Origin of the sequence: Sphaerisporangium sp. NBC_01403, assembly GCF_045040145.1 — a bacterium.
Classification (GTDB): domain Bacteria; phylum Actinomycetota; class Actinomycetes; order Streptosporangiales; family Streptosporangiaceae; genus Sphaerisporangium; species Sphaerisporangium viridialbum.
The window spans coordinates 5718305-5775975 of the sequence record NZ_CP109534.1 but is presented as its reverse complement, the minus strand read 5'-3'; the positions used below and the strand labels follow the sequence as shown (position 1 = coordinate 5775975).

The following is a 57671-nucleotide window of genomic DNA, read 5'->3' as shown; positions in this document are numbered from 1 at the left end:
GCCTCGCCGCCCTGGTCGGCCAGCGCCTCCAGCACGTCCAGCGCCCGGTCGACGCTCTGGACCGTGCTCATCGGGCCCGCTTCGCGGCGGCCGCGACGCCGGCGCGGCGGGGCGGACGTCCGAGAGTGGCGGGGGAGAGGCCGCGGAGGGAGGCGTCCAGCACCTCGGCGGTGTGCGCGACGCGGATGTCCGCACCCCGCCTTCGTGCCGCCGAGGCGATCTGCATCGTGCACCCGGGATTGGCGGAGACCAGCAGGTCGGCTCCGACGGAGAGCACCTGCTCGGCCTTGCGGTCGCCGAGGTCGCGGGCGGCCTCCGGCTGGAACAGGTTGTAGGTGCCCGCCGACCCGCAGCAGATCGAAGAGTCCGGCACCTCCCTGAGCCGCAGGCCGGGAACGCTCGCCAGCAGCGACCTGGGCTGTGAACGGATGCCCTGCGCATGGGCGAGGTGGCACGCGTCGTGGTAGGCGACCGTGATCGGCAGAGGGTGGCGCTCGGCGGAGGGCCCCAGCTCGGCCAGGAACTCCGCGAAGTCCACAAAGCGGAGCCCGCGCGCCCTGGCGGCCCAGGTGGGATCGCCCGAGAGCAGCTCGGCGTACTCCTTGGTGCTCGACCCGCATCCGGCCGCGTTGACGACCACGGTGTCCACTCCCGCGCGCTCGAACGTCTCGATCGTCCGGCGGGCGAACCGCGCGGCCTCCTCCTTGCGCCCCGAATGCACAGAAAGCGCGCCGCAGCAGCCCTGCCCCGGAGGGATGACCACGTCGCATCCCTCCATCGCGAGCACGCGGGCCGTGGCGGCGTTGACCCTGGGGAAGAACTCCCCCTGCACGCATCCGGTCAGCATCCCGACGACGGCCCGCCGCTCGCCCCGGGCCTCCACCCGGTGCGGGAGCCGCACGCGGCGGGGGACTGGGGGAGCCAGCTCGGCCATGGCGGCGAGGCGCGGGTCCAGCCGTTCGAGCAGGGGGCGCAGGCGCGGCGTGAGCTTCTCGCCCAGCTTCAACGGCAGGCGCAGCGCCCGCAGCCGCCGGGGGTAGGGGAACAGCCCGAACACCAGGGCGCGGAAGGCGCGGTCGGCCTTCGGGCGCTCATGGACCCGCTCGACCTCGGCCCGCGTCGACTCGATGAGCACGTCGTAGCGCACGCCCGAGGGGCACGCGGTGACGCAGGCCATGCAGCCCAGGCAGGCGTCGAAGTGACCGGCCATCTCAGGGGTCAGCGGGGTGCCCTCGACGTGCTGTTTCATCAGGTGGATGCGCCCGCGCGGGGAGTCCATCTCCTCGCCCCACAGGACGTAGGTCGGGCAGGTGGGCAGGCAGAAGCCGCAGTGCACGCAGTCCTTGATCAGCTCGGGGTCCATGATGCTCCGCTCCTCACGCGCCGTGGCCCGCGACCGGCGGGGGCCCGCCGACGAGCCGTCCGGGTGACATGCGCCCCTCAGGGTCGAAGCGCTCCTTCACCCGCCGCATCAGCGTGGCCGCCCCGACCGGCCCCCAGCGGTCGAGCCGCGACGCGGCCTCCGGGGGTGCGGTCCACACCACCAGTCTCCCGCCGTCCGAGGCCACGCTGGAACGCAGAGCCGTCACGAAGACCTCGGCGGCCCGCGCGGCGGTGCCCGGGGGAAGCGCCAGGTGCAGCACGCAGGAGGCGACCGCTCCCCGGACGCGCACGGTGAGGTCTCCGGCCTCCTCGGCCGCGCGGGTGACCGAGGCCAGCGCCCGTACGGCCGCGCCGGGCGGGACGCGCAGTTCGAGCAGGAACTCCTCACCAGGCGTTTCGAGCGGGAAGTCCGCATCGGGGAGCCGTCCCCACCACGCCGGGGGCTCGGCGGAGATCAGCGCGGTCTCTCCCATGAGCTCGCCCACGGCCTTGGCGCGCTCGTCGGCGGCCACCCCCTCGACGAGCGCGGACACGGTGACCGGGCCGTGGACCTCCGGCCGGTCGATCTCGAGCGCGCTCGGCTCAAGCTGGGAGCCGGCGATGGCGCCGATGTCCGGAAGGGCGCCGAGGCCGGGGACGGTGGCGGTGATCCAGGCACGGGACGCGGGCACCGGGTGGAGCCGGAACGTCGCCTCCGCGATGACACCGAGCGTGCCGAGGGAGCCGGTGAACAGCTTGCCGAGGTCGTACCCGGCGACGTTCTTGACGACCTTGCCACCCGACCGGGCGATCGTGCCGTCGGCGAGCACGACCGTGATGCCGATCAGCAGGTCGCGCGCCGTGCCGTACCGCAGGCGGCGCGGTCCGGCGGTCGCGGTGGCGAGCGTGCCGCCGACGGTCGCCCCCTCGACGGGGACATCGAGGGCGAGCTGCTGGCCAGCCTTGCCGAGGGAGTCGGCGAGCGCCTCCGCCGTGACCCCGGCCTGCACGCGTACGACGAGGTCACCGGCGACGTGCTCCAGGATCTGGTTCAGGCAGCAGGTGTCCAGCAGCAGGTCGCAGCGCTCGGGCGCGGAGCCCCAGTGCACCTTGGTGCCGGCGCCCACCGGGAGCACGGCGAGATCGTGCTCGGCCGCGACCCGCATCACGGCGGCCATCTCGCCGGTGGACTCGGGCAGGGCGACCCAGCGGGGCGCGACCCCGGCGACCTCGTCGTCAGGACCGGCCTCCCGGATCGTCACACCGCTCGCCGCGAGGGCGTCGCCGGCGCTCATGGGCGCACGCTCGCAGCGAGACGCCGCTCGATGGCGGGCGTGGAGCGCGGCTCGATGGCGGGGCCGGGACGGGGCGGTGGGACGCTGCTCGATCGCGAGCCGGGACGGGAGGAGCGGGACGCTGCTCGATGGCGGGACGGGACGGGGGGAGTGGGACGGGGCATCAGAACAGTTCCGCCTCTCCGGAGGCCACCAGGGGATGCACGCCCTTGCGCACCCCGGGGGCCTCGCCGCACAACCGGGGCGTGGGGAAGATCTTGCCGGGGTTGGACAGGCCCTTGGGGTCGAAGGCGCAGCGCACGAGCTGCATGGTGTCCAGATCCTCCGGCGTGAACATCTTCGGCATATATCGGGATTTATCAACCCCGACCCCATGTTCCCCGGTGATCGACCCGCCATGCGAGATGCACAGGTCCAGGATCTCGCTGGACACCTGCTCCGCGCGCTCCCCCGCCCCCTCCTCGCCGTCGTCGAACAGTACGAGGGGGTGCAGGTTGCCGTCCCCCGCGTGGAAGACGTTGGCCACGCGGATGCCGTACCGGGCGGACAGCTCCTCGATGCCCGAGAGCACGCTCGGCAGGGCCGTCCTCGGCACGACGCCGTCCTGCACGAGGTAGGCGGGGCTGATGCGGCCAACCGCCGCGAACGCCGACCTGCGCCCCTTCCAGATGGCCGCCCGCTCGGCCGGGTCGTCGGCGATCCGCAGCTCGAAGGCGCCGCTCTCCCGGCAGATGCGGTCGACCTGCGCGAACTGGTGGGCGACCTCTGAGCCGGGCCCGTCCAGCTCCACGATCAGCACGGCGCCCGCCCCGGCCGGGTAGTCGCACCGCACCGCCGCCTCGGCGGCCTCGATGGCCAGGGCGTCCATCATCTCGATCGCCGCGGGGACGATGCCCGCGGCGATGATCGCCGAGACGGCCAGCCCGCCCGAGGTGACGTCGGTGAACGCCGCCAGCAGCGTGGTCACCGCCTCGGGGGCGCGCGACAGCCGTACGGTGATCTTGGTCGCGATGCCGAGGGTGCCCTCCGAGCCGATGAACGCGCCGAGCAGGTCGTACCCGGGATCCATGGCGTCGAGCTCGACGATCTCGCCGTCCGGGGCGACCAGCTCGATCGCGAGCACGTGGTTGACCGTGAAACCGTACTTCAGGCAGTGCGCCCCGCCGGAGTTCTCCGCGACGTTGCCGCCGATCGAGCAGATCTGCTGGCTCGACGGATCGGGCGCGTAGTAGTAGCCGTACGGGCGCGCCGCCTCGGTGATCGCGAGGTTGGTCACCCCCGGCTCCACGACGGCCCGGCGGTTCTCGATGTCGATCGCAAGGATCCTGCGCATGCGCGAGGTCACGATCAGCACGCCGTCGGTGCGCGGCAGGGCTCCGCCGGACAGGCCGGTGCCCGAGCCCCTCGCGACGAACGGCGTGCCGGTCTCGTCACACGCCCTGACCACCGCGGCGACCTCCTCGGCCGTCTCCGGCAGCACCACGATGGCCGGCGTCGCGCGGTGGTAGGTCAGCCCGTCGCACTCGTACGTGCGCAGCCGCACCGGGTCGGTGATCACCCCGGCGGGCCCCAGGATCGACTCGAAGTGGCCGGACAGCTCGGCCAGGGCCGGGGTCATGGCATGCGGGAGTAGGCCGGGACGGTGAGGAAGTCGGCGAAGTCGTCGTCGAGCGCGACCTCCTTGAACAGCTCCGCGGCCTGCCCGAACAGCGACTCGTCGTAGCCGGGCTCCTGGCGGATCTTGTCGAGCTCCTCGGAGATGATGCGCTCCACCAGCTCCTTGGTCACCACCTCGCCGGTGTCGGCCAGCTCGATGTCGTTGTGGATCCACTGCCAGATCTGCGAGCGCGAGATCTCGGCCGTGGCGGCGTCCTCCATGAGGTTGTGGATGCCGGCGGCTCCGCTCCCGCCCATCCAGGCGGCCAGGTAGCGAAGGGCCACGTCCACGTTGTTGCGCAGGCCCGCCTCGGTGATGTCGCCGGGCGTCTTGGACACCGCGAGCAGGTCGCCCGCCGAGACCGAGACGTCCTCACGGAGCCGGTCGAGCTGGTTCGGCCGGTCGCCGAGCACGGAGTCGAAGACCTCCCGGCAGATCGGCACCAGGTCGGGGTGGGCCACCCAGGAGCCGTCGAAGCCGTCGCCCGACTCGCGGGTCTTGTCCGCCCGCACCTTCTCGAGGGCGACCTTGTTCACCTCGGGGTCACGCCGGGAGGGGATGAACGCCGCCATGCCGCCGATCGCGTGCGCGCCGCGCCGGTGGCAGCTGCGCACCAGCAGCTCGGTGTAGGCCCGCATGAACGGGGCGGTCATGGTCACGGCATTGCGCTCGGGGAGCAGGAACTCCCGCCCCCGCGTGCGGAACTTCTTGATGACGCTGAAGAGGTAGTCCCAGCGGCCGGCGTTGAGCCCCGCCGAGTGGTCGCGCAGCTCGTAGAGGATCTCCTCCATCTCGAACGCGGCCGGGTAGGTCTCGATGAGGACGGTCGCCCTGATCGTGCCGTGCGGGATGCCGAGCAGCTCCTGCGCGCGGGTGAACACGTCGTTCCAGAGGCGGGCCTCCAGGTGCGACTCCATCTTCGGCAGGTAGAAGTAGGGGCCCTTGCCCTTGTCGATCTGCCGCTGCCCGCTGTGGAAGAGGTAGAGGGCGAAGTCGGCGATCGAGGCGGAGACCGGCCTGCCGTCGACGACCAGGTGCTTCTCGGTCAGGTGCCAGCCCCGGGGGCGGACGACGATGGTGGCCAGCTCGTCGTCGGGCCTCAGCGCGTACGTCTTGCCGCCGGACTCGAAGTCGATCGTGCGGTCGAGCGCGTCACGCAGGTTGAGCTGCCCGTTGACGACGTTCTCCCAGAGTGGGGAGTTGGCGTCCTCGAAGTCGGCGAGCCAGACCTTGGCCCCCGAGTTGAGTGCGTTGATCGTCATCTTCCTGTCGACCGGGCCGGTGATCTCGACCCTGCGGTCCACCAGGCCGGGCGCGGGCTCGGCGACCCGCCACGAGTCGTCCTCGCGGACGGCCTTGGTCTCCGGGAGGAAGTCGAGGGTGCCGCCGGCGGACAGCTCGGCCTGGCGGGCCTGGCGGGCGTCGAGCAGCTCCCGCCGGCGCCCGTCGAACTCCCGGTGCAGGGTGGCCACGAACCCCAGGGCCTCGGGGGTGAGGATCTCGTCGAAGCGGTCCAGCAGGGGACCGGTTATCTCAACGCCTTCCATGGCCATCCTTCCATCGCGTTTTCCACTATGCGGAAAATTAGTTCTGAATTATGGAATCGACGCTACTCGAAGCCCGAGTCAGGGGTCAATGTCCGGTATCCCTGAGGGATCCCCAAGGGTCGCCTCGGGGCGTTCCCCGATGGGCGCGAGCCCGGCCGGCGAGCAATCTTGGAACCATGACGAAGCAGACGCCCCCCGCCGATACCTCCCCACAGACCCGCGCCTCAAGCGGACGTAGGAGCCTGAGAGGCGTGATCGCCGCCGGAGCGGTGCTGGGGACGGGGCTCCTGCTGACCGGCTGCGGCCTGCAGAACATCGGGACCCCCACGAAGGAGGAGACCAAGTCCTACGACCTGGACGGCAAGGTGGCGGTCCTGCGTGTCCAGAGCGGCTCGGGGGCCATCGTGGTCAACGGGTCCGACCGCCCCGGGCTCCACGTGACCGAGACGCTGCACTGGAAGGCGGACAAGCCCGCCACGCGGCATCCGATCTCGGGCGACGTCCTGACGCTGGACTACAAGTGCTCCGGCGGCGACTGGGGATGCGGGGTCGACTACGAGGTGGAGGTCCCGCGCGGCATGCGGGTCAAGCTGGACACCGGCTCCGGCGACATCACCCTGCGGACCCTGTCGGGGGAGGTCGACGCCAAGACCGGCTCCGGCACGATCGACGCCAACGGCCTGGCCGGCAAGAAGGCGGTCGCGGAGACCGGTTCCGGCGACGTCGAGCTGCGCTTCACCGGCGTCCCCGACGACGTCAACGTCAGGACCGGGTCGGGTACGGGCATCGTGCGCGTGCCGCAGGGCGCCTACCACGTCACCACGGACACGGGGTCGGGGGAGCGGAAGGTGGAGGTCACCAGCGACGACTCCTCCCCGCGAAGGATCCACGTGCGGACCGGCTCGGGCGACGTCCAGGTGCTCAAGATCTGAGGCGGGGCGACCCGGGCCCGATAACAAGGTGAATCCGGATGGTCGCCGTGGCACCATCGGAGGGAAGACATAGACGGGGTCTCCGTGTTGAACTGTGCGAAGCGGTGAGCCCACGAGCGCCAAGGAGCGCCACCATAGCCACAGAGAAGACGTATATGTACAACGACTCCAACGATGACCTCGCCACCGGCGACTACGATCTCGAAGAGCGGCAGGCGCTCCGGCGAGTTGCCGGGCTGTCGACAGAGCTTCAGGACATCACCGAGGTCGAATACCGGCAGCTCCGCCTGGAGCGGGTCGTCCTCGTCGGGGTCTGGACCGGCGGCACCGCCACCGACGCGGAGAACTCCCTGCAGGAGCTCAAGCTCCTCGCCGAGACCGCCGGATCCGAGGTCCTGGAGGGCCTGATCCAGCGCCGCCAGCGGCCGGACACCGCCACCTACATCGGCTCGGGCAAGGCCGTGGAACTGCGCGACATCGTGGTCTCCACCGGCGCCGACACGGTGATCTGCGACGGAGAGCTGACCCCCGGCCAGCTGCGCCAGCTCGAGGAGGTCGTCAAGGTCAAGGTCATCGACCGCACCGCCCTCATCCTGGACATCTTCGCCCAGCACGCCAAGAGCCGCGAGGGCAAGGCGCAGGTCGAGCTGGCCCAGCTCAGCTACCTCCTGCCACGCCTCCGCGGCTGGGGTGGGAACCTCTCCCGCCAGGTCGGCGGCCGGGCCGCCGGCGGCGTCGGCATCGGAGGCCGCGGCCCCGGTGAGACCAAGATCGAGCTCGACCGGCGCCGCATCCGCGAGCGCATGGCCAAGCTGCGCCGGCAGATCGGCGGCATGTCCGTCGCCCGCGAGACCATGCGGTCGCGCAGGACCCGCCGCGAGGTGCCCTCGGTGGCGATCGCCGGCTACACCAACGCCGGCAAGTCCTCGCTGCTCAACCGGCTCACCGGCGCGGGGGTGCTGGTGGAGGACTCGCTGTTCGCCACGCTCGACCCGACCGTGCGCCAGGCCCGCACGCCCGACGGCAGGCTGTTCACGCTCGCCGACACCGTCGGGTTCGTACGGCACCTGCCGCACCAGCTCGTGGAGGCGTTCCGGTCCACGCTGGAGGAGGTAGGCGACGCCGACCTGATCCTGCACGTCGTGGATGGCTCGCATCCCGATCCCGAGTCGCAGCTCGCCGCCGTCCGTGAGGTGCTGGCCGACATCGAGGGCGTCAGGGACATCCCCGAGATCGTCGTCGTCAACAAGGCCGACGCCGCCGACCCGGTGGCGCTGGCCAGGCTGGCCACGCGCGAGCGCCACAGCGTGGTCGTCTCCGCCCGCACCGGGGCCGGCATCGACGAGCTGATCGCCACGATCGAGCGGGAGCTTCCGAGGCTCGACCACGAGGTGCACATGCTCGTGCCGTACGACAGGGGAGACCTGGTCGCGCGGGCGCACAAGGAGGGCGAGGTGCTCTCGGTCGACCACACCGGGGACGGCACCGTCCTGCACGCGCGCGTGCCCGCCGGGCTCTACCACGAGCTGGAGCGCACCGCCAAGCCGGTCGAGACCGTCTGATCCGCTCAACAGGACAGCCGGCGCGTCAATCGCGCCGGCTGTCGTCGTACGCGGGCCCTAGTCGGTCCGCCGGAGGGCCACGACCGCCACGTCGTCCTCCCTCGCCCCGAAATGGTCGATCAGCCGGTCGCAGAACACTTCCAGGTCCTCGTCGAAGGAGGTGGCCATCTGGCGTACGACCTCCAGGCTGTGGTCGAGCGGGATGTCACGGTCCTCGATGAGCCCGTCGGTGAACATCAGCAGCGCGCCCTTCTCGGGGATCTCCAGCCGGTCGACGCGGTACACCTCCTGGGCGGCGCCCATCAGCAGGTTCCCCCAGCCGAGGTAGTGCGCCTCGCCGCCGGACACGACCACGGGGGGGATGTGCCCGGCGTTGGCCAGCTCGACCGCGCCGGTGACGGGGTCGATCAGCAGGAGGCAGACCGTGGCCGTCATGCCGGGGTGGTAGTTGCGCAGCACGTCGTTGAGCCGCCCCATGACGCGCCCGAGGTCGTGCTCCTCGACGACCAGGGCGCGCAGGCCGTGGCGCAGCTCGGCCATGATCGTGGCCGCGTGCAGTGAGTGACCCTGGACGTCGCCGATGCCCACGAGGAGCCGGTCGCCGAGTCGCAGCACCTCGTAGAAGTCGCCCCCGACCTCCACGTTGTCGATCGCCGGCTGGTAGCGCACCGCCAGTTCGAGCCTGGGCGTCGGCGGGATGTGCGACGGCAGGAAGCTGCGCTGCAGGGTGAGCGCGATCATGTGCTCCTCGGCGTACGCCCGGAGCGCGTCCACCGCGAGCGCCAGCGCCTGGCCGAGCTGCTTGAGGACGTTGAGCTCGTCCGGGTCGAGCGGATCGACCCCTTCGACCCCGAGGTACACCGGCGGGCGGCCCACCTTGGTGCGCGACACGACCGCCGAGACCTCGCTCCTGATCACGGTGTCAGGCAGGACCTCCAGCCAGGCGTCCCTGGACATGGTGAACTCCGCGGTGCCCGACGCGTCGCCGAGGGCCAGCCGCGTCACGCGGTCGAGGGTGTCCTGCGCGGCGCTCAGCAACGTGGCCTGCGCGCCGGGGTCGATCACGAAGTAGTGGCGGATCCTGCCGTCGACCGCGATGGCCAGGGCGCTGCTCCGCCGCCCGAGGATCTTGGACGTGCCCTCCACGGCTACATGCAGCAGCTTGTCGAACGTGGTGCTCGCGTTGATCTCCAGGGTGACCTGGGTCAGCTCGCCCAGCCGGTGGGCCATCCGCTCGGCCCGCTGGCGTGCCCTGTAGTAGCGCAGGGTGGCCTGGACGGTGGCGATGAACTCCTCGGGCTCGATGGGCTCGGCCATGTAGGCGTCGGCCCCGCGATCGAGCCCGTGGGCCCGGTCGGCGACCGCGATGGCGTGCGCCGAGATCTGGATCACCGGGATGGCCGTGGTGGCCGGATCGGCCTTGATCCGCTCGCACACCTCATACCCGTCGATGTCGGGCAGCCGCACGTCCACGATCACCAGGTCGGGGAAGATGGTGCCGGCGAGGCTCAGCGCCTCCTCGCCGCAGGTGGCCTCCACGACCTCGTGACCGGCCCTGCGCAGCCAGCTTCCGAGGATGTAGCGCTTGGTGGGTGTGTCGTCCACCACCAGGATGGTCGCGGGATTCTCATTCATCTTGCCTCTTTGATAGCACCCGCCCGAACCTGCTCCCGACCACGCCCTCCGGGCCCCCGCTCCACGTTCTTACTGTGGGTCCGCCCGATGAGCCGGGTCGGGCTCCTCGTCACGCGCGGGGCCGATCTCCGGCAGCCGTACGGTGACCGTGGTGCCCTCGCCGGGGACGCTGGCCAGGCTCAGGGTGCCGCCGAGCACCTCGGCCAGCCTGCGCGCGTACGGCAGGCCGAGGCCGGTGCCCCGCGCGCGGGTCTGCGCGGACCCCGGCACCTGGAAGAACTCCTCGAACACGCGCTCCTGGTGTTCTTCGGGGATGCCGATGCCGGTGTCGGCGACGACGAACACGACGTCCTGGTCCTCGCTGTACGCCGTCATGTCGACCGTGCCCGACTCGGTGAACTTCAGCGCGTTGGACAGCAGGTTGCGCAGGATGCGGGAGAGCAGCACCTCGTCGGTCAGCAGGGTCTCCGGCGCCCGGGACACATCGACGGTGAGGCGTACGCCGTCGGCGCCGGTCGTCGGGTGCAGCGTCATGCGGAGCCGCTCCGCCAGGGCGGGGAGGACGACCACGGAGGGCTGAGTGGTGATGTGCCCTGACTCCGCCTTCGCCAGATCGAGCAGCTCGGCGACCAGGGCGAGCAGCGTCTGCGCGGAGTTGCCGATCAGCTCGACCTGGAGGTGCTGCTCCTCGCTCAGCTCCTCGCCGCCGGGGCCGAGAAGCAGCCTGACCAGGCCGATGACCGAGTTGAGCGGGGTGCGCAGCTCGTGGCTGACCGTGGCCCAGAAGCGGTTCTTGGCCTCGCTGGCCTCCCGGAGCTGCGCCGACTTCTCGTCCAGCTCGGCGTAGAGGGCGACCACGCCACGGTTGGTCTCCTCCAGCTCCTCCGAGAGCTGGTTGTAGAGGGCGAACACGCCCTGGTTGGTCTCCTCCAGCTCGGCGTTCAGCCGGAGAAGGCGCTCACGCTGGTTCCTTGAGTCCTCCAGCGCGGCGGCGAGCTCGCGGTTCTGCTGGCGCAGCTCCTCCAGGACCCCGGTGGGCGCCAGCTCGATCAGCTTGGCCCGGATCTCGCCGAGGTGCGGCTCCTCGAGAGCCCGCGCGCCCGGAACCTTCTTGACCAGGGTGATCCGGCGCAGGCCCTCGTCGTGCTGGACGGTGTCCATCAGCCGGCCGGCCAGGGTCACCCCCGCCGGCGCGACGGCCTCGGCGCCCGCGGAGTAGACGATGTCCACGATGAGGCCGGTCAGGTCGTCGAGCCGGAAGGCGACCTCCGCGTCCCGGGAGCCCGCGACGATCTCCCTGCCCACCTCGCTGAGCGCGGTGCCCACCCGGATCTGGTCGAGGTCGTCCAGCCCCACGGCCTCGGCGACCTCGCGTCCCAGCTGCCGTACGGCGAAGACGTCCCTGTCGTCCCGTACGGCGAAGCTCAGCAGGTCACGGTTCACGGTTCCGTCCGTATGGCGAGGACGCAGGCGTCGTCACGGCGGATGGCCGAGTCGCGAAGGAGGGTGCCGGCGATGACATGGGACGTGTGCGTGAGCAGGCCGGGGTAGGTGGCGAGGTCCCAGCGTTCGGTCAGCCCGTCGGAGTGCAGGACGACCACTCCGTGCGGCGGGAGCCGGTACTCGAACTCTCTGAGGCTTCTGGCCTTGTGCCCGGCGATCCCCGGCACCGAGGTCATGCCCTGCCGGCCCTCGAAATGGCAGATCCACCCCGAGATGTTGCCGACCCCCGCGTACCTGGCCGTACCGGTCGTACGGTCGACGTGGACGACCGCCAGCGCGCCACCCCGGGTGTGCCCGATCGCCCGGTGCACGCGCTCCACGATCGCGACGGGGGTGCCCTCGGGGTCCTCCCTGAACACCCGCACGGCCTCGCGCGACGCCTCCGCGGCGGCGACCCCGTGACCGAGCCCGTCGCACATGACCGCCGTGATGGCCCGGCCGCTGTCCTCGAAGGCGAACGCGTCGCCGCTGACGATCTCGTCGCCCACCGCCCGGTACAGGCCGCACGCGCGGGACTCGGCCGGAGGCGCGTTCTTGGCCGTGAAGCGCATGGTCAGCACGGTGCCCTTGCCGGGACGCGAGTAGATGTCGTACGCGTCGGAGAGCCGGGTGATCGCCCCGAGGCCGATGCCGAGGGTGCCGGCGGTGGAGTAGCCGTCGCGGACGGGCCCGACGGTGTCGGCCATCCCTGGGCCGTGGTCGATGGAGATGACCTCGATCGACGCCGGCGACGACGGGTGCGGGCGTACGAGCATGGTGCCCGCGGTGGCGTGCTTGACGAGGTTGGAGGCGGCCTCGCTGACGGCCACGGCCACCTGGCCGACGTGCTCCTCGCCGAAGTTCCTGTCCTCGGCGAGCGCGGAGGCGATCCTGCGGGCGGAGCCGATCGCGCTCGCGTCCTCCATCCTGAGCCAGGTGTCCTGCCGCTCAGGGCTCAGCGGGTCCATTTCGTCACCGTCACGACCGTACCCCGGCCGGGCTCGGAGTCCAGCTCGAACTCGTCGACGAGGCGCCGGCTGCCGCTGAGCCCGAGGCCGAGGCCGCCTCCGCTGCTCCACCCGTCGGTGAGCGCGAGCTTGAGGTCGGGGATGCCGGGACCGCTGTCGCTGAACACAAGGCGCAGGCCCCGCCGTGCGCCGTTCTGGACGGCCTCGATGCGCGCGTGCCCGCCGCCCGCGTGGACGAGCGTGTTCCTGGCCAGCTCGCTGGCGGCGGTGACGATCTTGGTCTGGTCGACCAGGGAGAAGCCCAGCTCGATCGCGGACGCGCGTACCTTCTGGCGCACGATCACGACCTCGTCGTTCGAGGTGATGGCGAGCTCTTCGACGGAGTTTCGCGTCGGCGGGTGGCTCACAGCCCGACCGCGGACAGGTCGTCCGACCGCGACGAGGTGTGCCGGCTCAGCAGGGCGATGCCCTTCTCCAGGTCGAGGGCCGTGCGGAGCCCTCCGAGGGAGAGGCCGAGCTCGACGAGGGTGATCGCCACGGCGGGACGCATACCGACGACGATGGTCTCCGCGTCGAGCATGCGCGACATCCCGGCGATCGTCGACAGCATGCGCCCGACGAACGAGTCGACGATCTCGACGGCCGTGATGTCGATGATGACGCCGGCGGCGCCGGTCCCGACGACCCGGTCGGCGAGGTCCTCCTGGAGCGTCAGGACCGCCTGGTCGTCCAGGTCGCCCTGGATCGAGACGAGCAGGATGTCGCCGATCTTCAGGATGGGTACGCGGTCCATCAGGCCTCCTCGGCCCGGACGGCCACGCGCGTCTGCTTCCTGCCGGCGAGCTCCACGCCGTTCTGCCGCAGCGCGTAGGCCAGGGCGTCGGCGAGCGTGGCCTTGGTGACGATGTCGCCGAACTCGATGCCGAGGGTGACGATCGTGTGAGCGATCTGGGGGCGGATGCCCGAGATGACGCAGCTGGCGCCCATGAGCCGGGCGGCCATCACCGTCTTGAGAAGGTGCTGGGCGACCTGGGTGTCGACCGCGGGCACACCGGTGATGTCGATCACCGCGTACTCCGAGCCGGTGTCGACCAGGGTCTGGAGCAGCTTCTCCATCACGACCTGGGTGCGGGCCGAGTCCAGCGTGCCGACGAGGGGGACGGCGACGATGCCCTCCCACAGCTTCACCACGGGCGTCGACAGCTCCAGGAGCTGTTCCGTCTGGTCGGTGATGATCTTTTCGCGGGCGGCCGCGAAGGATTCGAAGGTGTAGAGCCCGAGGCCGTCGATGGTGCGCGACAGCCAGATGAAGCCGCGCAGCGCCTCGACGCCACCGTCGGCCTCCACGAGCTCGTAGACGGCCTCCTTGAGCCCGTACACCGCCATGGCGGTCTCGGTGGGGGTGAACCCCTGCCGGGCGCGCGAACGGGACAGCTCGGCGAGCAGGCCGCGCAGCTCCGCCGCGCCGTCCTGGCCGTCCAGAGACCGCAGGAAGGCGGTGTAGATCTCCTGGAGTTCCTCACGCGTGTCCGACTCGACCGCGCGGCCGCGAAGGGGCTCGTTGGAGATCTGGATCCAGCGATCGAGGATGCGCTCCCCGTTGTCACGCAACAGTTCTTCGATGTGACGCCTGCTGGTATCGTCCTGCACGGTCAAGACAGCTCCCGGACCAACCTGTGTTTGGCGAGCAAAGATAATGCTCTTCAGAGAGGTTACACTGAGTCGACTGAAGATCATCCCATGTCACGGGTACGGGGGGCACGGACCCAGCCTGGGATGAACAGTGCGAAACGGTGCAAAAGCGCAACGGCAGTGGGGAAACACGCAAAGGCGCAGCAAAACGACTGTGGCCCGCGAGGCTTGATTATTGCTACGATATGGAAACCCTGACAAGACATTCTGGCGCTGGTTTCGCATGATGACGCGTGTGACTGCTGTTACAGCAGGGGCTTGCTCGGCACCGGGCGTTACCTGGGGGCAGGATTCTCGACATGCCGGGGTGCAGAGGAGTTCGACGCGATACAGGGGGAGACGAACCGGCGTTCTTCTCAATAACCCTGTACAGCGAGCCGACCTGTGAAATAACGTAACTGAACTGAAATCGCCTGGCCATGATCCGGGCGATACCGTCATCGCACAGTTGTGCGGATGAGATCAGGAGACCCCCCAATGACGTCCGGAAACGGAGCGGACCCAGCGGGCGTGGCGCCCGGCCTGAGCTGGGCTGCGGTGGCGTTCCCGGGCGTCTCGACGGCCATCGGCCGGACCGGGCGGTGATGCCATGACGGTGCGACTTCTCACCAACATCGGCCGGCTATGGACCGGCAACGACGTCTGCAGCAACGCCGCGATCCTCGTCCACAACGACCGCATCGCGTGGGTCGGCCGGGCCGCCGACCTGCCGCAGAGCGTCCCCGGAGTCGTCGACGACATCGTCGACGTCGACCAGGTCGAGAACCTCGGCGGCGCGCTGGTGACGCCCGGCCTCATCGACGCGCACACCCACCCCGTGTACGCGGGCAACCGCTACGCCGAGCTGGCCATGCGCTCCGGTGGCTCCACGCCGAGCGCGATCACCGCCGCGGGCGGGGGCATCGGCTCCACCGTCACGGTCACCCGCGGCACCGACCCGTGGACCTTGTGCAACGGCGTCCGCGAGCGGCTGCGCGACTGGCTGCTCAACGGCACCACGACCGTCGAGGCCAAGACCGGCTACCACCTCACGCGCGACGGCGAGCTCGCCGACGTGCGCCTGCTCCGTGAGCTCGAGAAAGAGCCCATGATGCCGCGCGTGCACGTCACCTTCCTCGCCGCCCACGTCGTGCCGCCCGAGTACTTCGGACGCCAGCGTGACTACGTCGAGGCCGTCGGCTCCTGGTGCGCCGACGCCGCCGCGGCGGGCGCCGACAGCGTCGACGTCTACTGCGACGACGGGCACTTCAGCACCGACGAGGCCCGCTGGGTGCTCGCCTCCGGCCGCAACGTCGGCCTGCTGCCCCGCATCCACGCCGGCACCGACAAGCGGCGCGGCGCCGTCCAGCTCGCGGCCGAGCTCGGCTGCGCGTCCGCCGACCTCCTGCACAACACCACCGACGAGGACATCGCCCTCCTCGCGAGGTACGGCGTGCCCGCGGTGGTCTGCCCCGGCACGGCGCTGCAGCAGGGCAACCTCCCTCCGGTCAGGCGCATGCTCGCCCAGGGTGTCACCGTCGCGCTCGGCAGCGACCACAACCCCGGTCACTGCGGCATCACCTCGATGTCCCTGGTGATCAGCCTCGCGGTCGCCGCGTTCGGCATCAGCGTCGGCGACGCGCTGCGTGCCGCCACGCTCGGCGGAGCCACCGTGCTGGGCGCTCCCGACCGCGGCGTGCTCGCCCCTGGCCGCCTCGCCGACATCGTCCAGTGGGACGCCGACCACGAAGGCGCCTTCGCCTGGGGCTTCGGCCTCAAACCCCGCCGCGTCTGGCGCGGCGGCACCCCGGTCCAGTAACCCTGTTCCGTTCTCCGCCTGGGGATCAGTACGGCGTGCTTCGGGAGCCTTGTCGGGTCGCTCGCTGGGCGTCACTCCACGGGTAGCCTTCGGTCATGTCGCAACCGGTCGTCGTGGTCACCGATTCCACCGCCTGCCTCGATCCCGAGGAGGCCGGGCGGCTGGGCGTCATCGTGATCCCGCTGCAGGTGGTCGTCGCGGGCCGCACGCTGGACGACGTCACGCAGATCGACGCCGAGGGCGTCGCCGTCGCGCTCAGGGAGTGGTCCCCCGTCTCCACGTCCCGACCGGCCCCGCAGCGCTTCGCCGACGCGTACGAACTCGCCGCCGCGCGGGGAGCGGCGGGCGTGGTGTCCGTTCACCTGTCCGGCGCGATGTCCGGCACCGTGGACGCGGCGCGCATCGCGGCCGAGGACGCGTTGATCCCCGTGGAGGTCGTCGACAGCCGTTCGCTGGCCATGGGACTGGGCTTTCCGGTGCTGGCGGCGGCGCTGGCGGCCCATCGCGGGACCGACAGGCTCGGAGTGGCGGGGGCCGCCCGGGCCTGTGCGGAGGCGACGAAGAGCTTCTTCTACGTCGACACCCTCGAACACCTGCGCCGAGGGGGACGTCTCGGAGCCGCGGCCACCCTCTTCGGATCGGCGCTGTCGATCAAGCCTCTGCTGCACATCACCGAGGGGACGATCGCGCCCCTGGAGAAGGTGCGCACGGCAGGCAGGGCGATCTCCCGGCTGGAGGACCTCGCGGTACGGGCGGCGGGCGGCGAGCCGGTCGAGGTCGCCGTGCACCACCTGGCGGCCGCCGGACGAGCACGCACGCTGGCGGACCACCTGACGAAGCGGATCCCCGGCCTGGCGAGGCTCCGCGTGGTCGAGGTCGGCGCGGCCGTAGGCGTCCACGTGGGCCCCGGAATGCTCGGCGTCACCATAACCCCCACCCTCCCCAACGACTGATCTTCAGGGTCACCGCGACCTCCAGCCTTCCTCCGCGAGGTCGCGTCATCCCCATGATCTTCGCGGGCCCCGCGACCTCCGGCCTCTCCGGCGAGGACGCCCCTTTTCTGCATTCCTCGTGGTCTGAGGCGGCTATCCACAGAGTCGCGTTCGGTCGATGGGGAGGGGGAGTGGACTGCCTAACGTCGCTCTCGTGCGAACAGCGGACAGGCCCCCAGAGAGCGAGATAGGCGAGTTCCGCCTCCGCGCCCTGGCCTCTCTAGGCCAACCCGGGGCGCCCCGACCACCCGACCACGACGTGCACCCGGCCGAAACGGCACCAGCCAACCAGCTCCGCACCCTAAACCAGGCACCAGACCCTGCGGCGGCGGCGCGGCCACTCCAACCCGCGCCGGATTCCGGTTCTGCCCCCGGATTTGAGCCCGACCGCGGACCCGGCCCTGACCCCGCTCCTGGAAGGGGCCACGCCCTCCCCTATGGGCCCACACTGGGACTTGGGGCTGTTCATGACTCTGTGACGGGTTCGGCGCCGGCGGGGTGGGGGCGGTCTGAACCGGTGCCCTTCCATTCCCTTCGGGCCCGGCTGGGCGATGTCGTGTCGCGGCATGGTCCGCTTCTCGATCCTGGGCGGCCGGGCCTTCGTGTGCTGCTGGTTCTGGGCTTGCTGGCGGCAGTGGTCGGGGGTGTCTACGCGTGGAGATCGCGCCCGGTGGCCGAGCCACTGGGGCCGCCGATCCCCCGGGGCGTATCCCCAGGCGGTTCGATCCCTCAGGGCGGTCCGATATCCCAAGTTGGCCAGGTCCCCCTGGGTGGTTCGCCGGCGCCCTATCCCGCTGCGGCACCGTCCCCGACCGCACAGGTGATCGTCCAAGTGGCCGGGAAGGTACGGAAACCAGGCGTGATCACCCTCCCCAGCGGATCGCGGGTGGCCGACGCGGTGAACGCCGCCGGAGGAGTGCGTGCGGGCGCCACAGCCGGGGGTCTCAACCTCGCTCGAAAGCTCACCGATGGTGAGCAGATCATCGTCGGCGCACCCAGCCGTCCCGGCCTCGCACCGATTCCCCCGTCCGATCCCACCGTCGGCATGGACGTCCCGCTCGATCTGAACGCCGCAACACCCGCCCAACTGGAGACGCTGCCCGGCGTCGGAGAGGTGCTCGCCGCCCGCATCGCGGAATTCCGCCAGACCCACTCCGGCTTCCGCAGCATCGACCAACTCCGCGAGGTCACAGGCATCGGCGAGCGAAAGTTCGCCGATCTCCGCGACAAGGTACGCGTATGACGCCCCATCCCGGCTACAACGCGAAGCCGCAGCCAGGAGTGGCGAGCTCGGACACGGTACCGAAGACCGAAGAAACGGCGCACCACGAGGAGGGACGCAGGGAGGGTGAGGCTGACCCACGGCGCAGCCATGGTCAGGAGCATTCCCTGCGACTCGTGCCGTCGGCGCTCGCGGTGTGGGGCACCTCGCTCGTGCTGCTGGGTTGTTCCGTTCGCACCGATGCGATCACGGCTGTGCTCGCCCTGACCGCCATGGCGGCGATCGCATTTCGGACGCGTGGCGGCAAGCCGCACGCGAGGACAGACCCTTCGCCGCACGCGAGGACAGACCCTCCGCCACCTTCACCCCGGCGATCCTCGTCACCGCCATTTGGGCCACCAATCGGTGGCGGGTGGTTCTCGCTGAGGCGTGTTCTGGGGACGCTGAGGCGTGTTCTGGGCAGGGGAGCGGGGGGTCATTCGGGGATTCAGTGGAGGAATACGGCTCTTGCTGTGCTTGGGTGTGTCGCCGCGGTCTCGGGGGCGGTGGCGTTCCGAGTTCACGCCGTCAGTACGGGTCCGGTGGCCGAGCTCGCTGAGAGACGCGCAGCCGTCACGGTCGAGATGACGCTCACCGCCGATCCGCGAGTCCTTCCCGGCCATCGTGGCACCGTGCGACGCGATCGCGTGATCGTGGAAGGCTCGGCCGAGCTCGTCGAGGCCTACGGAGCACGCTTCTCGACCAGGGCACCGGTGGTCGTGTTCGCCCAGGGAAGTGAATGGATCGATCTGCTGCCCAGCCAGCGGGTACGGGTCGGCGGCAGGTTGAGCCCGGCGGATCCCGGGGAGCTCACGTCCGCGATCCTCACGGTCAGAGAGCCGCCCAAGGTCATGAGCGGTCCATCCCCACCACAACGGGTCGCCGCGGCCCTGCGCACCGGGCTGAGACAGGCCGCGGGCGTTCTTCCGCCGGCCGAGCGAGGGCTGCTTCCCGGCCTCGTCGTCGGCGACGTGTCTCTGCTGGATGAGCAGGTTAAATACGACCTGAAAACGGCAGGTCTCAGCCACCTCACCGCGGTATCCGGGGCGAATCTCGCCGTTATCGCCGGCGTGGTGATCGCCTTGGGGAGGGTGGCAGGGCTGCCTCTGGCCATCCGGGCGATTCTGGCGATCATGGCCATGCTGGGGTTCGCCGTGGTCGCTCGCCCGTCGCCGAGCGTGCTCCGTGCCCTGGTGATGGGCTCGGTGGCGGCCGTGGCGCTCGGCACCGGGCGTTCCAGGGACGGTGTCGCCGCCCTTTCCGCGACCGTGCTCGGATTGCTCCTTTTCGACCCGGCGCTGGCCAGGGAGTACGGCTTCGGGCTATCCGTGTTCGCGACCGGAGGCATTCTGGTGCTCGCGCCCAGGTGGCGCGACCGCATGGCCCGGCGGATGCCTCGCTGGGCGGCCGAGGCGATAGCGGTGCCCTGCGCCGCCCAGGCGGCCGTGACACCCTTGCTCGTGCTCATGTCTGGGCAAATGGAGCTTGTCGCCATCCCGGCCAACCTGCTCGCCGGACCGGCCGTGGCACCAGCCACGATTCTGGGCTTCGCGGCGGCGATGGTGGCCCCGGGCAGCGTCGAGGTCGCCCGCTGGCTCGTACGGCCGGCCGGGTACGCGGTCGGCTGGATCATCTGGGTGGCGCGAGAGGCTGCCGCTCTGCCCGCCGCCACCCTGCCGTGGCCCGGGGGAGCGGTCGGTCTTCTCCTGCTCGCGGCCACCGCCTTGGTCGCGTGGCTCCTGCTGCGCCGCGCGGCCTGGCGCCTCGTGGTGTGCGCCATCGCAGCCGGGTTGGTCCTCGCCGCGTTGCTCGTACGGCCACTGGTCACGTCGTGGCCGCCTCGCGGATGGCTCCTCGTGGCCTGCGACATCGGGCAGGGGGATGCGCTCGTCCTGTCCGCGGGGGCAGCGCGAGCGGTGGTGATCGACACCGGTCCGGATCCGATGTCCGTGGACCGATGCCTTCGCACGCTCGGCGTGAGGCAGGTGCCGTTACTGATCCTCACCCACCCGCACTTCGACCATGTCGGCGGCCTGGACGGGGTGTTTCGCGATAGGTCGGTGGGGGCCGTGGTGGTGAGTCCGGGGCACGAGCCGGGGCAGGAGAGCGCGCGGGTGTCCGCCGATCTCGGTCGCCGCCACGTGCCCGAGTGGGTGGCATCTCCGGGCATGGCGTGGAATCTTGGTCCCGCCTCCCTGAGCGTCCTCGGGCCCGTGCCGGAGGCGGTGGCGGCCGGGCCTGGGGAGGGTTCGATGGCGAACAACGCCAGCATCGTCATCCATGTCCGGTGGGCCGCCGGTTCGGCTCTGCTGTCCGGGGACGTCGAGATAGAGGCCCAGGCGGAGCTGCTGCGGCGTGGCCTGCCCGCGGCCGACATCCTCAAGATCCCCCACCACGGGTCCGCGCGCCAGGATCCGGCTTTCCTGGCGGCCACAGGGGCCCGGGCCGCCCTGATCAGCGTGGGCGCGGACAACGACTACGGCCATCCAGCCCCGCTGACGCTCGACCGCCTGCGTGGTCTCGGCATGCGCGTCTACCGAACCGACCAGGGAGGAGACCTCGCCGTCATATCCGCCCACGGCCACCTCGCGATCGTGCCCCGCCGCCACTGACCTCAAGGGCGTGTCCGTCCCCGCCCAGCGGGACGATCGCGCGATCTTGTCCCCAAAGTGGCGAAGTCGTCGCGGTTGGGCTCAGGTGGATCGCCGTGATGTGTGCTTGGCGCGGGACTTGGGCCGGGTGGTCGGCGTCAGGGGCCGGGGTCGGCGGGGTTCAGGCGGTCGTGCGCTTGGCGCGGAACTCGGTGTTGAGGTCGGCGGCGTAGATCGAACGACGGCACGCGGCGCAACGGTAGAGGATGGGACCGTCGTCGAGCATCGCTCCGCAGCGAGGGCAGTCGTGGCGGTTCGGGTTGGTCTTCATAGCGGTGTCACCTCCTCTTTCGCTCTTCGTCGCTTCCAGATTGGCCGAGGGTGCCTGCAGTCGGATTGCCGATGGCTTGCACTGTTACCAGTGGTAAGCCAGCGAGATCCTGTGGCGGCAGAGCCCGCACAGCAATGCCGCGGATCACCACAGAGTGGGCGTTCGTCCGGCACTTGCCAAGACTCGGAGGCTCGACTCCGGGGTCTTGCCGGTGCGAATACCGGATGTCGGCTCCGGCCGTACGGGCGTAGCCCGTCGGTACCCAGAGCCTGGTTGAGGGGCCGAGGGAGCATTCTTGTTCGAATATCGCGCGCCCGCGTGGCAGCACTTGTGGTGCATTGACACCGGCCTCGCCTCAGCCCCGGGGCGGCCAGCTCTCGATTGAACGGATCCACCCGCCCGATTCCTGAAAACGTGTCCTTGGCACCGTCCCGGGTTGGAGCCCGGCGCCTGGTCTTGCACAGCGCGGTACTCCGACTCCAGAGCCGCAGAGGGGAGGGCCCGTTTTCCGAAGGGCAAGTCCAGGTTACAGCGTTTTACCTGGTAGTTGCCTCGGCAGCCGGGTAAAGACCTTCGGGCGACCGCCTCGGACTGGAGAGACGGACCGATCTCCAGCGGCCCGGGGGAGTGTGTACGAGATCGTCATTCCTGGGTCGAGCGGAGACGCCCCGGAGGACGGATCGTCGTTCCTGGGCAAGCGGTCGAGCGGACACGCCACGGAGGACGGATCGTCGTTCCGTGGAGTCCGCCGTTCGTACGGTGTCCCGGGGTTGGCAGGTGGGCGGAGTGGTTTCGAGCAGGGCTCTGGAGGTTGGTGGCCGGGTTGCCGTTGGGTCGTACGGACATGGGATGCTGCTCGCATGGCGACGGATCCGGCCCCTGTGACCCTTGTTGTCGGCGACGAGGAGCTGCTCGCCGACCGGGCGGTGAGCTCGGTCATCGCGGCGGCGCGTGCCGGTGACCCCGATGCCCAGGTGCACGATCTGGTCGGTGGCAAGGTCGAGGCCGGCGAGCTCACCCGTCTGACGTCGCCGTCCCTTTTCGGGGACCGCGCCATCGTGGTGTTCCGGTCGGCGCAGGATCTCGGCAAGGACGCCATCGCCGAGGTCGTGGCCTACAGCAAGAGGCCGTCCGACGATGCCGTGGTCGTTCTCGTGCATCCGGGCGGCGTGAAGGGCAAGGCGCTGGTCGACGGCCTCAAGAAGGCCGGTGCCGCCGTCATCACGGTTACCAAGCTGACCAAGGCCGGCGAACGCCTCGACTTCATCAAGGCCGAGATGAGGAACGCCGGACGCTCGATCAGCGCATCCGCCGCCCAGGTTCTCCTCGACGCCGTCGGCAACGACCTTCGGGAGCTGGCCGCGGCGTGCGGCCAGCTCGCCTTCGACACTCCGGGGAAGGCCGTCGACGAGACCGCCGTCGCGCGTTACCACCGGGGCCGGGCGGAGGTCAGCGGGTTCACCGTCGCCGACAAGGCGGTCGAGGGCAAGCTCGGGGAGGCGCTCGAGCAGCTTCGATGGGCGCTGGCGACCGGAGTCGCCCCGGTGCTGATCGTCAGCGCCCTGGCCGGAGGGGTGCGGTCGCTGGCGAAGGTGGGCAGCGCCCCGCGCAACCTGCGCGGTGGGCAGCTCGCCAGCCATGTCGGCATGCCCCCGTGGAAGATCGACCGGGTGAAGCGCCAGCTCAACGGCTGGGGGCCGGAAGGCATCGCCCGGGCCATGCAGGCCGTCGCGGTGGCCGACGAGCAGGTCAAAGGCGGCGGCACCGACCCCGCCTACGCTCTGGAGCGCATGCTCCAGGTCATCGTCACCAGCCGCACCGGCCGCTGAACCGAGGCAACACGGCTCCCTAGCCCGGCACCCTGCCATCGGTTGCGACCGTCCTCGGGGTGGAGGGGGAGACGAGGGCGCCGTCGTGGAGTTCGAGTACGCGGTCCGCCAGGGTGATCAGGCTCGGGTCGTGGGTGGCCACCAGGGCCGTGACGCCCTCGCTGCGTACCACGGCGCGCAGGAGCTGCATGATCTGCCGCCCGGTCTGCGAGTCGAGCTGTCCGGTCGGCTCGTCGGCGATCAGCAGTCGCGGCCGGTTGGCCAGCGCCCGGGCGACCGCGACGCGTTGCTGCTGGCCGCCGGACAGCTCGTAGGGCCGCTGGTTCGTGTGCTTCTCCAGCCCGACCATCGACAGGAGCATCCGGATGCGCTCCTCGCGCTCGGCGGCGGGCGTGCGCGAGAGGCGCAGCGGCACACCGACGTTCTCCGCCGCCGACAGCACCGGGATGAGCCCGAACGACTGGAAGATGAACCCGATCACGTCGCGCCGCAGCCCGAGGAGCCCTGGTTCGGGCAGTTCGGTCACCGAATGTCCGGCGACGACCACGTGCCCGCCGTCCGGGCGGTCCAGCCCCCCGACCAGGTTGAGCAGCGTCGTCTTCCCCGAGCCGGAGCGCCCCCTGATGGCGATCAGCTCGCCCGGGTACGCCTCGAAGGAGACGTCGTGCAGGGCGACGACCTCCTTGGGCCCGCTCCGGTAGACCTTGCGCAGCCCCTGGACGACGACCAGCGGGTCATCCCGCTCGGCGGGAGCGATAACGGCCGCGTCATCCGGATGCTCGGCCGATGCGGGGGAGTGGCTTGGCTGGGTGGTCACTGGGGGTCCTCCGGGCGGGGCTTGTCCGGCCATACTCCGATGTGGTCGCGCTCGAGCTCCAGCCGTACCCGGCGTTCCATGTCCAGCGCGTTGGTGAAGTCCCTGGGGAGCTGGAGGCGCCCCACGCGGTCGAGGACGGCGTACTCCTCGGCGATGATCTCGCCGCCCGCGGACTCGCGGCGCAGCGTCTCGCTGCTCGTGCGCCCGTCACGGATGCCCACCGTGCGGTCGACCTGCTCCGACACCAGCGCGTCGTGCGTCACGACCACGGCCGTGACGCCGAGTTCCCTGTTGGCCTGGCGCAGCGCGGCGAAGACCTGCTCGGAGTTCTCGGTGTCCAGTTCGCCGGTGGGCTCGTCGGCCAGGATGACCTCGGGATGGTTCGCCAACGCGACCGCGATGGCCACCCGCTGCTGCTCCCCGCCGGACATCTGGTCGGGCCTGCGGTCGGCGCAGTAGCCGACGCCCAGCAGTTCCAGCAGTTCGTCGGCCTTCGCCAGACGGTCGCGCTTCCCGCCGAGGCGCATCGGCAGCCGCACGTTCTCCCGGGCGGTGAGGTACGGCAGCAGGTTGCGCGCGGTCTGCTGCCAGATGAACCCCACGACCTCCCGGCGGTAGCGCAGCCGGTCCTTGGCCGTCATGGCCAGCAGGTCCGTCCCGGCCACCCGCGCGACGCCGGCGGTGGGGACGTCCAGCCCCGACAGCACGTTGAGCAGCGTCGACTTGCCGGACCCGGACGCGCCCACGATGGCGATCAGCTCGCCCTTCTCGATCAGCAGGTCCAGGCCCTGGAGCGCCACCACCTCGACGCCCTCGGTCTTGTAGATGCGCACCAGGTTGTCGCACAGGATGTGCGCGTGCTCGCCGAAGGCCGGTCGCACGTGTGAGGCCTGTGCCTCCAGCTCGGAAAGCGTGGGGGTGTCCAGATCCAACTCAGTCACCTACTCGGAGGATGGAGCCCAGCGACCGGCGGCGGCCGATCACGGCGTGCAGGAACGCGCCGGCCACGGCGACGGCGGCGAGCCCGGCGGCCAGCAGGATCGGCGTGGTGAGGCTGAGCTCGTACGCCTGGACGGACAGGTCGCCCGCGTAGACGCCGAGGTCGAGGCCTGGGCCGAGGGCCGGCGGCAGGCCGAGGCCGAGCAGGAGCCCCGCGCACGCGGTGAGCACGATCAGCGGGGCGATCTCCAGCACGGTCAGGCTCGCCGCCTGGCGTTCCGACAGCCCCAGCGTACGGAGGAACGACAGCGCCCGCATGCGTTCGGCGGCGCCGACGACAAGGGCGATGATGACGGTGAGCAGCGCGTACACGGCCAGGGCGATGGTCACCACCAGGAAGCTGTTCTTGACGGTGGAGGTGAGCGGCGACCGGTTGACCTTGTCGAGGGCCTCGTCGAAGGTCGACACTATGATGTCCCGCCGGTTGCCCGCCGCCGCCCTCAGCGCCGCCCCGTCGATGTGGTCGCCCTCGATGAGCAGGGTGTTGGTGTACGTCCGTGCCCCGGCCCGCTTCGACGAGTCGTACGGCATCACGATCAGCTTGTCCTGGGCGAAGGTCACGCCGGCGAGGCCTCCGGTGATGACGCCCTGCTTGGTGAGCCTCATGCGGATGTGCCAGCCGATGTCGAAGCTGGTCAGATGCGACAGATCGGGTGAGACGAGGACGGGGATGGCGGGAGGCGGCAGGTCCGGCGGCGCGGCCGGTACGCTGAGCGGGGTGCCGGCGACGATCCTGCGGTAGGCGTCGAGGTCCACGGCGAGGACGGTCGTGGTCTTGCTGCTCAACCCGATCTGCGCCACGCCCCTGTCCGCCTGCACGATCGTGCGGACGCCCGGCACGCGGCGGATCCGCTCGATGACGCCGGGCGGGATCTCCGCCCCGCCGTCCACCCGCGCGCCGGCCCCGGTGGCGATCCAGGCGGCGCGGTGCTGCGTGGAGTCCAGGGTCGCCCCGACCACGGACCCGTACACCGAGACGGCCAGCGCCGGGAGCAGGATCAGCACGGGCAGCGCGGTTACCGACCTGGCGCGGGCCGCCAGGGTCAGCCCGACGAACGGCACGGCGGGCCGCGCCCGCGCGGCGAGCCAGACGATCAGGCGCAGAGGGTACGGGTAGCACCGCAAGGTGATCAACGCGACGGCCACGGTGAGCGCCGCGGGGACCACCATCAGGAACGGGTCGGAGCCCAGGGCGGCGACCCCGGTGGTGAGCCCCCGGCTGCGCAGCAGGTAGGCGCCGCCCAGCGCGAGCGCGACGAGCACGATCTCCAGCATCGCCCTGCGGGGGGACGGCCGCCGGGCCGCCACGTCCTCGCGACGTTCCTGGAGCGGCCTGCGGTGCACGACCGCGACCCGGACGGCCGCGAACGCCACCGTGGTCAGCACTATGAGCAGAGGGGCCACGTGGACGATCCGCGTCACGGGACCGGGCAGCAGGAAGGACAGCCCGTACCCGGCGAGGGCGGCAGGGACGACGGTCAGCGCGACCGTGCCCACGACCGCCCTGATGAGCTCCTCCATCGAGGCGCCCCGGGCACGGGCCAGTGAGAGCCCGGCGCGCATGCGCTCGGTCATCAGCTGCACGGCGAGCGCGAGGACGCCGGCCGCCACGACGACGAGGCCGCCGAGGATGAGGAACATCAGCGCCTGAGCGGTCGCGAGCCGTTTCAGGAAGTCCGTCAGTATCCGGTCCAGTGCCGTGTCCAACTGGAGCTCGGAGAACCCGGCGACCAGCCGGTAATCGGTGATCGAGCCGGCGTTCGTCCGGACCAGGAAGGATCGGTACTCGTTCAGGCCCTGGATCACGTCAGGCGCGTTGCGGGCGTCGACGGCCGGGGTGCTGACCGCGATGACCCAGCTGTAGTTCAGGTCGCGGTCGTCGCTGTAGAGCTGCCGCAGGCCGCTCTCGCCGGTCAGCGCCGTGATGTACTGCTCTTCGGTGTCGGCGGGAGTGCGCCGTACGCTGACCTGGACCGCGTCGAGGTTGTGCGCCCAGTACGGGTCGGCGGCGGCCACCGGCTCGAACAGCCCGGTGACGCGCGCGAGCGCGGGATGGCTGTTGCCGAGCACCAGGGTGGTGCCGACGGGGATGGCCATCTTCTCGGCGGCGCTCTTGACGAGCGCGATGTCGAACCGCTTGATGTCCTTCAGGTTCGGATGCCCGGGCACGCTCGCCACGATGGCCGGCGGCCCCGGCGGGCTTCCCTCCACGTAGCGCACGCGCTTGTCGAACCCGGACAGCCAGGCGAGGTTGACGAACTGCGCCGCCGGCTGTGGGGACCCGATGCGATCGGCCACCGGGGTCCCGTACGTCTTGGCGGCGAAGTGGCTGTCGTTGCCGGCGCCGGTGTCCAGCACGGAGGTGAGGGCCGGCGGCAGGCCCGCACGTAAGTTCCGGTCCTTGGCCTTGAACTCCGCCTCGCTGGTGAGATTCTGTTCGAGGAGCCGCGGCTGCAGCCTGACGACCACGTCCCTGAGGCTCGCGGCCGTGTCGTCCATGATGCCGTGCAGGGACTCGTCATACGAGGCCTCGAAGCCGCGTGGCAGGCCGGCGACCAGCAGCGACGCGCTCAAGCCCAGCAGGGCGAGCAGGGCCGCCGCGCCCCGGTGGACCCTGAGCAGGAGAAGGGGGTTCATCGGTCCTCCCCGGTGCGGGCCGGCCCGCCTCGGCCGGTGCGGCTCATCGGTCGTCCCCGATGCGCAGGGCGCGGCCGAGGCCCTGACGTCGGAGCGAGCGGGTGAGGCCGGCGATGATGGCGAACAGCAGCGCCGTGATCCCCGCCAGCATCCCGAGCGTGGCGGGCCAGGGGACGTCGAGCAGCACGGCCGGGGTCACCGAGGCCGCCTGGCCGGTCAGGACGATGTGCGGGACGACCAGCGACGCGACCCCGACGGCCAGCAGCGTGCCGCCGACCAGTGAGAGCCCGATCAGGAACGCCTGCTCGACGGCGAGCAGGCCGAAGATCTGGCGGAAGCTCACCCCGAGGGCGCGCAGGATCGCGAACTCCGCGACCCGCTCCCGCGCCGCCACGGCCGCGTTGACCAGGAAGCCGAGCACCGCGAAGATCAGCGCCGCGGCGAAGCCGAGGATGAGCGCTCCCTGGAGCCCGCTGGCGAGCGGGTCGTCCCTGAACCGCCGGGTCAGCGAGCCGAGGTCCACCACGGCCTGGTCCCACTCGATGTGGGTGGCCAGCGCGGTGACCGCCGCCGCCGTGTCGCCGTCCCGCGTGGACATCCACCACTCCCCGGCGACGCGCGGGTCAAGGGCCAAGGCGATGTCCTGCGCCTGCAGGCTGGGTAGGTCGGCGAGTACGGCCGCGGTCCCGGCCGGGGTCCCCGGCATGGCCTGGACGACTCCGGCGACGGTGACCCTGATCGGCTCGCCGTCCAGCGTCAGCACGCCGCTCCCGCCTTCTGGGAGCTTCTCCCGTGCCGCGATGTCCGAGGTGATCACCACGGGCAGCGGCCTGAAGATCGCCGCCTTCGCGGGCTCCCCGCCATCGGAGGGCCCGTCCGCCTGCGTGAACAGGTCGGCGTTCGGGACTCCGGCGGGCGCGGCGACCACGGCGACGTCCTCCAGGGCGATCGGGTCCTCTGAGGGCTTCGGCGCGGGGACGGTCAGGGTGAACAGGGCGGGGCCGGTGGTGACCTGCTCGCCGGGGATGTTTGTGACTCCCCGGGCGACGTGCCCCCATCGCACGCCGCCGGGCATGGTCACCTCGGCGCCGGTGTCGGTCCTGACCGCCTCGGCCACCAGCTCAAGGCCCGTGCCCGTGGCGGGTATCGGCACCCCCACGGAGAACCCCCTGATGCCGAGCGGGTAGCTCAGCTTTCCCGACCTCCCCGCGAGCGCGGACAGGTCCACCGCGACCTGATGCGGCTTCCCGTCGGCGACCAGCGGCCCAAGGGCGACCCTCCACTGCACCCCCAGCGCGTCGACGATCACCATCCGCACGCTCAGGTCGCCGTAAGCGGCGCTCAGGGACGGCTGGTCGAGGCGGAGCCGCAGGTCCAGGGTGAGCTTCTTCGGCGTGCCAGGCAGGGGGACGACGGGGGCGCCGGGCCTTCCGGCGGCGAGCCGCGCGGCCAGGGTGGTCACCGGATGGCCGGCGAGGTCGGCCCGCAGCATCAGCATCGGGCCCAGCTTGGCCGTGTCGGCGGCGAGCAGCGTCCCGGCCCCGTCCGAGAAGGTCGCCGTGCCCCGGTACACCGGGTTGACCTCGGTGATCCCCGGCAGGGCCGCGAAGGTGGCGCCCTTGCCGAGCGGGCCGAGCTCGGGCGCCTCCACCGGCCCTGACACGCGCAGGTCGGCTCCCGCCTGGTGCCTGGCCTGGTCGACCTGCGAGGTGCGCCAGGTCGCCGAGGTCGCCATGGAGACCACGCCGATGGCCACGGCCATGGTGAGCAGCAGGGCGGGCCCGGAGTAGCGCATCGGGCGGCGGCTCACCTGCCAGGCGCCCAGCGCGGGCGCGAGGCTCGGGCGCCGTGAGGTGAACCGCTCGACGATCCGCGAGACGCGCGGCACCAGCCGCAGGCCGAGCATGCCGCCGCAGAGCAGCGCCAGCGCCGGGCCGGTGACGATCAGCGGGTCGATGCCGAGATCGCCGCCCGCCGTGGCGGTGACCGGAGCGCCGTAGTGCTGGAGCTGCCAGATCGCCAGCGCCGCCACCACCAGGAGCGCCACGTCGCCGCCCGCCCGCTGCAGCAGCCCCTGGGAGTCACCCCGTCCGCGCGCCGCCTGCTCCTCCACGTACGTACGGCGGCCGCCGCGCAGGGCGGGCAGCATGAGCAGGACCGCGCAGGCCAGCGCCACCGCCGCGGACACGGTGAAGGTGGCGAGCCCCGCCTCGGGGGCGATGCGCACTCCCGCCGCCTGGATCCACGGGATCGCGTTCACCAGGCGGAGCAGCAGGGGGGCCAGGAACGGGGCGATGACCGCGCACGGGATCGCCACCAGCAGGGCCTCGGAGCCGGTGAGCACCGCCAGCCACACGCTCCCCGCCCCCCGCGAGCGCAGCAGCGCCACCTCCATGCGCCGGTGGTCGACGAGCAGCCGCGCGGTCAGGACCAGCGCGTACGCGGCGAGCAGCAGCAGTTGCAGCACCGGGACGAGCATGGTCGACCGCGCGACCAGAGCGGCCTGGTTGAGCTGGGTCAGCATCTCGGGCAGGCGGCTGAAGGTCTCGCACGAGGGGCAGTCGCGTTTCAGGTCCTCACCGAGGTTCGCCACCACGGTCGCGAAGGGCCTCAGCCGCTCCTGGGTGAGGTCCCGCAGGTCGGGGACGGCGGTCCAGGTGACCGAGACGCTGGTGGCGGTGAAGCGCGCGAGGAAGGTCTCGCGCGGCACCATGAGCGGGCCGTAGGTCGTGTAGCCGCCGCGCTCGACGCCCCTGCGCAGCAGTTCCTCGCCGCTCCAGCGGTCGGCGTACGGGTCGGCGAGCTGGAAGACGCCCGTGAGCCTGGCGCGGACGGTCTTGTGGTCGAGGCGGCCCTCGATGCCGAACTCGTCGCCGGCCTTGAGGTTCATCGACTGGGCGGCCGGCTGGGAGATCGCGACCTCGATGACGCCCTGCGGCGCGGGCCTCGGCCACGCGCCCTCCAGCAGCCGTCCTTGACGCTCCAGCCCGTCGTACGTCGCGAACCGGGTGAGCTCGGGGTGCTTGAGCCCTTCCTGTCCAGGCAGGGCGTAGGAGTCGGAGCGGGCGCTGAGGGTGACGTCCAGCGGCACGGGCCCGTGGCCGTCGCTCGCCCCGAGGGCGCCCAGCCGGGTGCGTACGGCCTTCTCCGTGGCGGCGAAGGTGTCCCGCTGGACGGGCGCGCTGATCGTCGTCGCGGTGGTCCGGGTCGAGGCCGTCTCCATGGCACGCCGTACGCCGGCGCCGGCGACCGTGGAGGCGTACATGGTGAGCGCCACCAGCGTCGTGGTCGCGAGAAGGATCGAGCCGAAGGCGGCGAAGAGCAGCAGTGGCTCGCTGAACGCACGCCGCAGCACCAGAGGTGTCCGCCCCCGCATGACCCGCCTTCCGCTGCCCTGTTCCCCGTTTCGCACACCCTAGTTAGGGCTTTGGACGAGGAGAGAGAGCGCGGGCGTCACGGTGATGCATCCGGTATCCGGCGGAAATTATCGTGTGATATCGAAATCGGGACATTTCCTGAAACCCTCGCGTGGACGCAAGGGCTCGTACCAGGGCGGAGGTCCGCCTCTGCGGACATCGGTGCGGATCCCGACCCGGGCGGGGGTCAAGAAGGGTCAAGGCATGCCAAAACGCCGCGTCCGCGGGGGACACGGCGTTGTGGGATGCCTGAGCCTACTTGGCGGGCTCGAGGTTGGCGACGCGCTTGGCGATCGCCGACTTGCGGTTCGCCGCCTGGTTCTTGTGGATGACGCCCTTGCTGACAGCCTTGTCGAGCTGACGCGAGGCGGCGCGCATGAGAACGGCCGCCTCATCCACGTTGCCCTGCTCGGCGGCCTCGCGGAACTTGCGAACCGCCGTCTTCAGGGACGACTTGACGGCCTTGTTACGCAGCCGGGCCTTTTCGTTCTGCCGGTTGCGCTTGATCTGGGACTTGATGTTCGCCACGAAGAAGCCTCGGTGAAAGTCGGTGGATGGGGCGCGCGGGCAGAGAGGGCGCGCCACACGCAGTTGAACAGGGTACCAACATGCCGGACCCACGCTCAAATCGGAGGCCACGGCACACCCCTGCACCCTTATGTTAGCGCAGCGGCGAGCTTGGCGGTCTTGGTGCCGGTAAACTGGACTCCGAGCGCGGCACCGGCACGCCGGCGAGGCGAGGCGAAACACCTCGTCCGGGCGGTGTGCGGGCGCGACCGCCGCGCCGATCTGCTGTCCAGGTGACGCTGTCCGGGTGACCACCCGGGCGTGCCACCATGGTTAGCGGCTGCCCTGACAGCCTTCTGATCGTCGTCAATCCTGCCGAACGGACCCCGGTGCGCATCCACCCTGGCCAGACCGACCCCGCGCTGATCCGCAATTTCTGCATCATCGCGCACATCGACCACGGCAAGTCCACGCTCGCCGACCGGATGCTCCAGCTCACCGGTGTGGTCGACGCCCGGCAGATGCGCGCGCAGTATCTCGACCGCATGGACATCGAGCGCGAGCGCGGCATCACCATCAAGTCGCAGGCCGTCCGGCTGCCGTGGGACGGCCACGTGCTCAACATGATCGACACGCCCGGCCACGTCGACTTCACCTACGAGGTGTCCCGGTCGCTGGAGGCCTGCGAGGGTGCCGTGCTCCTGGTGGACGCGGCGCAGGGCATCGAGGCGCAGACGCTGGCCAACCTCTACCTGGCCATGAACGCCGACCTGCACATCATCCCGGTGCTCAACAAGATCGACCTGCCGGCCGCGCAGCCCGACAAGTACGCCCAGGAGCTCGCCGGCCTGATCGGGTGCGACCCGTCCGACGTGCTCAGGGTGTCCGGCAAGACCGGAGTGGGCGTCAAGGAGCTGCTCGACCACGTCGTCCAGCACGTGCCCGCCCCGGTCGGCGACGCCGACGCCCCCGCGCGGGCGCTGATCTTCGACTCGGTGTACGACACCTACCGGGGCGTCGTCACCTACGTCCGGGTGATCGACGGGCAGCTCTCCAAGCGCGAGCGCACGGTCATGATGTCCACCGGCGGCACCCACGAGACCCTGGAGATCGGCGTCATCTCGCCGGAGCCGGTGCCGTCCGTGTCCCTGGGCGTCGGCGAGGTGGGCTACCTCATCACAGGTGTGAAGGACGTCCGGCAGGCGCGCGTCGGCGACACGGTGACCTCGGCCGTACGGCCGGCGGAGGAGCCGCTCGGCGGGTACGACCACCCGAGGCCGATGGTGTACTCCGGCCTCTATCCCATCGACGGCGACGACTATCCCGAGCTGCGCGAGGCCCTCGACAAGCTGCGCCTGAACGACGCGGCCCTGGTCTACGAGCCCGAGACCTCCGCCGCCCTCGGGTTCGGCTTCCGCTGCGGCTTCCTCGGCCTGCTCCACATGGAGATCGTGCGCGAGCGGCTGGAGCGCGAGTTCAACCTCTCGCTGATCTCCACCGCGCCGAACGTCATCTACCGGGTGGTCATGGAGGACGGCAAGGAGCTCGTCGTCACCAACCCCTCGGAGTTCCCGGCCGGCAAGATCGCCGAGATCCACGAGCCGGTGGTCAAGGCGACGCTGCTCTCCCCGTCCGACCACATCGGCGCGATCATGGAGCTCTGCCAGGGGCGCCGGGGGGCGCTGCTCGGCATGGACTACCTCTCCGAGGACCGCGTGGAGATCCGCTACACGCTGCCGCTCGGCGAGATCATCTTCGACTTCTTCGACCAGCTCAAGTCGCGCACCCGGGGGTACGCCTCGCTCGACTACGAGCCCTCGGGCGAGCAGGAGGCCGACCTCGTCAAGGTCGACATCCTGCTCCAGGGCGAGGCCGTCGACGCCTTCAGCGCGATCGTCCACCGCGAGAAGGCCTACGCGTACGGCGTCGAGATGGCCAAGAAGCTCAAGGACCTCATCCCCCGGCAGCAGTTCGAGGTGCCGATCCAGGCCGCCATCGGCGCCCGCGTGATCGCCCGCGAGAACATCCGCGCCATCCGCAAGGACGTTCTCGCCAAGTGCTACGGCGGTGACATCAGCCGTAAGCGCAAGCTGCTGGAGAAGCAGAAGGAAGGCAAGAAGCGCATGAAGATGGTGGGCCGGGTCGAGGTGCCGCAGGAGGCCTTCGTCGCCGCGCTCTCCACCGAGGGTCCCGCCGCCGACAAGGCCAAGAAGTAATCCTCTCCCGCCAGGTCGAACCACACTGAGCACGGCGCCCGGTGATCATTCATGGAACCGGGTCGCCTGCTTGTCCTGCTTGTCCGGCCGCCACCGCTGTGCTCATGTTCCGGCGCCGGAACGACCGGCGTGGTCGGCGCCGTCATACGGCGGGTTATCCACAGGGTGGCGGGGGCACCGTGCCGCGGGCGGCAGACTGGGAGCGTGCCTTCCGTACTTCTCGACGGCGATGCCGTTCCCGCGTCGGGCGAGCTGCCCGCGAGCGCCCATGAGGGCCTCGGCACGCGGCCGTTCGGCTTCTATGTCCATGTGCCGTTCTGCGTGACCCGCTGCGGATACTGCGACTTCAACACCTACACCGCCACCGAGCTGGGCCCCGGCGCCTCCCGCGCCGACTACGCCGACACGGCCATCGAGGAGGTACGGCTGGCGCGCAGGGTGCTCGGGGACGCCGAGCTGCCCGTCGAGACGGTGTTCTTCGGCGGGGGCACGCCGACCCTGCTGCCCGCCGGTGATCTGGTGAAGATCCTGCGGGCGGTGGACCAGGAGTTCGGGCTGGCCCCGGGCGCCGAGGTCACCACCGAGGCCAACCCCGAGTCCGTCGACCCCGCCTACCTCGAAGGGTTGCGGGCCGGCGGGTTCAACCGCGTCAGCTTCGGCATGCAGAGCGCGAAGGACCACGTGCTGGCCGTGCTCGACCGGCGGCACACCTCCGGGCGCCCGGCGCAGGCCGTACGAGAGGCGCACGACGCGGGGTTCGAGCACGTCAACCTGGACCTGATCTACAGCACGCCGGGGGAGAGCGACGACGACTGGCGGGCCTCGCTCGCGGCGGCGATCGAGGCGGGCCCCGACCACGTGTCGGCCTACTCACTGATCGTCGAGGAGGGCACCCGGCTGGCGGCGCGGATCCGCAGGGGCGAGCTGCCCATGCCCGACGACGACGTGGCCGCCGACAGGTACGTCATCGCCGACACGATGCTCTCGGAGGCCGGGTTCTCCTGGTACGAGGTGTCCAACTGGGCCACCTCCGAGGAGGCCCGGTGCCGCCACAACCTGCTCTACTGGACCGGCGGCGACTGGTGGGGCGTGGGCCCGGGCGCGCACGGCCACGTGGGCGGCACCCGCTGGTGGAACGTCAAGCATCCGGCGGCCTACGCGTCCCGCCTGGCCGTCCGGTCCTCGCCCGCGCACGCGCGCGAGGTGGTGTCCGAGGCGGACCGGCACGTTGAGCGGCTGATGCTGGAGCTGCGGCTCGACTCGGGGTTCCCGCTCGCGGAGATCGGCCCGGACGCCCGTACGGCCGTCGCCCGGGCCCTCGGAGACGGGCTGCTGGAGCCCGGCGCCTTCAGGAGGGGCCTCGCGGTGCTCACGCTCAGGGGGCGGCTCCTCGCGGACGCCCTGGTACGCGACCTGACCTGAGCCCCTTGCTCAGGCGGCCGACCTGACCTGAGGCATGTGGTCGATCTGGGCCCGTGGTCGACTTGGGCTCCGTGGTCGATCTGAGCCCTGTGGTCGATCTGAGCCATGTGGTTGACCTGAACCGTGTGGTTGACCTGTCACGGTCCCCGGCTCACGCGGCCCGCCGGGGTTCGGGCGGGGGCGTCCTTGTCAGCTCGCCGGCATCGGTCAGCTGACGAAGCGGATGGTCATCGGGTAGCGGTAGTTCTCGCCGCGGTTCGCCGCCACGGCCGCCATGATCATCACGATCAGCGAGCCGATCCACAGGATGAACATCAGCAGGACGCCGATGAGGACGAACGCCAGCACGAAGCACACCGCGTAGGCGATCATCAGCGTGAGCTGGAAGTTGAGCGCCTCGGCCGACTGGTCGCGGACGTAGGGCGCCTCGTCCTTCTTGACCAGGTACAAGATCAGCGGGCCCATGAACGAGGTGAGCAGACCGAGCAGGTGGGCCAGCATCGACATCGTCGTGTCGTCGGACCCCGGGCGCGGCCCGTACCTCCCCGGCACATGCGGCTGCCCCCTGAAGGGCACCTGCCCATACCCCGGCTGCCCATACCCCGGCTGCCCGTACCCCGGCTGCCCGTACCCAGCTTGCCCGTACCCAGCTTGCCCGTACCCAGGCTGCCCGTACCCAGGCTGGCCGTACCCGGATTGCCCGTATCCAGGCTGCCCATGACCAGCTGGCCCGTACCCGGGCTGGCCGTACCCAGGCTGGCCGTACCCGGACTGCTCGTATCCGGGCTGTCCGTACCCCTGCTGTCCGTGGCCCGGTGCCCCGTGGCCCTGCTGCTCGTACTCCTGCCGTCCGTACTGCGGCTGCTCGTACTCGGGCTGCCGGTCGCGTGGGACGTCGTCGGGGCGGCGGTCCTGCGGGGTCTCGCTCATGTCTGTTCCTCGGTCTCCTCGGTCGTCACGAAGTCGATCAGCTCCTCCACGCGGCCCAGGAGCTCCGGCTCCAGATCGGTGAACGTGTGGACGGAGCCGAGGATGCGCCGCCAGGCGTCCGCCGGCTCAAGCCGCCAGCCGAGGGCGTCGATCACGCCCTCCTTCCACGGCACCCCGCGCGGGACGGCGGGCCAGGCGCGGATACCCACGGCGGAGGGCTTCACCGCCTGCCAGATGTCCACGAAGGGGTGCCCGACGATGAGCACCTCCGGTGAGGACACCTGGGCCGCGATACGGCTCTCCTTGGACCCGGGGACCAGGTGGTCGACGAGCACCCCGAGCCGACGCCCAGGGCCGGGCCCGAACTCCTCCACGATCGCAGGGAGATCGTCGACGCCTTCGAGGTACTCGACGACGACGCCCTCCACGCGCAGGTCATGGCCCCAGATCTTCTCCACCAGGGACGCGTCGTGCACGCCCTCGACGTAGATGCGGCTCTCGCGCGCGACGCGCGCCCGCAGCCCGCCGACGGCGATCGAGCCGGACGCGCTGCGTGCCGGGCCCTTCGCCGCCGCCGGGGCAGGGCGCACGAGCGTCACCGGCTTGCCGTCGAGGAGGAACGCGGCGGGCGCGAGCGGGAACACCCGCCGCCGCCCGAAGCGGTCCTCCAGCGTGACGGCCTCCTTGTCACAGGCCACCACAGCCCCGCAGAAGCCGCCCTCCGCGTCCTCCACCACGAGGTCGGGCTCGGCGGGGACCTGCGGGATCTTCCCGCGTAGCGGCCTCCGCCAGTCTCCGGCCAGCACGTCCCGTCCGTAGTCCCGCATACCTGGGCACGCTAGCAAAGATCACGCTCCGGGCGGCGTGCCCTGCGGCCACGCGCCACCGTAGGAGGCGGAGGCGGCCGCCCGGCGCTTGCGCTCGCGGCTGCGCCGGACCAGCACGACGATCGTGGTGACGACCGCGAGCACGAACCCGGCCAGCGGGATGAGGATCAGCGAGGCCACTCCACCGGCCAGCGCGCCCGGGCTGGCGGTCAGCGACTTGCCGACGCCGAAGAGCGCGTCCTTGCCCTCCTCGGCCTTGCACCTGATGTTGTACGTGCCGGCGGCCGGGACGCCGATGTTGAACAGCAGCTCCCACTTCCGTCCGTCAGCCGTGACGGTCTGCGAGGACGTCGGCTGGGTGAGGGTGGCCTTCTGACCCGCGGCGTCCAACGCGGAGCAGGTGACGTTGGTGGGCCCGGACGCCGAGGCGTACAGGACGGGCTTGTCCTTCGGGTCGAGCGCGGCGGCCACGCTGCCGCCGCTCTTGAAGGTCTGCGTCGGCGCCGCGTCGTTGATGGTCTTGAACAGCCCCCCGGCGAAACCCGCGACCCCTACCACGAAGCAGACGACCGCGATGAGCCAGGCCAGCACGATCCACAGCACGCGCGGCCGTACGGGGCCGGGTGCGGAGTGCGCGGGGGAACCGTACGGCCGGGCCGAGCCGGGCGGCGGGGGAGGGGGCGTGCCGTACGAGGGGCCGTAGGAAGGGCCGCCCTGGGGGTTGCCGTACCCCTGGCCGGCCTGGCCGCCTTGGGGGTTGCCGTATCCCTGGCCGCCGGAGGGGGCGCCGTAGGCGGGACCGCCCGAGGGCGTGCCGTAGGAGGGGGCGGCCGGGGTGCCGTACGGGGGCGCGCTGGGGGTGTTGCCGTAGGCGGGGGAACCACCATAGGAAGGGGCGCCGCCGGCGGGCGCGCCTCCGGACGGCGAGCCGGGCAGGGGAGCATGCTCGCCAGGGGAGTTGTGACGCGGAAGCCGGGTCGTCGCGTCGTTCAGCCGGGGGTCGTTCTCACTCATGGGGGAGAGTCTGGATCACCCGACTTGCCGACGGATAGCAAGTGGCTTGCCGCTGGCTGGGCGAGGTCGTACGGATGGGTTATCGCACCCTGTCGGCCGGAGCCGTACACTTGGCACTCGGGAACACAGAGTGCCAGACCAGGCGTTTACGCAGGCACGAACGCAGGGCAGGGAGGTGAGCACGTTGCTCGATGAGCGTAAGCTCGCAGTTCTGCGCGCCGTTGTCGAGGACTACGTGTCCACCAACGAGCCGGTCGGGTCGAAAGCGCTCGCGGAGCGGCACAATTTGGGGGTCTCTCCGGCCACCGTGCGCAACGACATGGCCGTGCTCGAGGAGCAGGGCTACATCACACAACCCCACACCAGCGCGGGCCGCGTGCCCACCGACAAGGGCTACCGGTTGTTCGTCGACCGGCTGTCCCAGATCAAGCCGCTGTCCGGCGCCGAGCGCCGGGCGATCGAGACCTTCCTGGCGGGCGCCGTCGACCTCGACGACGTCGTGACCCGCACGGTGCGGCTGCTCGCGCAGTTGACTCGGCAGGTCGCCGTGGTGCAGTATCCATCGCTGATCCGTTCCACGGTCCGGCACGTCGAGCTCGTGCCGCTGGCCGAGCGGCGGATCATGCTGGTGCTGATCACCAACACCGGGCGGGTCGAGCAGCGGGTCGTCGACCTTCCCAATGTGGTGGAGGACGACCGGATCGCGCATCTGCGGGCGGTGCTCAACGCCTGCCTCGACGGATGCCGCCTCAACCGCGTGCCCGAGACGGTGGCCGACCTGCACGACCGGCTTCCCGAAGAGGACCGGCCCGTGGCGACCACCATCCTGTCCGTTCTCCTGGAAACCCTGGTCGACCGGCATGACGAGAAGATCGTCTTCGCCGGGGCGGCCAACCTCGCGGGCGACATCAGCGTCGGCCTCCGCGAGGTCCTCGAGGCGCTTGAGGAGCAGGTCGTGCTGATGCGGCTGCTCGGCGAGGCGAGCGACTCGGCCGCGCTCACGGTGCGGATCGGCTCGGAGAATCCCTACTCCGGGCTTCACGGCACCTCGATCGTCGCCGCCGGATACGGTTCGGGCGACAATGAACTGGCTCGGCTCGGAGTGCTGGGCCCGACGCGAATGGACTACCCGGTGACTATGGGAGCGGTGCGCGCAGTGGCACGCTATGTCGGCCAGATCCTGGCGGGGTCCTAGGTGGCCCGCGACTATTACGGCATCCTCGGGGTCCGCCGTGACGCGAGCCAGGACGAGATCAAGAAGGCGTATCGCCGCCTCGCCCGCGAGCTTCATCCCGACATCAACCCCGATCCCGAGACGCAGGAGCGCTTCAAGGAGATCAACCAGGCGTACGAGGTCCTGTCGGACCCGAGCAAGCGCCAGATGTTCGATCTCGGAGCCGACCCCTTCGGCGGCAGTGCCGGCGGTCCGGGGGCCGGTGCGGCCGGCTTCGGCGCGGGCTTCCCGTTCAGCGACATCATGGACGCCTTCTTCGGCGGCGGTGGCGGAGCCCGGGGGCCGAGGTCCCGGGCGAGGCGCGGGCGCAACGCGACGATCCGCGTCGAGCTGGACCTGGCCGAGTCTGCGTTCGGCACCACGCGCGAGCTGGTGGTCGACACCGCCGTGCTGTGTGAGGTCTGCCAGGGGTCGGGCGCCGCGTCCGGCACCCATCCCGACACCTGTGACATGTGCCACGGCCGTGGCGAGATCTCGCAGGTCACCCGGTCGTTCCTCGGCCAGGTGATGACCGCTCGTCCCTGCCCCCAGTGCGGCGGGTTCGGCTCGATCATCCAGCACCCCTGCCAGGAGTGCTCAGGCGACGGGCGGGTGCGCACCCGCCGCACGATCAAGGTCCGCATCCCGGCGGGCGTCGAGGACGGCACCCACATCCAGCTCGCCGGAGAGGGCGAGGTCGGCCCCGGCGGCGGCCCGCCCGGAGACCTGTTCCTGGAGATCGTCGAGCGGCCGCACGAGATCTTCGAGCGGCGTGGCGACGACCTGCACTGCACGGTGCAGATCCCGATGACGGCGGCGGCGCTCGGCACGATCTTGACCGTGGAGACGCTCGACGGCGCGGAGGAGATCGACGTACGGCCCGGCACCCAGGCCGGTCACGTCCTTCCGCTTTACGGGCGTGGCATCCAGCGGCTCAACGAGACCGGCCGGGGCGACCTGCTGATCCACGTGAACGTGGAGACGCCGACCCGTCTCGACCCGGCTCAGGAGGAGCTGCTCAAGGAGCTGTCCAAGCTGCGCGGGGAGGAGCGCCCGCCGGGTAAGTTCGCCCCCGGGCAGCAGGGCTTCTTCTCCCGCCTCAGAGACGCCTTCAACGGCCGCTGACCCCTGCGCCCGCTGACAATCCGCCCGACGGGCCTTCACGTCCGGCGGGCGGCCCAACGCCGCGTCCGGCGGGCGGTCACGGCCTGGGCGTCGTTCGCCAAGCCCGCGGCCCGGGATGGCTCACTGTGTGGTTCGCGGGGGCGTGTGCGCATGGCTAAGGTTTGCGGGTGAGCGTCCCCGTCTTCCTCGCCGACGACCTGTCTGGGCAGGAGATCGTCCTGTCCGGCCCCGAGGGGCGGCACGCCGCCACCGTGCGAAGGCTGCGCGCCGGTGAGCGCGTCGACCTGACGGACGGCAGGGGCGCCGTCGCCGAGTGCGTCGTGCGCGACGTCGCCAGAGACTCACTCCGGCTGGAGGTGCTCGGCCGCCACACCGTGCCCGCGCCGGCCCCGCGCCTCGTGGTCGTCCAGGGCCTGCCCAAGGGCGACAGGGGCGAGCTGGCCGTCGAGATGATGACCGAGGCCGGGGTGGACGTCATCGTTCCCTGGGCCGCCGCGCGCTGTGTGACCCAGTGGAAGGGCGACCGCGCGGGCAAGGCCCTGGCCCGGTGGCGCTCCACCGCCAGGGAGGCCGGCAAGCAGGCCCGGCGGTTCCATCTGCCGGAGGTCACGGAGCAGGCCACGACGGCCCAGGTGGCGGCTCTGCTGCGCGGCGCGGCGGTCGCGGCCGTGCTCCACGAGGAGGCCGCCGAGCCCCTGTCCCACCTCGATCTCCCGGCGACCGGCGACATCGTGACGGTGGTCGGCCCCGAGGGCGGGATCACCGGCGAGGAGGTCGAGCGGTTCAGGGAGGCGGGCGCCACGCCGGCCCTGCTGGGCCCCACCGTGCTGCGCACCTCCACGGCGGGAGTGGCCGCCGCCGCGGTCCTCCTGACCCGCTCCGGCCGCTGGTGATCGCGGCCGCCCACGTCTGATCGCGGCCGCCGCCCTCGGCTGTCGGTGATCGCGGCCGCCCCCTCTGGCCGCTGGTGATCACAACCGCCCGCGTCGCCCGCTGGTGAATGTGGCCGCCGCCTCTGGCTGTTGGTGATGGGGGCCGTCGGTTCGGGCCGCCCACCGTCACGCGGCTTATAGCGCAGAACCCCCGGAGGCGGGGCCTCTCGCGGTGGGCCGTCGAAGGTCTTTCCCGGTCTTGTCCCGCTGGGCGTTTCGCGGCAACCTCCGCGTCGCTCCCCGTGCATCTTCCGGCAGACGCTTCACAGCGGCAACATCGATGCGCCTCCGGACTCACCCCTTTCCGTAACCGGAGCTGGTCAGGCTTTCCTGGCCCGAGTCGGGCGCACACGGTGAGAGGCAGAGAGACATGTTGCTACCAGGAAGCCGCGCCGCTGTGGCCGTGGCGGCGAGCCGGGCGTCGTGGCGACCGTGAGCCGCCCGTCGGCGACGACCGGGAGCGACCGTGCCTCCACTGCGACGGACGGCGACCGAGAGCGCGCGAAGGAAGGCGACCGAGCGGATGGGGGTCTCCCGGCCCCCGAGGCGGGTCCCGGCTGGACGGAAAGGCCTCTCCCCATGCCGGGCGACCTCGTTGTGCCAGTGCCGGAGCCGGTCCCCGGCGCTGACGGGGTCATGCCGGATTCTGCCCCTGGCCCTCACGGATTCGTGCCGGAGCTGGTCTCTGGTTCTTCCCAGGTGGTGGCAGAGCCGGTCTCCGGTACTTACGGAGTGGCGGAGCCGGTCTCCGGTTCTTCCGGGGTGGTGGCAGAGCCGGATTCCGGTTCTTACGGGATGGTGGCAGAGACGATCTCCGGCTCTTACGGGGGCGGGCCTTCTTACGGGGGCGGGCCGGTCTGGGCGTACGGCGGCGTGGCGGGGCAGGTGTCCGTGCACGCGCCGGGGGCCTGGGTGGTCGCTCCGGCGCATGTACCGAGGTCCCGTGACCTGCTCGGGTGGCCGATGCGAATCGTTCTGGTGCTGGCGATGGTCATCGCCCTCGTGGTCGTCTTCATCGGGTTGTTCACCTCGGCGTTCGAGGCTAGGGCGGAGGCCGGAGCGTCTGTCGTGGTGCGGGCGGAGGCCGGAACGTCCGCCGTGGTGCGGCCAGTACGCGTCGTGATCCCCGGCATCGGCGTGGACGCCCCGGTGCGTCCGGTCGGGCTGGAGGCTTCCGGCGAGATCGAGGTACCGTCGATCTCGGCCCGCGACCTGGCCGGGTGGTACCGGTACGGCCCCGTGCCCGGAGAGACGGGCCCCGCTGTGATCGTCGGGCACTTCAAGACGCGATCAGGTCCGGCGGTGTTCGCCAGGGCGCGGGAGCTTCGCCGGGGCGACAGGATCGAGGTCGTCCGCTCGGACGGCCGCGTCGCCGCCTTCACCGTGGACGGTCTCCAGCAGGTGCGGAAGGCGGAGTTCCCGACCGAAAAGGTCTACGGGAACATCGGCCATCCCGGGTTACGACTGATCACCTGCGCCGGGGTCTTCGACCGGAAAGCGCGTGCCTACCCGGACAACCTGATCGTCTACGCGTCTCTGACCTCCGCCCGCCCTTCCTAGCCCCACTGCATTCACCCTCCCGTGGCCGGTCCTAGACGGCGCTGTCGCCTGACGGGTGTTCCGTGGGTCTCGGATATTTAGGTCCCCCGAAAATACGCTTTTTGATCAGGATGGTTGGTTCGATGAGTAGCACCCCCGTCGGCCGGAGGCAGTCGGCGCGCCGACGCGTCGGCTGGTTGGCCACGCTGGGTCTCGTGCAACTGCTCGCCGGTGGCATGGCCACCGTGGGCGCGCTGGCCACGGTCTCGACTGAGCAGCCCACCGTGCGGGGGGTGACCGGCGGGTCGCTCACCTGGGCGGTCGGCGAGCGGCTCGGCGCCGAGGAGCACGTCGAGGTCACCCTCGCGGGCGGGGTGGAACGCGACCGTGAGGGCGTGTTCCACTTCCCCGCCGCCGGGGGCGCCTACGATCCGGCGACGGGGACGGGCACCGTGACCTACGGCGGCAGCGTCACCGTCGTCCGCGACCACAAGGGCGTCGTCATCGCCAATCCCGTGGTCGTGATCAACGGGACGGAATCGGCGCTGCACGCGGAGGTCGGAACGCCGGGACCCTCTCCCACCCCCGGTGGCACGCCCCCGGCCGGTGCCACTCCCGCGGTCACCCCCACTGCCGGCGACGAGGCGCCCGTGGCCGGCGTGTCGGACGCTGACGGCAAGCCGCTGACGGCGCTCGCCCGGCTGAGCGTCGAGAAGGACGCCGCGGACGTACGAGGCCAGGCGGTCACGTGGGCCGCCGTGCCCGCGACGGCCACCGAGGGCTCGGCGACCGTGCTCGCGGCGCTGCTCGGCGACGACGAGGCGCTGACTCCGGTGACGATCACCCTCACCTACGACCAGGAGCCCAGCCCGGGCGCCGGAGCCGGCCTGCTGACGTCCGGAAGCTCGACGCCGACCGGGTCCCCGACGCCGTCGCAGACTCCGAGCTCCTCCCCGTGTCCGTCCGCGAGCCCGAGCGCCTCGGCCAGCGCGACGCCTTCCGAGGAGGAGGCGAGCCCTTCGGCCAGCCCGACGCCGAGCACGTGCGTCAGCCCGTCGAGCAGCCCCTCCTACTCCCCGTCGCCGAGCCCTTCCGCCACCTGTCGCACCTCGACCCCGACGCCCTCGGCCAGCCCGTCGCCGTCGGCGAGCCCATCGCCGTCCGTGAGCCCCTCGGCGTCCGCCAGTCCGTCGGCGAGCCCTTCCCCGTCCCCGAGCCCTTCCGCCTCGGAGGCGCTCAGCATGGCCGGCGGCGCGACCGTGGTGCTGGTCCACGCCCGGACGATGACGGAGAGTCCCAGTCCGAGCGCCAGCGCGAGCCCCAGTCCCAGCGCGAGCGCGAGCCCCAGCCCTCAGGGCACGTCGTCGGGGTGCCCCACGACCAGCTCGTCTCCCAGCCCGAGCGGCTCCGGCTCTCCTTCCCACACCCCGTCCGCGTCGAGCTCGCCGAGCACCTCGCCCACTCCGCGGCAGACCGTCACGAAGCACACCACCCTCCCCGCCGCGAACACCGGTGGCGACGACACGCTGGCCAAGACGGGGGACGGTTACGTCATCCCGCTGATGACCGTCGGCATCGGGTTGATCGTGGGCGGTGGCATCACCCTGCGGGCCTCCCGCCGGACCGTCTACCTCCGCGACGACCTGTGACGGACATCGCCGAGTGGGGCGCGCCGGCGCGCGTCCGGGCCGAGGAGGGCTGGGAGCCGCCGTCCAGGCGCGCGTGGCGGCTGATCGGGGAGCTGATGCTCACCGCCGGGGTGGTGGCGGTGCTCTTCGCCGCCTACGCGACCTACGGCAAATCGTGGCAGATCGAATCCGAGCAGAACGGGCTCGCGACCGAGCTGGACCGGCGCTGGGCGGCGAGCGTCGAGCGCCCGGTGGCCGGCCAGCCCATGGCCCGCATCCACATCCCCAAGCTGGACCGGCAGTGGGCCGTGGTCGAGGGCGTGTCCCAGGCCGACCTGAGGAAGGGGCCCGGCCACTACCCGAGTACCGCACAGCCCGGTCAGATCGGGAACGTGGCGATCGCCGGCCACCGCATCTCGTCGATCTTCTGGGACATCGACCGGCTCCACCAGGGTGACGTGATCGTGGCGGAGACCCGCACCGGCTGGTTCGTCTACCGGGTGGTCAGGCAGCGCCTCGTGCTGCCGCGCCAGGTGGAGGTGATCGCCCCGAGCCCGGGCCGTCCGGGGCAGGCGCCGCGGAAGGCGATGCTCACGCTGACCACCTGCAACCCGAAGTTCCAGAACTGGCAGCGCCTCATCGTCCACGCCGAGCTGGTGCGGGAGCAGGCCAAGTCGAGTGGCCGGCCCGCCGAGCTGAAGGGGCGTCCGTGATATTTCCCTGGATCTGGGCGCGGCTTCCCGGCGGACCGCTCGGCAAGGCGCTCTCCCTGGCGGTGCTGATCGGCGCGTTGGTGCTGCTTCTGTGGTTCGTGCTGTTCCCGCTGGTGGACGCCCTGCTGCCCTTCGACGACGTCACCGTCGACGGCCAGTAGCGCCGTAGCGGGGCGGCGGCCCAGGTCACCGCCGCCGTCCCGCCGGAGGTCACCGCCTCCGTGCCGGGGCCGCGAGCAACGAGTGGTAGAGCGACTCGGTACGGTCGGCGGCGACGTCCCAGGAGTAGCGGCCGAGCACGTCCTCGGCCCTGGCCCGCGCGCCCTCCCTCTCGTCGTCGAGCGCCCCCAGCACCCGTACCAGGACGTCCCGAAGGTGTCCTTCGTCCCCCTCGCGGAACAGCCGGCCCCCCGGACCCTCCTCCGCGATCACCTCGCGGTGGCAGCCGAGGGAGCTGGCGATCGTGGGCAGCCCGTACGAGGTGCCTTCGAGCAGGGCCAGCGGGAGCCCCTCCAGGTGCGAGGGCTGCACGTAGACGGCGGCGTGACGGTAGAGGGACGCCAGCTCGTCGCCGTACACGTACCCCAGCATGCGCACCCGGGGATCCGCCGCCGCCAGCTCGTTCAGCCGGGAGACGTAGCCGTCCGTGAAGGACGACCCGCCCACGACGGCGAGCCGAACATCACCTTTCACCCCGCTGAACGCCTTGAGAAGCAGGTCGACGGCCTTCTCCGGCACCAGCCTGCCGACGAACAGCACGTACTTCCCGGGAAACAGCCCGTGCCGGATGACGGGGTCGGGGGAGGCGGCCGGGACGGGCCGCTCGACCCCGTTCCCGATGTGGACCGTCGGCCGGTCGCGGACCAGGGCGTACTCGTCGGTGATCTCGCCGGAGACTCCGATGACCGCGTCGGGGACGTGCTCGCTCAGCCAGCGGGCGCCGCGGAGCACGGCCTTGGCCATGCCGCCCCACTTCTGCCGGCGGTCGTCGTGCCCGTGGATGGTCTGCACGACCCGCGCGCGCGACAGGTAGCGGGGCAGCGGGGCGCACAGGCCGGGGCCGAGCGCGTGGTAGTGGACGATGTCGTGCCGGTCCGCCAGGGCCGCCACGGTGGACAGCAGGCTGTGCGCGAGGGCGTCGAAGTGCTTGGTGCCGACGGTGGGCAGGTGCCGCAGCCGCACGCCGTCCACGGCGTCCCATCGCTCGGACACGTAGTTGCTGCGGCAGTAGACGGTCACCTCGTGCCCTCGGGCGGCCAGCCGCCTCCCGAGGTGGGCGACGTGGTGCTCGATGCCGCCGAAGGTGGCCGGGAGGCCGCGCTGGCCGATCATGGCTATGCGGAGCAGCCGCCGGTCGGCGGGCGCGGGGGAATATGCGAGGGATTCTGAAGTCTCTGCGGCGGGCATGCCGGAACTCCCCATATAAGACAAGCACGGGACGCGTCTTCGGCCTGGACGTTAGGGAATTGCGGATGGCGCGGAAAGGGGTGATCGGGGTATTTCCGCGCTCTTCACCATTGGTTGGCCCCCGCGACCGCCCCGAGATTCGCCACCGGACGACCCGGAACCGCATTGGCCCGATATTCATTGTGGCGCTCTCCATCATTCATCGGCCGTATGGCCGATCTTCCATAAAGTGCCCATAAGATCGCGCCCATTTTCGCGGCCGTACCCGTCTGTGAGCTGGGTGAGGACGGTCGGCGGCCGGCGAGGGCCTCCGCTCGCGCGCGTCGTGCGGAGGTTAGCCTGCATATCAGGTCGGTTTTGTGGGTTGTGCGGGAATCCGGACCGCGGGGCACAGGTAAATTTACGTCGCCTGTCAGTTGTCTACGCGTATTTCGGGGTTCGCGTAATAGTGACTGTGTGGGCGGGTTACAGGGCGCTATAAATGGCTGTCCCGTGCGGAGGGAGAAACGTGATTCGGGTGGCCTGTGCCGTAATGGCGATCTTGGCCATGTTGTGCGCGACCGGTTGCTCCGGCGGTCCGGGGAGCCCCGCTCCCGGCGGGACGCCGGCCGCCCGGCAGGTGCCCGAGCAGCCTTTCGGCCTGAAGTGGGACGGCTATCAGCATCCACCGCGCTACGACGCCGACATCGAGGCTTACGGCGGCGGTGGCACGTTCCACGAACTCGTGTGGTGCGCCATCGAGACGCGGCAGGGCACGCGCTACTGGGACCTCGACGACCAGGTCGTGGCCGGCCTGCTCGCGCACGGCTACCGCGTCCTGCTGCGCATCCGCGTCGGATCCTGCTGGGCGAGCGGGCGGCCCACGGCCGATCGGCCCAGGATCGCGGTGTCCTACCCTCCGGTCGACACCGCCGTCTACCAGGCCTTCGTCCGCGACGCCGTGATCCGCTACGCCGCCAAGGGCGTGCACATGTACGGGATCGAGAACGAGATCGACGCCAGGAACATGTGGGGCGGCGATCCCCTCGGCTACCGTGACGTGGGCCGCGCCGGTGCGGAGGCCGTACGGGCCGCCGATCCGGGGGCGCGGCTGCTGGACGTGGGGCTGACCAGCGGGAGCTACGGCGTCGTCGTGGCCCGCACGATGCTGGACGCCGGGCAGGCGGACCGCGCGCTCGCGTTCTACCGCACCTTCTACGCCCGGGGCGACGGGCGGTTCCCCCCGGCCGCCACGGCCGGCGAGCTGCGGGCGGTGATCGGCTCCCCGGCGGGGCTGCGGGCGACCGCCGCCCACGCGGCGGCGTTCGAGCTCGACAGGGCCGGTGTCTTCGACGCCTACCAGCTCCACTACTACGACTACTGGGCGGCGGTCCCCGACGTGATCGACTACATCCGCGCGCAGGTGGGCCCCGCCATGCCGATCGAGGGCTGGGAGGTGGGGTCCTACTGGCCGGGAGACGACTACGACCCCGTGGCCCACGGCGTCGAGACGGCCAAGCTGGTCACCATCCTGCTCGCCCGGGGGGTCAAGCGCGTCGTCTACCTTCCGCTGTTCTACAAGCCCGGCGTGGTCGTGTCGGCGGAGCACTGGAGGGGGCTGTACGGCGTGGACGATGTCGCGCGCCCGGCCAAGACGGTGTTCGACCAGTTCAGGAAGCGATTCCCGTCCGGCACTTGGCGTCCCGTGACGCGGCCTGGCCTTTCCGGAGGGCTGGTCGACCAGGGTGCCATGACGTCGGTGGTGATGTGGAGCACCGGCGGGACCCTCTCGCTGCCCCCTCCGACCGGCGAGACGACCGGCGAGACGCCGGGGGAGATTACCGTCACCGACCTGCCGGACGGCCGGTCCCGCCCATGGTCGGGCGGGGCGCTGGACGTGGGGGCCCAGCCCGTCATCGTCACCCTCCCCTCGCCCCTCGCGGACACGCTGCGCTGGCTCGAGTCCACGTGATCCCGCACACCGCCTCGCACGGCAGGCCGCGCGTCCCGCCCGAGAAGGGCCTGTACGCCGCCGGCGTCCTCGCGGTCATCCTCGCGATCTACAGCGGCGTCACGTTCGCGTCGGGCGGGTCGCGGACCGACGTCGTCCTTCCCGTCGCCATCGTGATCGCCCTCGCGCTCACCGTCATGGCGCTCACGCGGTTCACCCTGTTCGTCATCGTCGTTCTCACGGTGCGGGCGGCGCTCGACGCCACCAAGCTGGCCGGCGGGGCCACGGACGGCGGAGAACAGACGGGGTGGAGCCTGCTCGACCCGTCGACCATGCTCGGCGTCCTGTTCCTGCTCTCGTGCGTCGCCTGGCTCATCGTGCAGGGACGCCGCCCGGCCGCCGAGCGCCCCCATCCGGCACTGCCCGTCGCGGCGGTGACGTTCCTCGGCGCCTCGCTGCTCAGCCTGCTCGGCTCCCGGGCGCCCGTGGTGAGCGTCGGCGAGGTGTCGCGCATCGCGGCGTTCGTCGTCATGATCTTCGTGGTCGAGCGGCTGCTCGCCGACGAGCCAGGACTGCGCATGCCCCTGCTCTGTGCCGTCTTCGCCTCGGCCGTGCTCCCGGTGCTCGTGACCGCCTACCAGGTCACCACCGGCGACGGGCTGATGGACCTCGACGGGCTGCTGCGGCCGACCGGCACGTTCTGGCATCCGAACGCGCTCGGCATGTTCTGCTTCATGATCCTGATCATGAGCCTGGCGCTGGCCTGGCACGTCAAGGGATGGGGCAGGGCCGCCCTCGTCGTGCTCGCCGCCGGTCTCGGCTCCGCCCTGCTGGCGAGCGCCGCGCGCGGACCGTGGATCGCCTGCCTCGCCGGACTCGTGGTGGTCGGCCTGCTCCAGGACCGGCGCCTCATCTACGGCCTCGTCCTCGTCGCCGGAGGAGTGCTCGCCGCGGTGCCGTCGGTGCTCCAGCGGTTCTCCGACCTGGCGAGCACGTACACGGCGGGCGGTCTTGAGGCGAACTCCCTGGTGTGGCGGTTCGACCACTGGATCGCGGCCCTCGACCTGCTTCCCGGCAACCCGGTCACCGGGGCCGGGCTCGGCACCACCCGCCTGATCCTCTACAAGGAGGTGCACAACGACTACCTGCGCGCCCTCGTCGAGACGGGGGTCGTCGGGCTGCTGGCGTACCTGGGCCTGCTCGCCGCGCTGTTCGACCTCGCGCGGCGGGCGCTGCGCGTCACCGACCCGAGGAAGGGCGCGCCCGCGGTCAGCCTGTCGCGCGGTACGGCCGTGGGCTTCGCCGGCTGCGTGGTCGCCTTCAGTGTTTCGGCGATGGCCGACAACATCATGACCGCCGTGGTCGTGATGTGGTATCTCGCGGTGTTCGCCGGGCTCGCCCAGCGCATCGTGGTAGCGGGCAAGGAGACCCCGTGAGGGTGCTGCACGTCAACAAGTTCCTGCACCGCCGAGGCGGCGCGGAGTCGTACATGCTGGATCTCGCCGAGGTGCAGGCCGGGCGCGGCAACCAGGTGGCGTTCTTCGCCATGCGCCACCCGGACAACATCCCTTCGCAGTACGAGGCCAGCTTCCCGCGTTATGTGGAGCTGAACCCGATGCCGAGGAGCCCCATCGGAAAGGCCAGGGGCGCGGCCCGCATGCTGTGGTCGAGGAGCGCGCGGCGCGGGATCGCCAAGGTGATCGAGGACTTCCGGCCCGACGTCGCCCACCTGCACAACGTCTACCACCAGCTCTCACCCTCGGTGGTGACGGCCCTCCGCGACGCGGGCGTGCCCGTGGTCATGACGCTGCACGACTACAAGCTGGCGTGCCCGACCTACAGCTTCCTCGACCACGGCAAGGTCTGCACGGCGTGTGTGGACGGCGGCGTGCGCGAGGCGGTGCGGCGCCGGTGCAAGGACGACTCACGCGCGGCCAGCGCGATGCTGGCCGCCGAGACCTGGCTGCACCGCCGCTTCGGCGCCTACGACGGCGTCAACGTGTTCATCAGCCCGAGCAGGTTCCTGGCCGGGCAGCTGACCCGCGCGGGCGTCTACCCCGACCGGCTGCGCGTCCTCAGCAACTTCGCCGAGCTCACCGGGGTCACGCCCAAGTCGGAGCCGGGCGGCCCGCTGGTCTGCGTGGGGCGGCTGCACGAGACCAAGGGCGTCGACACGGCCATCCGCGCGATGGGCCTGCTCGGTCCGGACGCCCGCCTCGTCATCGCGGGTGACGGACCGGAGCGGGAGCGCCTGGAGCGGATGGCCGCCGACCTGGTGCCCGGCCGGGTGCGCTTCCTCGGCCGGATATCGCGGCAGGAGGTGCTCGACCTGCTGGTCTCCGCCACGGCCCTGCTGGTGCCTTCCCGCTGGTACGAGAACCAGCCGATGACCATCCTCGAAGCGTACGCGTGCGGTGTGCCGGTGGTCGGCACCGTGCTCGGCGGGGTGTCCGAGCTGATCACCGATGGCGCCACCGGGCGGCTGGTCCCGCCGGACGACCCCATGGAGCTGGCGTCGGCGGCGCTCGCGTTGCTGCGCGATCCCCAGAAGAGCCTCGCGATGGGAAGGTCGGCGCGCTCGGTGGCCAGTGCCCGCTACTCCTCGGAGAGCCATCTCGCCGCTCTCGGAGAGATCTACGCCGAGGCCCGCCGTGCCATGAAGAAGCAGGCGAAGTGACGTACAAGGGAGTGAACATGGACGCAGTACGTCCCGACCTCGGCACGCGGATGCGTGAGCGGCTCATCGGCCGTCCCGGCTCGCTCAACACCCGCCTGCGCACGCGGCGGATGATGATGTTGCTGGAGCGTTTCCCCGACCTGGAGCGGATGGAGATCATCGACCTCGGCGGCACGGTGCGCACCTGGACCCGCGCGCCGAAGCGGCCCGCGCACGTCCACCTGGTCAACTTCGAGCCGCCGGTGGACGAGGTGCCCGACTGGGTCACCGTGGAGATCGGCGACGCCTGCGACCTGCCCGGCCACCTCGCCGGCCGGCGCTTTGACATGGCCTTCTCGAACTCGGTGATGGAGCACGTCGGCGGGCACGAGATGCGCAGGCGGTTCGCCGACTCGGTGCACCGGCTGTCCGACCGCCACTGGGTGCAGGTGCCCTACCTGTACTTCCCGATCGAGCCGCACTGGGTCTTTCCGATGTTCCAGTTCCTGCCGCTGCCGTTGCAGACGGCACTGGCCGCGCGGTGGCCGCTGTCGTGGGGGACGCGGCCGGGCGACCGTGCCGAGGCGCTGCCCATGGTGCTGGAGATCGAACTGCTGAGCCGCACCCAGATGCGGCACTACTTCCCTGACTCCACGCTGCTCGCCGAGCGTTTCGCCGGGCTCACCAAGTCGCTCATCGCCTGCCGTGCCGGTTGAGGCCAGGGCACGAGACGGTCGTCAGGGAGCCGGCGTCCCGTCGGTGTGGGGGAGGATCTCGACGACGCCCGCCGGGGCGCCGGCCTTCCCGATGCGGTAGGCGAACGATCCCGCCGTGTCGAAGACGTGCGTGTACGAACCCCCGGGCTGCACGTCGCCCGAGGGTTCGCTGCCGTCGATCAGCCGGACGGAGATGGTCTTCGCGGTCTCGTTGCGCCACGTGATCGTCTCACCGGTGCCCGCGATGAGCTGGTGGGGCACCGGCCCCTTCGCCGTGACGCGCACCGTTCCGCCCGCGGCGATCTGGTCGGAGGTGGCTCGCGGAAGCGGGGAGGAGGTCACGTCGCGCACCCGCGCGGGAAGGGACCGCTCCGCCTCGCCGACCGCGCATCCGGTCACGGCGAGAAGGCCGCTCATCGCCATCGACATTGTGATCAGCCGTCGTCTCATAGGACGGCACTATCCCGCCGAAAAATGCCACCCCCTCATCCGTAAAGTGCTTATAAGGTAAACAATCCACGAAGTCATGGAAGGAAAAGAAGAATCCGGAATATGTGTATTTATAGCCTCGTGTTCTCGCGGCGGACACGCGGGGTTAGTTGGCGGCGAGCCGGGCCGCATTGATGATCCCTGTGGTGCCGCGCCGAACACTCCCGCTCCTCGCGACGGAATGCTCGTGCCCAACCGCGGTTCGCTGTTTTCACAGGATCGAGGATTCATGTCCAGCGAAATCAATGCCCGGAAGTCCCGCATGGGGGGTATGGGCAAGCGTGCCGCCGCGATGATCACCATGATCGTCGCGGTCTGCGCGTTCGCCCTTCCCGCCTCGGCGCTTCCTCCCTTCTCCGACGGCAAGTTCAACTTCACGATGACCGGCGCGGGGTCGGACACGACCTACTTCGCCATGCAGGACCTGGACGCGCTGTTCAACCAGTCGCCGGGCTGCAACCTGACGGTCCCGCCGGCGACCCCGCAGTGGACCTGTCTCGCCGACACGACCACCACGGTCACCACCGAGAACTACGACCACGAGATGGCGGTCGAGCACTTCCCGCAGGGCTCCTCGGCGGGCCTGCGCATGCTGTGCCAGGAGAACGACGGCCTGACCGGCACGATCTACTACAGCTACGCGCGGTCCTCCTCGGCGCCCGCCAGCGTTCCCAGCGAGTGCAAGAACGCCCAGGACCCGCTGACCTACGTCGGCTGGGCCAAGGACGCCATCGCCGTGCCCAAGTGGAAGGGCGGCGCGTCCGACGCCGTCGCCAACCTGTCCGTGGCCCAGCTCAAGGAGATCTTCCTGGGCACGGGCCCCGGCGGCTGCTCGCGCAACTGGAGCGAGTTCGGCGGAGCCAGCGCGCCGATCCTCGTGCACGGCATCCAGACCAGCTCCGGCACCTACTCCGCGTGGTCGTCCTTCCTCGGCGGCGACCCGAACACCTGTGTCTCCGCCACCGGCGGCAAGACCCTGTTCGAGAACAACTGCACCCCGATCAACAACCTCCCCACCGCCGACCGCGGCCGCTCGATCTGGGCCCTGTCGTACGGCAAGTACTCCACCGGTGAGGCGGACTGCAGCCCCAGCGGCACGGCGCTGATCAGCGTGGGCGGCGTCACCCCGTCGGCCACCACCATCCAGGACGGCACCTACCAGTTCAACCGCACCCTGTTCAACGTCATCCGCCGCAACGGCCCGCCCTGGATCGCCGGCTACGTCGGTCCCAACGGCTGGCTGTGCAAGCCCAACGCCCTCCACAGCAAGCCCAGCAGCGACCCCAACCCCGGAACCCCGAACGACAACGTGGACCGCAACTGGGGCGTGGCCATCGACCAGGCCATCACCGGCAACGGCTTCGTGAAGATCCGCCCGACCGGCGACAAGTGCGTCACCTTCGACGTCAACTGACAGCCGCCTCTCGCGTCACCCTTCCGGGCCGGGCTCTCGCGAGCCCGGCCCGGTTCCCGCGCGTTCCCCGCCCGCAGTGCAAGGAGGACCTCGTGTACGGCTTCGTCGTCGGCACCGGACGTTGTGGCTCGACGCTCGTCCACGAGGTGCTGGCCCGGCACCCGGACGTGGGGTTCGTCTCCAACCTCGACGACCGGTACGCCCGCTGTCCCCGCTGGGTGCGCCGGCGCAGCGGTGCGATCTACCGCAGGGTGCCGCCCCGGCTGACCGCCAAGGGCCGCCTTCGCTACGCGCCCTCAGAGGCGTACTCCGCGCTCGCCCGCGAGGTGTCGCCCCTGCTCGTCGACCCGTTCCGCGACCTGCTCGCCTCGGACGTCACGCCGTGGCTCGCCGCCCGCACCCGGGCCTTCTTCGAGTCCCGCGCCGCCGCGGAAGGCGCCCCCGCCTACCTCCACAAGCTCACCGGCTGGCCGAGGGCGGGATTCCTCGGCGAGGTCTTCCCCCGGGCGCGGTTCGTCCACGTCGTCAGGGACGGGCGCGCGGTGGCGAACTCGTGGTCGCAGATGCCCTGGTGGCGCGGCCACCTCGGCCCGGACGGCTGGCACTTCGGACCGCTGCCCGAGCGGTACCGGCGGGAGTGGGACGAGGCGGGACGATCCCATGTCCACCTCGCCGGGATCGCGTGGAAGCACCTGATCGACGCCTACGACCTGGCCCGCGAGGCACTGCCCGCCGAAGCGTGGCTGGAGGTGCGGTACGAGGACGTCGTCGCCGACCCGCGCGAGCACCTGGAGATCATCCTGGACTTCCTCGGGCTGTCCTGGACGCCCGGCTTCGAGCGCGGGTTCGCCAGGCACACCTTCGCCGCCGGCCGCACCGAGGCCTTCCGCCGTGACCTCACCCCGGACCAGGTCGGACTGCTCGACCGCTCGCTCGCCGCCCACCTCGGACGGCACGGCTACGCGAGCTGAGCCGCCAGGGTGGCCGGGCCGCGCGAGCGGGGCCGCCAGGGAAGCGGCGCCACGCTAGCCGGGTGCTCCGGGCCGCGGATCTCAGTTGAGCCGGTGCCGATCGGCGCGGTCGCCGCGCTCGATCACCCGTACGTCACCCGGGGCCACCTCGACGCGCGGGGGCCCGGAGGCCACGCGCATGGCGGAGACATGGCGCGAGGGGCTCAGGTGAGCCACGGGACGGCGCTGACGCAGTAGCTCGCGCAGCACCAGGATGACCACCGCGAGCAGGGCCCCGATCCCTCCGGCCATGGCCGAGGCGCGGGCGGCGAGCGGAGCCTTCCCGACCTCCACCCCCTCGGCGGTCACCGGGGTGATGGACGCCTTGGACTGGGTCAGCCGCGCCTCGGCCTGGCGCAGGTTCTGCTGCACCTGGATGAGGTAGCGGTTGGCCTGGTCGGCCTCGTTCTGGGCCGACATGAACGGCACGATGTCCCGCGTCAGCCGCGAAAGCTGCGCCTGCCTGTCGTTGATCGCCTGGAGGATGTCCGCCTTGTCGCGGACCCCGGTCGGCGCCGTGAGCTCGGACCGCAGCCGGGTGATCTCCGCGTAGAGCACCCGGTACTGGTCGGGGGCCAGTCCGTTCTTGCCGATGGCCTTCGCCAGGGCCTTGGCGCGGTCCTGGGCGGCCCGCTTCGCCCCTTCGGCGTCTGACTTCGCCCGTTCGACGTAGGGCCGCATCAGCTCGTCCACCGCGGCGACGGACGCGGCCTTCGTGACCACCGCGGCCTTCCCGGGATCCGTCCCGACGAAGACGACCTGCACCACGGCCCCGCGTTCCTTGCCGTTGTCCAGCCTGGTCGTGGACAGCCCCCCGGTCACCGAGTCCGCGTCCGCGCCCGTCTCGCGCGCCACCCTCGCGGTCACGGTGGAGGAGGTGACGAGCGCGCGGAAGGTGGCGATGCTCTGCTCGGAGACGGCCGGGCCCGCCGCGTCCGAGGGCGCGGCCACCTGCAGCTCGACGACGTGCCGGTAGGTGGAGGGCTGGACGGCCGCCCAGCTCGCGCCGCCGACCGCGGCGACGACGGGGATGGCGGCCAGCGGCAGGATGATCCCGCGATACCGCCGCCCGTATTCGGAGAGTTCCATCGTGTCTCCTCGGGAGGGTCGTTGGATGGGCTTGAGAAGCGCGTTGTGGAACTGCCGGGTCCAGAGCACCGCTCCGGCCAGGTTGGCGAGCCCCAGGCCCGTCACCGCCCCCACCGCCCCGGCCAGCAGCCCCCCGGCCACGCCGCAGCCGATGGTGAGCGGTACGAGCGCGAGGCGCACCGCCGGGCTGCGGCGGTTGTCGCCCAGGGCGCGCAGGCCCACGATGGGGCCGGTCATGGCGGCCACCCCGGCGTAGATCAGGGCCGTCGGGAGGAGTACGGCCTGGGCCTGGCCCCACGACCCGCCGACCAGTGCCTCGCCCAGCCCGTCGGGAAAGACCAGGGTGAGCGCCGCGTAGCAGGCGGACAGCACGATCAGCGCGCCCGACTGCGCGACCACCGTGGCGCGCAGCGTCGTGAGTGAGCGTCTCGCCGCGCCCACCGCCTGCGGGATCGCCACCAGGCTGCCGGCCTGGAGCACGACGTTCAGCGGGCCGTACACCACCTCGGCGGCGCGGATCGCGCCGAGCGTGGGCAGCCCGCTGACCCAGCCGACGGCGAGCAGGGCCAGGTTGCGGCCTCCGACGCGGGCGAGGAACTCCACGGTGTAGGCCGGGAGCAGGTCACGGTTGCCACGGATCCAGCCCCCCGCGCCCAAGGGGGCGGGCAGCAGGCGGGCCTGCGCCGACCCCGCGAGCGCCGCGACGGTGGCCGAGGCCGCCCAGGCCGTCACCAGGCCGCCCAGGCTGGGGCGGCCCGACATGAGCACCCAGCCGACGCCCGCGACCTGGCCGCCCGCCCAGATCAGGTCGTTCAGCATGGCCTGCCAGGGGCGGCCCGCGGCGATGAACGCGAACCGCCAGGCGTCCTTGAGCAGCAGCCCCGGCAGGAAGATCGCCAGCGGGACGATCGCCTCGGCCACCGCGGCCCCGTACAGCGGCCGGGCGGCCAGCAGCAGGGCGCAGCCGACGAGCCCGATCACCAGCGAGAGCCCGGTCGACCGCCGGGTGCCCAGCCGGTGCTCCTCCGCGCTCACGTGGCTGAACCGCACCAGCAGGGGCTCGGACACGACCGTCCGCGAGAAGCCCAGGATGATCATGTAGAACGTGTTGGCCACCGCGAACGCGCCCAGAGCCCAGATGTCCACCTCGCGGGCGACGACCACGGTGAGGGCGATGCTGGTCGCGCTGGCCAGCGCCTGGTCGGCCAGCCCCCATGCCGTCTTCGGGGAGAACGCGAGCCTGCTGCGGCGAATGGTGGCCTCCACGGTTCAGAACGTCGAAGGGATCAGGCGCGCGAGTGCCTCGAACCAGATCAGCGCCGTGGCCAGCAGTGCCGGAGTGGTGATCAGATAGGTCGACGTCCGCCGCCACCGGCGGTAGAGCACCAGCGTGCCCGTGAGGATGCCGAAGAACACCGCGCCCCAGCCGAGGGTCGGCCACCACGCGGAGGGATCGCGTCCGAGGCCCAGCTCGTCCACCGCGACCCCGTTGTCGTCATGGGTCTTCAGGGACGCCGCCTGGCCGTCGAGCCGGGCGACCACGGCGAGCCGCCCGCCGGGCCGGTCCCCGTCCGAGGTGGTCAGCAGCGTGAGCCGGTTGACCGTCGTCGCCTGGGACAGGAAGTCCTGCTCGCCGGTCCTGGCCCGCATCGTGGTCTCGACGGTGTAGGCGAACCGGCCCTCCTGAGTGGTGACGACGATCTTGTCGCCCTGCTTGAGCTCGGTGACGCGGGCCAGCGGGGCTCCGTAGAGGTTCCGGTGGCCGGCCAGCACCGCGTTGCCGACCTGGCCCGGCATCGGCGACGGGCGGTAGTGCCCGATGCCCGACCGGAGCTCCGCGGTGCCGGTGCCCTGGACGACGGCCTCGCGCACGCCGATGCCGGGGATCTCCAGCAGGGCGATCGGCTCGTCGCGCGCCGGGATCGCCGCCAGGTTCCTGTCCCCGGCGACGGGAGCGGCGGCGATCGCCGCGGCGACCTTGAACTTCTCGTTGAGCTGGTCGATCATGACCCGCTGGTTCCGCTCGTAGGTCAGGTGGCCGAACAGGGAGCCGTACAGGGAGAAGGCGATCAGCAGCGCTCCCATCACGGT

Annotated in this window: 46 protein-coding genes (2 of these 46 running past the window's edge); 22 read left to right on the top strand and 24 right to left on the bottom strand. The window is 71.2% G+C overall.

Features of this window, described 5'->3' with window-relative positions:
• The 5 genes from OG589_RS25690 to aceB all read right to left on the bottom strand — a co-directional run.
• Nucleotides 1-71, bottom strand: partial view of an IclR family transcriptional regulator gene (locus OG589_RS25690; RefSeq protein WP_405140313.1) — the start only. The gene continues 670 nt to the left of window position 1, outside the view; only the first 71 of its 741 coding nucleotides appear in the window; the start codon lies at nucleotides 69-71; its stop codon lies beyond the left edge, outside the window.
• Nucleotides 68-1363 (bottom strand): (Fe-S)-binding protein, encoded by a 1296-nt coding sequence (locus tag OG589_RS25685; protein WP_405140311.1) that lies wholly within the window; start codon nucleotides 1361-1363, stop codon nucleotides 68-70. The genes OG589_RS25690 and OG589_RS25685 overlap by 4 nt, the downstream gene beginning before the upstream one ends.
• 13 nt (nucleotides 1364-1376) lie before the next feature.
• On the bottom strand, nucleotides 1377-2657 hold the full coding sequence (locus OG589_RS25680; RefSeq protein ID WP_405140309.1) for an FAD-binding oxidoreductase: 1281 nt from the start codon (nucleotides 2655-2657) through the stop codon (nucleotides 1377-1379).
• A gap of 163 nt (nucleotides 2658-2820) precedes the next feature.
• Nucleotides 2821-4275 carry an FAD-linked oxidase C-terminal domain-containing protein gene (locus OG589_RS25675; RefSeq protein WP_405140307.1) on the bottom strand — a complete coding sequence of 485 codons (1455 nt, stop codon included), beginning with the start codon at nucleotides 4273-4275 and terminating at the stop codon, nucleotides 2821-2823.
• The gene (gene aceB, locus OG589_RS25670; protein WP_405140305.1) at nucleotides 4272-5867 is read right to left on the bottom strand and encodes a malate synthase A; all 1596 of its coding nucleotides are present in this window, start codon (nucleotides 5865-5867) and stop codon (nucleotides 4272-4274) included. Before aceB ends, OG589_RS25675 begins: the two co-directional genes overlap by 4 nt.
• A gap of 245 nt (nucleotides 5868-6112) precedes the next feature.
• On the opposite strand from aceB, the gene OG589_RS25665 reads away from it, so the two are divergent.
• The gene (locus OG589_RS25665) at nucleotides 6113-6793 is read left to right on the top strand and encodes a DUF4097 family beta strand repeat-containing protein (RefSeq protein ID WP_405140303.1); all 681 of its coding nucleotides are present in this window, start codon (nucleotides 6113-6115) and stop codon (nucleotides 6791-6793) included.
• Nucleotides 6794-6948: 155 nt separating this feature from the next.
• A complete protein-coding gene (gene hflX, locus OG589_RS25660) occupies nucleotides 6949-8355 on the top strand; it encodes a GTPase HflX (RefSeq protein ID WP_405140301.1) in 1407 nt (468 codons plus the stop codon).
• 57 nt (nucleotides 8356-8412) lie between these two features.
• Here hflX and OG589_RS25655 read toward each other — a convergent pair whose 3' ends face one another.
• The 6 genes from OG589_RS25655 to OG589_RS25630 all read right to left on the bottom strand — a co-directional run bounded on the left by OG589_RS25655 (nucleotide 8413) and on the right by OG589_RS25630 (nucleotide 14090).
• On the bottom strand, nucleotides 8413-9990 hold the full coding sequence (locus OG589_RS25655) for a SpoIIE family protein phosphatase (protein ID WP_405140299.1): 1578 nt from the start codon (nucleotides 9988-9990) through the stop codon (nucleotides 8413-8415).
• Nucleotides 9991-10059: 69 nt separating this feature from the next.
• Nucleotides 10060-11433 carry an ATP-binding protein gene (locus OG589_RS25650; protein ID WP_405140297.1) on the bottom strand — a complete coding sequence of 458 codons (1374 nt, stop codon included), beginning with the start codon at nucleotides 11431-11433 and terminating at the stop codon, nucleotides 10060-10062.
• Entirely contained in the window at nucleotides 11430-12440 is a 1011-nt protein-coding gene (locus tag OG589_RS25645) for an ATP-binding protein (RefSeq protein WP_405140295.1), read from the bottom strand. The genes OG589_RS25650 and OG589_RS25645 overlap by 4 nt, the downstream gene beginning before the upstream one ends.
• Nucleotides 12428-12847, bottom strand: a complete 420-nt coding sequence (locus tag OG589_RS25640) for an anti-sigma regulatory factor (protein ID WP_405140293.1) — start codon at nucleotides 12845-12847, stop codon at nucleotides 12428-12430. The genes OG589_RS25645 and OG589_RS25640 overlap by 13 nt, the downstream gene beginning before the upstream one ends.
• Nucleotides 12844-13233, bottom strand: a complete 390-nt coding sequence (locus OG589_RS25635) for an STAS domain-containing protein (RefSeq protein ID WP_405140291.1) — start codon at nucleotides 13231-13233, stop codon at nucleotides 12844-12846. Before OG589_RS25635 ends, OG589_RS25640 begins: the two co-directional genes overlap by 4 nt.
• Complete coding sequence (locus tag OG589_RS25630) at nucleotides 13233-14090, bottom strand: STAS domain-containing protein (RefSeq protein WP_405152124.1); 858 nt, start codon at nucleotides 14088-14090, stop codon at nucleotides 13233-13235. The genes OG589_RS25635 and OG589_RS25630 overlap by 1 nt, the downstream gene beginning before the upstream one ends.
• A gap of 631 nt (nucleotides 14091-14721) precedes the next feature.
• Here OG589_RS25630 and OG589_RS25625 point away from each other — a divergent pair.
• The 4 genes from OG589_RS25625 to OG589_RS25610 all read left to right on the top strand — a co-directional run bounded on the left by OG589_RS25625 (nucleotide 14722) and on the right by OG589_RS25610 (nucleotide 20795).
• Nucleotides 14722-15930, top strand: coding sequence for an amidohydrolase family protein (locus OG589_RS25625; protein WP_405140289.1), 1209 nt, complete (start codon nucleotides 14722-14724; stop codon nucleotides 15928-15930).
• Between the two features lie 95 nt (nucleotides 15931-16025).
• On the top strand, nucleotides 16026-16883 hold the full coding sequence (locus tag OG589_RS25620) for a DegV family protein (RefSeq protein WP_405140287.1): 858 nt from the start codon (nucleotides 16026-16028) through the stop codon (nucleotides 16881-16883).
• 157 nt (nucleotides 16884-17040) lie between these two features.
• Complete coding sequence (locus OG589_RS25615; RefSeq protein ID WP_405140285.1) at nucleotides 17041-18165, top strand: helix-hairpin-helix domain-containing protein; 1125 nt, start codon at nucleotides 17041-17043, stop codon at nucleotides 18163-18165.
• A gap of 650 nt (nucleotides 18166-18815) precedes the next feature.
• Nucleotides 18816-20795: a ComEC/Rec2 family competence protein gene (locus OG589_RS25610; protein ID WP_405140283.1), complete on the top strand. Its 1980-nt coding sequence runs from the start codon at nucleotides 18816-18818 to the stop codon at nucleotides 20793-20795.
• A 160-nt stretch (nucleotides 20796-20955) separates the two neighbouring features.
• On the opposite strand, the gene OG589_RS25605 is transcribed toward OG589_RS25610, so the two are convergent.
• Nucleotides 20956-21105, bottom strand: a complete 150-nt coding sequence (locus tag OG589_RS25605; RefSeq protein WP_405140281.1) for a hypothetical protein — start codon at nucleotides 21103-21105, stop codon at nucleotides 20956-20958.
• Nucleotides 21106-21965: 860 nt separating this feature from the next.
• Between OG589_RS25605 and holA the strand changes: the two genes are divergently transcribed.
• The gene (holA, locus tag OG589_RS25600; protein ID WP_405140279.1) at nucleotides 21966-22934 is read left to right on the top strand and encodes a DNA polymerase III subunit delta; all 969 of its coding nucleotides are present in this window, start codon (nucleotides 21966-21968) and stop codon (nucleotides 22932-22934) included.
• Between the two features lie 19 nt (nucleotides 22935-22953).
• On the opposite strand, the gene OG589_RS25595 is transcribed toward holA, so the two are convergent.
• From OG589_RS25595 to rpsT, 5 genes are all read right to left on the bottom strand, one after another.
• Nucleotides 22954-23751, bottom strand: a complete 798-nt coding sequence (locus OG589_RS25595) for an ABC transporter ATP-binding protein (protein WP_405140277.1) — start codon at nucleotides 23749-23751, stop codon at nucleotides 22954-22956.
• Nucleotides 23748-24692, bottom strand: coding sequence for an ABC transporter ATP-binding protein (locus OG589_RS25590; RefSeq protein ID WP_405140275.1), 945 nt, complete (start codon nucleotides 24690-24692; stop codon nucleotides 23748-23750). The genes OG589_RS25595 and OG589_RS25590 overlap by 4 nt, the downstream gene beginning before the upstream one ends.
• A complete protein-coding gene (locus OG589_RS25585; protein WP_405140273.1) occupies nucleotides 24685-27387 on the bottom strand; it encodes an FtsX-like permease family protein in 2703 nt (900 codons plus the stop codon). Before OG589_RS25585 ends, OG589_RS25590 begins: the two co-directional genes overlap by 8 nt.
• Before the next feature lie 43 nt (nucleotides 27388-27430).
• Entirely contained in the window at nucleotides 27431-30763 is a 3333-nt protein-coding gene (locus OG589_RS25580; protein WP_405140271.1) for an FtsX-like permease family protein, read from the bottom strand.
• Nucleotides 30764-31058: 295 nt separating this feature from the next.
• Nucleotides 31059-31331, bottom strand: coding sequence for a 30S ribosomal protein S20 (rpsT, locus tag OG589_RS25575; RefSeq protein WP_405140269.1), 273 nt, complete (start codon nucleotides 31329-31331; stop codon nucleotides 31059-31061).
• 368 nt (nucleotides 31332-31699) lie between these two features.
• Here rpsT and lepA point away from each other — a divergent pair, with 368 nt between their 5' ends.
• Together lepA and hemW are read left to right on the top strand one after the other, a co-directional pair.
• Nucleotides 31700-33526, top strand: a complete 1827-nt coding sequence (lepA, locus tag OG589_RS25570) for a translation elongation factor 4 (RefSeq protein ID WP_405140267.1) — start codon at nucleotides 31700-31702, stop codon at nucleotides 33524-33526.
• A 204-nt stretch (nucleotides 33527-33730) separates the two neighbouring features.
• Nucleotides 33731-34948: a radical SAM family heme chaperone HemW gene (gene hemW / locus OG589_RS25565; protein ID WP_405140265.1), complete on the top strand. Its 1218-nt coding sequence runs from the start codon at nucleotides 33731-33733 to the stop codon at nucleotides 34946-34948.
• Nucleotides 34949-35155: 207 nt separating this feature from the next.
• On the opposite strand, the gene OG589_RS25560 is transcribed toward hemW, so the two are convergent.
• Genes OG589_RS25560 through OG589_RS25550 form a run of 3 tightly spaced genes read right to left on the bottom strand, consistent with a single transcriptional unit; the run spans nucleotide 35156 to nucleotide 37719 of the window.
• A complete protein-coding gene (locus OG589_RS25560; RefSeq protein ID WP_405140263.1) occupies nucleotides 35156-35878 on the bottom strand; it encodes a DUF4870 domain-containing protein in 723 nt (240 codons plus the stop codon).
• Nucleotides 35875-36705, bottom strand: a complete 831-nt coding sequence (locus OG589_RS25555) for a DUF3097 domain-containing protein (protein WP_405140261.1) — start codon at nucleotides 36703-36705, stop codon at nucleotides 35875-35877. The genes OG589_RS25560 and OG589_RS25555 overlap by 4 nt, the downstream gene beginning before the upstream one ends.
• Nucleotides 36706-36726: 21 nt before the next feature.
• Nucleotides 36727-37719: a hypothetical protein gene (locus OG589_RS25550; RefSeq protein WP_405140260.1), complete on the bottom strand. Its 993-nt coding sequence runs from the start codon at nucleotides 37717-37719 to the stop codon at nucleotides 36727-36729.
• 184 nt (nucleotides 37720-37903) lie between these two features.
• On the opposite strand from OG589_RS25550, the gene hrcA reads away from it, so the two are divergent.
• The 7 genes from hrcA to OG589_RS25515 all read left to right on the top strand — a co-directional run bounded on the left by hrcA (nucleotide 37904) and on the right by OG589_RS25515 (nucleotide 45030).
• Entirely contained in the window at nucleotides 37904-38914 is a 1011-nt protein-coding gene (gene hrcA / locus OG589_RS25545) for a heat-inducible transcriptional repressor HrcA (RefSeq protein ID WP_405140258.1), read from the top strand.
• Nucleotides 38915-40057 carry a molecular chaperone DnaJ gene (gene dnaJ, locus OG589_RS25540; RefSeq protein ID WP_405140256.1) on the top strand — a complete coding sequence of 381 codons (1143 nt, stop codon included), beginning with the start codon at nucleotides 38915-38917 and terminating at the stop codon, nucleotides 40055-40057. It begins immediately after the preceding gene.
• Between the two features lie 167 nt (nucleotides 40058-40224).
• Nucleotides 40225-40950 (top strand): 16S rRNA (uracil(1498)-N(3))-methyltransferase, encoded by a 726-nt coding sequence (locus OG589_RS25535; RefSeq protein ID WP_405140254.1) that lies wholly within the window; start codon nucleotides 40225-40227, stop codon nucleotides 40948-40950.
• 1002 nt (nucleotides 40951-41952) lie between these two features.
• Nucleotides 41953-42549: a class F sortase gene (locus OG589_RS25530; RefSeq protein ID WP_405140252.1), complete on the top strand. Its 597-nt coding sequence runs from the start codon at nucleotides 41953-41955 to the stop codon at nucleotides 42547-42549.
• A 122-nt stretch (nucleotides 42550-42671) separates the two neighbouring features.
• A complete protein-coding gene (locus OG589_RS25525; protein ID WP_405140250.1) occupies nucleotides 42672-44177 on the top strand; it encodes an HtaA domain-containing protein in 1506 nt (501 codons plus the stop codon).
• On the top strand, nucleotides 44174-44869 hold the full coding sequence (locus OG589_RS25520; protein ID WP_405140248.1) for a class E sortase: 696 nt from the start codon (nucleotides 44174-44176) through the stop codon (nucleotides 44867-44869). Before OG589_RS25525 ends, OG589_RS25520 begins: the two co-directional genes overlap by 4 nt.
• Nucleotides 44866-45030 carry a hypothetical protein gene (locus tag OG589_RS25515; protein WP_405140246.1) on the top strand — a complete coding sequence of 55 codons (165 nt, stop codon included), beginning with the start codon at nucleotides 44866-44868 and terminating at the stop codon, nucleotides 45028-45030. Before OG589_RS25520 ends, OG589_RS25515 begins: the two co-directional genes overlap by 4 nt.
• A 49-nt stretch (nucleotides 45031-45079) precedes the next feature.
• Here the strand turns inward: OG589_RS25515 and OG589_RS25510 are convergent, their stop codons facing one another.
• A complete protein-coding gene (locus OG589_RS25510; RefSeq protein ID WP_405140244.1) occupies nucleotides 45080-46276 on the bottom strand; it encodes a glycosyltransferase family 4 protein in 1197 nt (398 codons plus the stop codon).
• A gap of 532 nt (nucleotides 46277-46808) precedes the next feature.
• On the opposite strand from OG589_RS25510, the gene OG589_RS25505 reads away from it, so the two are divergent.
• The 4 genes from OG589_RS25505 to OG589_RS25490 are packed head-to-tail and all read left to right on the top strand — an operon-like array spanning nucleotide 46809 to nucleotide 51578.
• A complete protein-coding gene (locus tag OG589_RS25505) occupies nucleotides 46809-48227 on the top strand; it encodes a hypothetical protein (RefSeq protein WP_405140242.1) in 1419 nt (472 codons plus the stop codon).
• Nucleotides 48224-49642, top strand: a complete 1419-nt coding sequence (locus OG589_RS25500) for an O-antigen ligase family protein (RefSeq protein WP_405140240.1) — start codon at nucleotides 48224-48226, stop codon at nucleotides 49640-49642. Before OG589_RS25505 ends, OG589_RS25500 begins: the two co-directional genes overlap by 4 nt.
• Complete coding sequence (locus OG589_RS25495; protein ID WP_405140238.1) at nucleotides 49639-50883, top strand: glycosyltransferase; 1245 nt, start codon at nucleotides 49639-49641, stop codon at nucleotides 50881-50883. Before OG589_RS25500 ends, OG589_RS25495 begins: the two co-directional genes overlap by 4 nt.
• Before the next feature lie 17 nt (nucleotides 50884-50900).
• Nucleotides 50901-51578: a hypothetical protein gene (locus tag OG589_RS25490; protein WP_405140237.1), complete on the top strand. Its 678-nt coding sequence runs from the start codon at nucleotides 50901-50903 to the stop codon at nucleotides 51576-51578.
• A 21-nt stretch (nucleotides 51579-51599) separates the two neighbouring features.
• On the opposite strand, the gene OG589_RS25485 is transcribed toward OG589_RS25490, so the two are convergent.
• Nucleotides 51600-52028, bottom strand: coding sequence for a hypothetical protein (locus OG589_RS25485; RefSeq protein ID WP_405140235.1), 429 nt, complete (start codon nucleotides 52026-52028; stop codon nucleotides 51600-51602).
• Nucleotides 52029-52338: 310 nt separating this feature from the next.
• On the opposite strand from OG589_RS25485, the gene OG589_RS25480 reads away from it, so the two are divergent.
• Nucleotides 52339-53481, top strand: a complete 1143-nt coding sequence (locus OG589_RS25480) for a substrate-binding domain-containing protein (RefSeq protein ID WP_405140233.1) — start codon at nucleotides 52339-52341, stop codon at nucleotides 53479-53481.
• Nucleotides 53482-53573: 92 nt separating this feature from the next.
• The gene (locus OG589_RS25475) at nucleotides 53574-54452 is read left to right on the top strand and encodes a sulfotransferase family protein (protein WP_405140231.1); all 879 of its coding nucleotides are present in this window, start codon (nucleotides 53574-53576) and stop codon (nucleotides 54450-54452) included.
• 81 nt (nucleotides 54453-54533) lie between these two features.
• Here the strand turns inward: OG589_RS25475 and OG589_RS25470 are convergent, their stop codons facing one another.
• Nucleotides 54534-56846, bottom strand: coding sequence for a hypothetical protein (locus OG589_RS25470; protein WP_405140229.1), 2313 nt, complete (start codon nucleotides 56844-56846; stop codon nucleotides 54534-54536).
• A 3-nt stretch (nucleotides 56847-56849) separates the two neighbouring features.
• Nucleotides 56850-57671, bottom strand: partial view of a sortase gene (locus OG589_RS25465; RefSeq protein ID WP_405140228.1) — the 3' portion only. Its footprint extends 663 nt past the window's final position; the window shows 822 of its 1485 coding nt (coding positions 664-1485); the start codon falls outside the window, past its right edge — the gene reads right to left on this strand; its stop codon occupies nucleotides 56850-56852.

Excerpts from the sequence above, each read along its gene's own strand:
- OG589_RS25685 (WP_405140311.1), bottom strand. The coding sequence starts at position 1,363 with ATGGACCCCGAGCTGATCAAGGACTGCGTGCACTGCGGCTTCTGCCTG.
- OG589_RS25680 (WP_405140309.1), bottom strand. The coding sequence starts at position 2,657 with ATGAGCGCCGGCGACGCCCTCGCGGCGAGCGGTGTGACGATCCGGGAG.
- OG589_RS25675 (WP_405140307.1), bottom strand. The coding sequence starts at position 4,275 with ATGACCCCGGCCCTGGCCGAGCTGTCCGGCCACTTCGAGTCGATCCTG.
- aceB (WP_405140305.1), bottom strand. The coding sequence starts at position 5,867 with ATGGCCATGGAAGGCGTTGAGATAACCGGTCCCCTGCTGGACCGCTTC.
- hflX (WP_405140301.1), top strand. The coding sequence starts at position 6,949 with ATGTACAACGACTCCAACGATGACCTCGCCACCGGCGACTACGATCTC.
- OG589_RS25655 (WP_405140299.1), bottom strand. The coding sequence starts at position 9,990 with ATGAATGAGAATCCCGCGACCATCCTGGTGGTGGACGACACACCCACC.
- OG589_RS25645 (WP_405140295.1), bottom strand. The coding sequence starts at position 12,440 with ATGGACCCGCTGAGCCCTGAGCGGCAGGACACCTGGCTCAGGATGGAG.
- OG589_RS25635 (WP_405140291.1), bottom strand. The coding sequence starts at position 13,233 with ATGGACCGCGTACCCATCCTGAAGATCGGCGACATCCTGCTCGTCTCG.
- OG589_RS25625 (WP_405140289.1), top strand. The coding sequence starts at position 14,722 with ATGACGGTGCGACTTCTCACCAACATCGGCCGGCTATGGACCGGCAAC.
- OG589_RS25620 (WP_405140287.1), top strand. The coding sequence starts at position 16,026 with ATGTCGCAACCGGTCGTCGTGGTCACCGATTCCACCGCCTGCCTCGAT.
- OG589_RS25615 (WP_405140285.1), top strand. The coding sequence starts at position 17,041 with ATGGGGAGGGGGAGTGGACTGCCTAACGTCGCTCTCGTGCGAACAGCG.
- OG589_RS25605 (WP_405140281.1), bottom strand. The coding sequence starts at position 21,105 with ATGAAGACCAACCCGAACCGCCACGACTGCCCTCGCTGCGGAGCGATG.
- holA (WP_405140279.1), top strand. The coding sequence starts at position 21,966 with ATGGCGACGGATCCGGCCCCTGTGACCCTTGTTGTCGGCGACGAGGAG.
- OG589_RS25585 (WP_405140273.1), bottom strand. The coding sequence starts at position 27,387 with ATGAACCCCCTTCTCCTGCTCAGGGTCCACCGGGGCGCGGCGGCCCTG.
- OG589_RS25580 (WP_405140271.1), bottom strand. The coding sequence starts at position 30,763 with ATGCGGGGGCGGACACCTCTGGTGCTGCGGCGTGCGTTCAGCGAGCCA.
- OG589_RS25560 (WP_405140263.1), bottom strand. The coding sequence starts at position 35,878 with ATGAGCGAGACCCCGCAGGACCGCCGCCCCGACGACGTCCCACGCGAC.
- OG589_RS25555 (WP_405140261.1), bottom strand. The coding sequence starts at position 36,705 with ATGCGGGACTACGGACGGGACGTGCTGGCCGGAGACTGGCGGAGGCCG.
- OG589_RS25550 (WP_405140260.1), bottom strand. The coding sequence starts at position 37,719 with ATGAGTGAGAACGACCCCCGGCTGAACGACGCGACGACCCGGCTTCCG.
- OG589_RS25530 (WP_405140252.1), top strand. The coding sequence starts at position 41,953 with ATGCGAATCGTTCTGGTGCTGGCGATGGTCATCGCCCTCGTGGTCGTC.
- OG589_RS25525 (WP_405140250.1), top strand. The coding sequence starts at position 42,672 with ATGAGTAGCACCCCCGTCGGCCGGAGGCAGTCGGCGCGCCGACGCGTC.
- OG589_RS25510 (WP_405140244.1), bottom strand. The coding sequence starts at position 46,276 with ATGCCCGCCGCAGAGACTTCAGAATCCCTCGCATATTCCCCCGCGCCC.
- OG589_RS25505 (WP_405140242.1), top strand. The coding sequence starts at position 46,809 with ATGGCGATCTTGGCCATGTTGTGCGCGACCGGTTGCTCCGGCGGTCCG.
- OG589_RS25490 (WP_405140237.1), top strand. The coding sequence starts at position 50,901 with ATGGACGCAGTACGTCCCGACCTCGGCACGCGGATGCGTGAGCGGCTC.
- OG589_RS25485 (WP_405140235.1), bottom strand. The coding sequence starts at position 52,028 with ATGAGACGACGGCTGATCACAATGTCGATGGCGATGAGCGGCCTTCTC.
- OG589_RS25480 (WP_405140233.1), top strand. The coding sequence starts at position 52,339 with ATGGGCAAGCGTGCCGCCGCGATGATCACCATGATCGTCGCGGTCTGC.